At 41.9% G+C, this 57,671-nt stretch carries 40 protein-coding genes, 1 pseudogene and 1 riboswitch (2 of these 42 only partly in view); of the genes and pseudogenes, 23 read left to right on the top strand and 18 right to left on the bottom strand.

The annotated features are described in order from the left end of the window. Positions 1-320: the 5' portion of a cupin domain-containing protein gene (locus HG267_RS34865; RefSeq protein ID WP_081583995.1), read on the bottom strand. 133 nt of this gene lie to the left of the window's left edge; the window shows 320 of its 453 coding nt (coding positions 1-320); its start codon is at positions 318-320; its stop codon lies off the left edge, out of view. Between the two features lie 207 nt (positions 321-527). Between HG267_RS34865 and HG267_RS34860 the strand changes: the two genes are divergently transcribed. Next, positions 528-2,057 (top strand): ATP-binding protein, encoded by a 1,530-nt coding sequence (locus HG267_RS34860; protein WP_045870151.1) that lies wholly within the window; start codon positions 528-530, stop codon positions 2,055-2,057. Positions 2,058-2,163: 106 nt separating this feature from the next. Beyond that, positions 2,164-2,556 carry a response regulator gene (locus HG267_RS34855; RefSeq protein ID WP_045870152.1) on the top strand — a complete coding sequence of 131 codons (393 nt, stop codon included), beginning with the start codon at positions 2,164-2,166 and terminating at the stop codon, positions 2,554-2,556. Here HG267_RS34855 and HG267_RS34850 read toward each other — a convergent pair. Continuing rightward, positions 2,545-2,707 (bottom strand): annotated as a pseudogene (locus HG267_RS34850) (IS1 family transposase); the annotation flags it as partial. The gene HG267_RS34855 and the pseudogene HG267_RS34850 overlap by 12 nt on opposite strands. An 11-nt stretch (positions 2,708-2,718) precedes the next feature. Next, positions 2,719-2,931: a hypothetical protein gene (locus tag HG267_RS34845; RefSeq protein WP_155539198.1), complete on the bottom strand. Its 213-nt coding sequence runs from the start codon at positions 2,929-2,931 to the stop codon at positions 2,719-2,721. Between the two features lie 108 nt (positions 2,932-3,039). Here HG267_RS34845 and HG267_RS34840 point away from each other — a divergent pair, with 108 nt between their 5' ends. The 3 genes from HG267_RS34840 to HG267_RS34830 all read left to right on the top strand — a co-directional run bounded on the left by HG267_RS34840 (position 3,040) and on the right by HG267_RS34830 (position 13,004). Continuing rightward, positions 3,040-4,377, top strand: a complete 1,338-nt coding sequence (locus tag HG267_RS34840; RefSeq protein ID WP_045870153.1) for an AAA-like domain-containing protein — start codon at positions 3,040-3,042, stop codon at positions 4,375-4,377. Between the two features lie 41 nt (positions 4,378-4,418). Next, a complete protein-coding gene (locus tag HG267_RS34835; RefSeq protein WP_045870154.1) occupies positions 4,419-6,533 on the top strand; it encodes a carotenoid oxygenase family protein in 2,115 nt (704 codons plus the stop codon). Positions 6,534-6,803: 270 nt separating this feature from the next. Next, positions 6,804-13,004, top strand: a complete 6,201-nt coding sequence (locus HG267_RS34830; protein ID WP_045870155.1) for an AAA family ATPase — start codon at positions 6,804-6,806, stop codon at positions 13,002-13,004. Between the two features lie 365 nt (positions 13,005-13,369). On the opposite strand, the gene HG267_RS34825 is transcribed toward HG267_RS34830, so the two are convergent. Continuing rightward, positions 13,370-13,525, bottom strand: a complete 156-nt coding sequence (locus tag HG267_RS34825; protein WP_155539200.1) for a hypothetical protein — start codon at positions 13,523-13,525, stop codon at positions 13,370-13,372. 389 nt (positions 13,526-13,914) lie between these two features. Here HG267_RS34825 and HG267_RS34820 point away from each other — a divergent pair, with 389 nt between their 5' ends. Next, positions 13,915-15,459 (top strand): hypothetical protein, encoded by a 1,545-nt coding sequence (locus HG267_RS34820; RefSeq protein WP_045870156.1) that lies wholly within the window; start codon positions 13,915-13,917, stop codon positions 15,457-15,459. Between the two features lie 10 nt (positions 15,460-15,469). Here the strand turns inward: HG267_RS34820 and HG267_RS34815 are convergent, their stop codons facing one another. Beyond that, positions 15,470-15,607 carry a hypothetical protein gene (locus HG267_RS34815; RefSeq protein ID WP_155539202.1) on the bottom strand — a complete coding sequence of 46 codons (138 nt, stop codon included), beginning with the start codon at positions 15,605-15,607 and terminating at the stop codon, positions 15,470-15,472. A gap of 41 nt (positions 15,608-15,648) precedes the next feature. On the opposite strand from HG267_RS34815, the gene HG267_RS34810 reads away from it, so the two are divergent. From HG267_RS34810 to HG267_RS34780, 7 genes are all read left to right on the top strand, one after another. Continuing rightward, complete coding sequence (locus HG267_RS34810; protein WP_045870157.1) at positions 15,649-19,428, top strand: hypothetical protein; 3,780 nt, start codon at positions 15,649-15,651, stop codon at positions 19,426-19,428. Positions 19,429-20,332: 904 nt separating this feature from the next. Next, the gene (locus HG267_RS34805) at positions 20,333-21,892 is read left to right on the top strand and encodes a flavin monoamine oxidase family protein (protein WP_045870158.1); all 1,560 of its coding nucleotides are present in this window, start codon (positions 20,333-20,335) and stop codon (positions 21,890-21,892) included. Between the two features lie 194 nt (positions 21,893-22,086). After that, positions 22,087-23,823, top strand: coding sequence for a di-heme oxidoredictase family protein (locus HG267_RS34800; protein WP_045870159.1), 1,737 nt, complete (start codon positions 22,087-22,089; stop codon positions 23,821-23,823). A gap of 42 nt (positions 23,824-23,865) precedes the next feature. Continuing rightward, on the top strand, positions 23,866-25,332 hold the full coding sequence (locus HG267_RS34795) for a hypothetical protein (protein ID WP_045870160.1): 1,467 nt from the start codon (positions 23,866-23,868) through the stop codon (positions 25,330-25,332). Between the two features lie 2 nt (positions 25,333-25,334). Continuing rightward, positions 25,335-26,735 carry a radical SAM/SPASM domain-containing protein gene (locus HG267_RS34790; RefSeq protein ID WP_052335170.1) on the top strand — a complete coding sequence of 467 codons (1,401 nt, stop codon included), beginning with the start codon at positions 25,335-25,337 and terminating at the stop codon, positions 26,733-26,735. Next, positions 26,732-28,837 (top strand): ferritin-like domain-containing protein, encoded by a 2,106-nt coding sequence (locus HG267_RS34785; protein WP_045870161.1) that lies wholly within the window; start codon positions 26,732-26,734, stop codon positions 28,835-28,837. Before HG267_RS34790 ends, HG267_RS34785 begins: the two co-directional genes overlap by 4 nt. Before the next feature lie 187 nt (positions 28,838-29,024). Further along, entirely contained in the window at positions 29,025-30,179 is a 1,155-nt protein-coding gene (locus tag HG267_RS34780) for an NAD(P)/FAD-dependent oxidoreductase (protein ID WP_045870162.1), read from the top strand. Between the two features lie 128 nt (positions 30,180-30,307). Here HG267_RS34780 and HG267_RS34775 read toward each other — a convergent pair whose 3' ends face one another. Then, positions 30,308-32,416, bottom strand: coding sequence for a LysR family transcriptional regulator (locus HG267_RS34775; protein ID WP_045870163.1), 2,109 nt, complete (start codon positions 32,414-32,416; stop codon positions 30,308-30,310). A 22-nt stretch (positions 32,417-32,438) separates the two neighbouring features. Continuing rightward, positions 32,439-33,488 carry an LLM class flavin-dependent oxidoreductase gene (locus HG267_RS34770; RefSeq protein WP_045870164.1) on the bottom strand — a complete coding sequence of 350 codons (1,050 nt, stop codon included), beginning with the start codon at positions 33,486-33,488 and terminating at the stop codon, positions 32,439-32,441. Positions 33,489-34,064: 576 nt separating this feature from the next. On the opposite strand from HG267_RS34770, the gene sfnG reads away from it, so the two are divergent. Next, on the top strand, positions 34,065-35,162 hold the full coding sequence (gene sfnG, locus HG267_RS34765; RefSeq protein ID WP_045870165.1) for a dimethylsulfone monooxygenase SfnG: 1,098 nt from the start codon (positions 34,065-34,067) through the stop codon (positions 35,160-35,162). 304 nt (positions 35,163-35,466) lie between these two features. Beyond that, the gene (locus HG267_RS34760; protein ID WP_045870166.1) at positions 35,467-36,675 is read left to right on the top strand and encodes an SfnB family sulfur acquisition oxidoreductase; all 1,209 of its coding nucleotides are present in this window, start codon (positions 35,467-35,469) and stop codon (positions 36,673-36,675) included. Between the two features lie 278 nt (positions 36,676-36,953). Here HG267_RS34760 and HG267_RS34755 read toward each other — a convergent pair whose 3' ends face one another. The 6 genes from HG267_RS34755 to HG267_RS34730 all read right to left on the bottom strand — a co-directional run bounded on the left by HG267_RS34755 (position 36,954) and on the right by HG267_RS34730 (position 42,047). Beyond that, positions 36,954-37,700: a cobalt-precorrin-6A reductase gene (locus HG267_RS34755; protein ID WP_045870167.1), complete on the bottom strand. Its 747-nt coding sequence runs from the start codon at positions 37,698-37,700 to the stop codon at positions 36,954-36,956. An 80-nt stretch (positions 37,701-37,780) separates the two neighbouring features. Further along, entirely contained in the window at positions 37,781-37,924 is a 144-nt protein-coding gene (locus HG267_RS34750) for a hypothetical protein (protein ID WP_168160969.1), read from the bottom strand. Further along, complete coding sequence (locus tag HG267_RS34745; RefSeq protein WP_045870168.1) at positions 37,914-38,327, bottom strand: DUF1636 domain-containing protein; 414 nt, start codon at positions 38,325-38,327, stop codon at positions 37,914-37,916. The genes HG267_RS34750 and HG267_RS34745 overlap by 11 nt, the downstream gene beginning before the upstream one ends. 20 nt (positions 38,328-38,347) lie before the next feature. Next, a riboswitch (cobalamin riboswitch) is annotated at positions 38,348-38,524 on the bottom strand. A gap of 308 nt (positions 38,525-38,832) precedes the next feature. Then, positions 38,833-39,327: a hypothetical protein gene (locus HG267_RS34740; protein ID WP_045870169.1), complete on the bottom strand. Its 495-nt coding sequence runs from the start codon at positions 39,325-39,327 to the stop codon at positions 38,833-38,835. Positions 39,328-39,509: 182 nt separating this feature from the next. Next, positions 39,510-41,648 (bottom strand): pentapeptide repeat-containing protein, encoded by a 2,139-nt coding sequence (locus tag HG267_RS34735; RefSeq protein ID WP_045870170.1) that lies wholly within the window; start codon positions 41,646-41,648, stop codon positions 39,510-39,512. A 54-nt stretch (positions 41,649-41,702) separates the two neighbouring features. Further along, positions 41,703-42,047, bottom strand: a complete 345-nt coding sequence (locus HG267_RS34730) for a hypothetical protein (RefSeq protein ID WP_045870171.1) — start codon at positions 42,045-42,047, stop codon at positions 41,703-41,705. A gap of 456 nt (positions 42,048-42,503) precedes the next feature. On the opposite strand from HG267_RS34730, the gene HG267_RS34725 reads away from it, so the two are divergent. Next, positions 42,504-42,941, top strand: a complete 438-nt coding sequence (locus HG267_RS34725; RefSeq protein ID WP_045870172.1) for a hypothetical protein — start codon at positions 42,504-42,506, stop codon at positions 42,939-42,941. Between the two features lie 298 nt (positions 42,942-43,239). On the opposite strand, the gene HG267_RS34720 is transcribed toward HG267_RS34725, so the two are convergent. After that, on the bottom strand, positions 43,240-43,677 hold the full coding sequence (locus HG267_RS34720; RefSeq protein WP_045870173.1) for an RrF2 family transcriptional regulator: 438 nt from the start codon (positions 43,675-43,677) through the stop codon (positions 43,240-43,242). A 619-nt stretch (positions 43,678-44,296) separates the two neighbouring features. Here HG267_RS34720 and msrB point away from each other — a divergent pair. The 5 genes from msrB (at position 44,297) to HG267_RS34695 (ending at position 48,648) form a co-directional block, all read left to right on the top strand. Then, positions 44,297-44,794, top strand: coding sequence for a peptide-methionine (R)-S-oxide reductase MsrB (gene msrB, locus HG267_RS34715; RefSeq protein WP_045870494.1), 498 nt, complete (start codon positions 44,297-44,299; stop codon positions 44,792-44,794). A 113-nt stretch (positions 44,795-44,907) separates the two neighbouring features. After that, positions 44,908-45,696, top strand: coding sequence for an ergothioneine biosynthesis protein EgtC (egtC, locus tag HG267_RS34710; RefSeq protein ID WP_045870174.1), 789 nt, complete (start codon positions 44,908-44,910; stop codon positions 45,694-45,696). Then, complete coding sequence (egtB, locus tag HG267_RS34705; RefSeq protein WP_045870175.1) at positions 45,671-46,909, top strand: ergothioneine biosynthesis protein EgtB; 1,239 nt, start codon at positions 45,671-45,673, stop codon at positions 46,907-46,909. Before egtC ends, egtB begins: the two co-directional genes overlap by 26 nt. A 483-nt stretch (positions 46,910-47,392) precedes the next feature. After that, entirely contained in the window at positions 47,393-48,376 is a 984-nt protein-coding gene (locus HG267_RS34700; protein ID WP_052335171.1) for a catalase family protein, read from the top strand. Positions 48,377-48,483: 107 nt separating this feature from the next. Next, positions 48,484-48,648 (top strand): hypothetical protein, encoded by a 165-nt coding sequence (locus HG267_RS34695; RefSeq protein ID WP_155539204.1) that lies wholly within the window; start codon positions 48,484-48,486, stop codon positions 48,646-48,648. Positions 48,649-48,986: 338 nt separating this feature from the next. Here HG267_RS34695 and HG267_RS34690 read toward each other — a convergent pair whose 3' ends face one another. From HG267_RS34690 to HG267_RS34680, 3 genes are all read right to left on the bottom strand, one after another. Then, the gene (locus HG267_RS34690) at positions 48,987-49,400 is read right to left on the bottom strand and encodes a heavy metal-responsive transcriptional regulator (protein WP_045870176.1); all 414 of its coding nucleotides are present in this window, start codon (positions 49,398-49,400) and stop codon (positions 48,987-48,989) included. A 96-nt stretch (positions 49,401-49,496) separates the two neighbouring features. After that, positions 49,497-50,066 carry a cupredoxin domain-containing protein gene (locus HG267_RS34685; protein WP_045870177.1) on the bottom strand — a complete coding sequence of 190 codons (570 nt, stop codon included), beginning with the start codon at positions 50,064-50,066 and terminating at the stop codon, positions 49,497-49,499. Positions 50,067-50,116: 50 nt separating this feature from the next. After that, positions 50,117-52,408 (bottom strand): heavy metal translocating P-type ATPase, encoded by a 2,292-nt coding sequence (locus HG267_RS34680; protein WP_045870178.1) that lies wholly within the window; start codon positions 52,406-52,408, stop codon positions 50,117-50,119. Positions 52,409-53,088: 680 nt separating this feature from the next. Here HG267_RS34680 and HG267_RS34675 point away from each other — a divergent pair. Further along, positions 53,089-53,295: a hypothetical protein gene (locus HG267_RS34675; protein ID WP_045870180.1), complete on the top strand. Its 207-nt coding sequence runs from the start codon at positions 53,089-53,091 to the stop codon at positions 53,293-53,295. A gap of 235 nt (positions 53,296-53,530) precedes the next feature. On the opposite strand, the gene HG267_RS34670 is transcribed toward HG267_RS34675, so the two are convergent. Then, entirely contained in the window at positions 53,531-56,398 is a 2,868-nt protein-coding gene (locus HG267_RS34670) for a CHAT domain-containing protein (protein WP_052335172.1), read from the bottom strand. Positions 56,399-56,590: 192 nt separating this feature from the next. Between HG267_RS34670 and HG267_RS34665 the strand changes: the two genes are divergently transcribed. After that, positions 56,591-57,671 carry the 5' portion of a caspase domain-containing protein gene (locus HG267_RS34665; RefSeq protein ID WP_045870182.1) on the top strand. It continues 986 nt past the right edge of the window, so the window shows 1,081 of its 2,067 coding nt (coding positions 1-1,081); it begins with the start codon at positions 56,591-56,593; the stop codon falls past the right edge of the window.

Here is a 57,671-nt window from a genome sequence, read left to right as displayed (position 1 = left end):
AATTTAGCAAAAGCTGAACGAATTTTAAAAGCGTGGGCAATATTAGCAGGAATATTCACAAAATAGCCTGGTGTTGCCGTCACGGTTTGTTTACCAACTTGTAATTCTACCTCACCTTCTAAAATGTAGAATGCTTCTTCCCAAGGATGAGTGTGTAAAGGCGGGCCGTTATTTTCTGTGTCTGTAAATTCGTAAATTGTCCAAGCCCCATTAGTTGTTTCACCAGTTGCTTTTGTGGTAAAGTATCCGCCTAGCACAGAGAATTTGTTACCTTCTCCTGGTGCTATAACTGTTGGTTTATGCATGAGTGAATTTGACATACTAGCTACTCCTAGTTCTTGAATAAGTTAACTATTAACTATGAACTTAATTTGATATTTTTCAGATTAGAAATAAATCGGGAAGAAATAGGGGAGAAAATCAAGATATGAAGAAGTTATTCGTAAAAGATTATTAAGCTAGTGAATTAACGGTAAAATTTCTATTCATAATTAAGAGCCTGATTCTGGCTCAGAGTTAATATTGCGATGCCCACCCAGCTATTCAATTCTCCGAAAGCAGACATTTTGGTAATTGATGATACACCGGAAAACCTGAATCTTTTATCTGCTATGCTCACCGAACAGGGGTATAAAGTTCGCAGTGTGACTAAAGGTTCTACAGGTTTGCGGGGAGCGAATGCAGTTCCCCCCGATTTGATTCTGCTGGATGTTAATATGCCAGAGATGAATGGTTATGAGGTTTGCCAACAATTAAAGACAAGCGATCGCACTCGTGATATTCCAGTAATTTTTATCAGCGCTTTGGGTGATGTGCTGGATAAGGTGAAGGCGTTTGCAGTTGGCGGGGTAGATTACATCACCAAGCCTTTTCAACTAGAAGAGGTTTTAGCCAGAATTGAAAACCATTTAACGATTCGCAACCTGCAAAAGCAACTCCAAGCGCAAAATCAGCAATTGCAGCAGGAAATACGCGATCGCACCAAAGCTGAGGAGAAATTTGCCAAAGTCTTTCGTTCTAGTCCCAACCCAATTGCGATCGCCACCATTTCAGAAGCGCGGTTGCTTGATGTTAATCCCAGCTTCCTGAAGATGAGTGGCTACAATGTAGATGAGGTAATTGGGCATACCATCGCAGAACTTGATTTAGGTAAAAATACAGTAGCAATCGCCCAAACAATTCAACGTTTACCTGAAAGTGGTTCGCTGTACAATTTGGAATTTGAATTTTCTACCAAATCTGCCGAACTCAAGACAATCTTACTCTCCATCGAATTAATCGACTTGGCGGGAGTACCCTGTGCTTTATTAATTGCCAATGACATCACCGAACGCAAACGCCTAGAAAATGAGTTTATCTCTTTAGTTAGTCATGAGTTGCGGACACCTTTAACTTCCACAATGGGAGCATTAGATTTATTAGGTTCAGGACAGCTGGGAACTTTAACCGCACAGGGACAAAAAGTTTTAAGCATTGCTACCAATAACACTGAACGTTTAATCCGGTTGGTGAACGATATTCTCGATTTAGAACGGATGAAATCAGGCAAAATCTTCATGCGTAAAGCCAAGTGCAATGCTGCTGAACTGCTGATTACAGCCACAGAAGCTATGCAAGCAATGGCAGATAAACTTCAAGTTAAACTAATTGTTAATCCCGTAGCGGTGGAACTTTGGGCCGATGCGGATCGCCTGTTGCAAACCTTCACCAACCTACTCAGCAATGCCATTAAGTTTTCCGAACCTGGGGATACAGTATGGATTGGTGCCACACTTTCAGAAAATCAAAGTATTGAGCCTCAACCCGATGCACCTAGTTACCTTTTGATTACATTCCGAGATGAAGGACGAGGAATCCCGGAAGATAAATTACAACTTATCTTTGAACGCTTTCAACAGGTTGATGCATCCGACTCCCGCAACAAAGGCGGAACAGGTTTAGGACTGGCTATTTGTCGGAATATTGTGCAGCAACATAACGGTAAAATTTGGGTTCAGAGCGTTTTAGGAGAAGGCAGCACCTTTTACGTACTTTTACCTTTAGCTGACTCTAATTAGCATCTGCTTACGGCTCTAATCTCCCCCATTTCTCCCCGATTGCATTTTAGAATAGCTCTAGAGTTATCAAGCTAGTCAGCATCACATATCATGCAAGGATGGCACCATGAGCAGAAATATCTTGATTGTTGATGACGAAGAAGACGTACAGGCGATCGCAAAATTGGGTTTAGAATTGGGTGCTGGTTGGAATGTGTTGACAGCTTGTTGTGGACAGGAAGCATTGAATATTGCTGCTAAATCACCAGTTGATGTCATCCTTTTAGATATGATGATGCCGGATATGGATGGGCGTACGACTCTGCAAAAATTAAAGGCTAATCCTGCTACTCAGGAAATTCCGGTGATTTTACTAACTGCCAAAGTTCAAGAATCAGATCAAGATTGCTTTACTGGCTTAGATGTCGCTGCTATCTTTGCCAAGCCTTTCCGTCCCTTAAAATTAGCAGGGCAAATCAGTGAAGCATTAGGCTGGGCTTATAGTGAAATAGATAGTTAAGCATTCTTGTTTTACCTCATTTGAGTAGCCTTTTGGTGGACTATAAACATCGATAAATTGACGACCACATTTAACACATAGGTGATGAGCGTTTACCTCGTCGCTTACCGTTTTTTCTAATCTCCGTAGACTCACAGTATGGACAATGCACAGTATAAAACCTCAATTCATTGAAAGCGGCGGGAAACTCCATCCCCTTGTGGGTGGAGAGGGACAGCCGCCCCGCCGCTTGGGGCATTGGGGAGGCAGTGCGTTGGACGGGTTTCCCGGCTTAAAGCAACTGCCGTCATAGGGCATTGGTAATTTCTTCGCCATGCCCCATGCCCGATTCCCCATGCCCAAAAACTCCATCCACAAGGGGATGGAGTTTTTCATCCCTTGATTATGCAACGCCAATTTCAGAAAACCTGTCTTGAATTCAGGAAAATACTAAACAGCATATGTAGTTAAGGTGAATTTTGCTGCCCAGCTTCGATAAGAAAGATGTATTTACAAAAAACTCGACGCAGACGTGGTGTACTCCTAACCCCTGAAGGATTGAAAAAACTTCAAACAGCTAAGTCTGAAGCAGAGATGCTTGAAAACTCAGGTAATCGGTATACTCTTGAAGCATTGAATGAACGTACAAGTTTGTCAGTTGATACATTAATGAAGATATTTGCTTGTGAAGTAGGAGTAGACAAGCAAACCTTAAAGTACTGTTTTCAGGCGTTTAATCTCGTTTTGGAACGGAGTGATTATGAATTTCCGGAAGTACAACACCAAGATGAAGCCTTAGCTATTAACTTGCTCGGAATCGAAACAACACCAGAGATCCCAGAAGGTCAAGTCCCTCTAGATTCGGCATTTTATTTAGAACGCCCTCCGATTGAAGCTGATTGTTACAAAGCTATTTTGCAACCTGGAGCTTTAATCCGCATCAAAGCCCCTAGACGGATGGGAAAAACTTCATTGATGTCTAGAATTCTAGAGTCTGCAGCCAACGAAGGTTACCGCACTGTCTCTTTAAGCTTCCAGCTAGCTGATAAAGCAATTTTTCAAGACTTAGATAAATTCTTGCGTTGGTTTTGTGCAAGTATCAGTTTGGGTTTACAGGTACCAAACCAACTCAAAGACTATTGGGATGAGATTTTTGGCAGCAAAATTAGCTCAAAAATTTACTTTGAGCAGTATCTTTTAACAGCAACAACCAACCCTATTGTCCTGGGTTTAGACGATGTAGATAGGTTATTCCAATATCCTGATTTAGCTGATGATTTTTTTGGCTTGTTACGTGCTTGGCATGAGGAAGCCAAAAATCGAGAGATTTGGAAAAAATTGCGGTTAGTAGTGGCCCACGCCACCGAAGTGCATATTCCCTTAAATGTGAATAAGTCACCTTTTAATGTGGGGTTGCCAATTGAGCTACAAAGCCTCAACATCAAACAAGTTCAAGCTTTAGCCGAGCGCTATGGTTTAAACTGTGCAGAGCCAGCATTAGAACAATTATTGGCTTTGGTTGGCGGACAACCCTATCTTGTCAGACTAGCTTTTTATAATTCATGGCAACAAAGTGTCACTTTAGAGAAATTATTATCAACTGCTCTAAGTGCAAATGGAATTTACCGCGAACACCTGCAACAACAATTGTGGAACCTCCAACAAAATCCAGAATTGGTAGCTGCCTTTGCGGAGGTTGTCAAAGCTGCTAAACCTCTGGAATTACCTCTAGAGCAAGCATTCAAATTGCAAAGCATGGGATTAGTAAATTTATTCGGTAATCGAGCTACCCCTAGCTGTCAGTTATATGCCAAATATTTTGGCGGTCTTTTGAGTAACTAGCAAGCATTAGCTGTTTAATCCAATCCATAAAGGAAATTACCATGTCTCAAGAGTCATGTATTGAAACTAAGAGCCAACATCTTCAAGGCTACCCGAAAGTGCCAAAATCAATCATGAAAGCTAGCCGATGTGATCTCACAGATATTCAAATGCAGATTTGTGGAAATCTTCCTCAGGATTTGCAGGGCCATGTATTCATGGTTACTCCCGTAGGAAGTGTTAATTCTGGAGGTCTTCCCTATCCCAATGGAGATTCTCTATTGTGTGGCGATGGCATGATTTATCGGTTGGATTTTGATTCCCAGGATGAAGTGAGATTGACAACCCGCCTTGTCAAACCACCTGATTACTATGCTGACAAAGCAACTCATTACAACTCAAAGTATGAAAAATATCGTTTTCGTAATCATGGACTGACTAGATTTTCGCTATGTTTGGGTATTCGTAACCAGCTCAACACAGCTTTTCTCCCCATGAAATTTGGCTCAGATTCCCAGGAACGGTTACTAATTACTTATGATGCAGGTCGTCCTTATGAGATTGATACTAAAACCCTAGAAGTTGTTACCCCTATTGGCACTAATCAAGAATGGCAATCGGAATTCAATGGTTATAATGTACCTTTTCCTCCCTTCTTGAGTACGGCTCATCCTGCTTTTGATTCCCATACACAGCAGATGTTCACCATTAACTATGGTAGATCATTAGCTAATTTTCTAGATGTCATTCCTTTTATTTATGACTTGGAGCAACTTCCGCAAGAAATAGATGAGTTTTTAACTGCACTTGCCTCATTTCTGCGAGTAAATTTCCTCAAAGATATTTTTGATTTTTTCTCGCAATCTTTACAAATGTTTTTACAACTCTACGTCAAATTTGTAGAGAAGCTAACTAACTTAAAAATTGATGACTTTGTTTATCTAATTTCTTGGGATGGTGCAGGGGCTTTGGAACGGTGGAAGCTAATTTTACCCGATGGTTCACCCGTGCCAATTGACCAAAGTATACATCAGATTGGGGTGACAAAAGATTATGTTGTGATTATGGATACAGCCTTTGCCACAGGATTAGAACAAGTACTCAATAACCCTTTGCCAGAAAATAAAAAAGCTGAAATACTACTCAGAGACCTATTAGAGGGGCCTACCTCGCCAGATTCTTTAGTTTATATTGTGCGTCGTGCTGACTTGAAAGCAGGGCAATTTCCAGCATTTAATCAGCAAGAGGTTGAAGTATTAGTAAAAAAAGTTGTGTTGCCTTTGGCAACAGCACATTTTTTAGTAGACTACGACAACCAGCAGGGAAACATTACACTCCATGCCGCCCATATCTGCGGTATGAAATTAGCTGAATGGCTGAGACAATATGATGTTTCTGCTTACAACCCCCAAAATCCTATACCGTCGTATCTGTGGGGGATGGAAAATAGTGAAACAGATATTGGGCGTGTGGGACGCTATTTAATTAATGGAGAAACCGGAGATATAGTTGAGTCACATGTTATTTCTGATTTTGAATGTACTTGGGGTGTAGAACTCTATGCTTATCCAGAACAAGATCCTCAAACAAAAAAACCTTTAGATCGCCTGGAAGACATTTACTGGTGTTCTTTTGGACTATGGAAAGACTTGCTGACGCAATTTATTACTAACCTGTATAAGAATTACCGCAATAGGCAGGTTCCTCTGGCAAAAGTGCTGGACTTGGCTGGTAAGGGAATACCTGCCTATTTATTTCGGCTTCATGCTTCATCTAAAGAAGCACTAGCGATCTGCGATCGCTATCAATATCCTCCAGGACATATCACATCTTCACCTCAGTTTATCCCCCGTCGTTATGCTGAAAAACCCACTGATGGTTATATCATCTGCACAGTATGGTATGAAAATAACAAGGAATTCTGGCTCTTTGATGCCAATCATTTATCCAAAGGCCCGCTATGTAAACTGTCCCATCCTTCACTAGATTTTGCCTTTACCTTACATACTACTTGGTTACCAAATATTGGTCGCCGCCAAGCACCTTATTATATTAATGTGCGCGAAGATTACCAGGAATTAGTACATCAAGTATCTCAAAAACATCCTGATATTCAGGATTTATTTGAACAAGAAGTGTACCCACATTTTGAATCTTGTGAAAACATTAATACATAATTTTCTGGGGATAAATTAGCATACATACAGCAGATTTGATGTTGATAAGGTACAGCAACTAATTGAAAAAGTAGTGAGTAATAAGTAGTGAGTAATAAGTAGTGAGTAATAAGTAGTGAGTAATAAGTAGTGAGTAATAAGTAAATTTCCTACTCATTACTCATTACTCATGATGTACTTCACTTAGTTCAAAAGTGCTGTATAAATCCTGTAGAGACGTTCTCTCAGAACGTCTCTAATTTAGTAAAGAGAATAGGAATTGTGCAACTTATGATTACTATACCGGGATATGAAATTTTTGAAAAAATTCATGAAAGTACGGAAACAGTTGTTTACCGAGGCAATAAACAACAGAAACAACAGCCAGTAATCATTAAGCTGCTCAACTCTGACTATCCTACATTAGAAGAAATTACTCATTTACGGCATGAATATAAAGTTCTCAAAGATATTACCAGCGAGCGAGTTGTTAAAGCTTATAATTTAGAAAATTACCATCATAGTTTGGCACTGATTTTAGAAGATTTTGGTGGTCAGTCTTTAAGCCAAGTTATCCTCTCTAGCCAATTAAACATTTGTGAGTGTTTGCAGATAGCGATCGCTCTGGCAGAAACATTAATTGATTTAGAGCAAGTCGCAATTATTCATAAAGATATTAAACCTAGCAATATCATTATCAATGTTGCAACTGGACAGGTAAAATTAACTGATTTCGGTTTGTCTTCACGGCTATTTTTAGAGAAACCAAGTATCAGTAACCCTAACTTATTAGAAGGTACTTTGGCTTATATGGCACCTGAACAAACCGGGAGGATGAATCGCTCAATTGACTATCGTAGCGATTTTTACTCTTTAGGAGTAACTTTATATGAAATGCTGACAGGGAAACTGCCATTTACAACCCAAGATCCCCTAGAGTTAGTTCACTGTCACATAGCCAAACAACCCATACCACCTCACGTCCACAAGCAGATTCCTCAAGCCGTTTCTGATATTGTCATGAAACTGTTAGCTAAAAACGCTGAAGAACGATATCAAAGTGCTGAGGGACTAAAATTCGATTTAGAAACTTGCCTACAACAGCTGCAAACTACAGGAGAGATTGAAAATTTGATTCTCGGTCAACGCGATCGCGGTAGTCAACTTTTAATCCCACAAAAGCTTTATGGTAGAGAACAAGAAGTTGCTATGCTGATGGATGCTTTCTCACGAGCTAGTCAGGGAGCAACAGAAATGATGCTAGTTTCCGGTTATTCAGGTATTGGTAAAACTTCCATTGTCAATGAAGTTCACAAACCTATTGTTGCCGCTAGAGGATATTTTATTACAGGTAAATTTGACCAGTTTAAACGGGATATTCCCTATGCTGCTTTAATTCAAGCTTTCCAAGAATTAATTCGTCAGTTATTAACAGAGAATGAGCAGCAGATTGCTATTTGGAAACACAAACTATTAGTAGCTTTAGGTTCTAACGGTAAAGTCCTCATTGATGTAATTCCAGAAGTAGAGTTAATTATTGGCTCACAACCTGATGTTCCCCAGCTAGGCGGTACTGAATCTGAAAATCGATTTAACCGTGTTTTTCAACAATTTGTCAATGTTTTCTGCCAGCTTGAACATCCATTAGTCATGTTTTTAGATGACTTACAATGGGCAGATTCTGCATCTTTGAAATTAATTAGCTTGTTGATGACAGATGATAGTAGCCGATATTTATTCTTCATTGGTGCCTACCGAGATAACGAAGTCAACCCTACTCACCGATTAATACAAACGCTACAAAAGATCCGCCAAACAGATACTGTGGTGCATAATATCACCGTAAAACCTCTGTTACTCACCCATGTCCAACAATTAGTAGCAGATACACTATCTGGTGCGACTACTACTAACAAATTTGAGTTATTAGCCGAGTTAGTATTCAATAAAACTCAAGGTAATCCCTTTTTCTTAACTCAGTTACTGAAAAGCTTATATAGCGAAAATCTGCTAGTTTATCAGGTAGCTATCAATAACTGGCATTGGGACATTGAACAAATTCAAGCTGTTGGTATTACTGACTACAATATTGTTGAATTAATTGCGAGAAATATCCGCAAATTGCCACCAGCAACACAGGAAGTTTTACAGTTAGCAGCCTGTATTGGCAACCAATTTAACCTAGAAGTTTTAGCAACTGTAAATGAAAGCTCAGAGATGATCGCAGCTAATCATTTGTGGAGTGCTTTGCAAGCTGGTCTAATTTTGCCTTTATCTTCAAATTACAAAATTCCTCTCGCATTTACCGAGACAGAATCAGATAGTTTGCTAGCTAATAATCTCAAAATTAACTATAAATTTTTACATGACCGGGTGCAACAAGCAGCTTACTCTCTAATTCCCGAACAAGATAGAAAAACTACTCATTTAAAAATTGGTCAACTTTTACTAAAAAATAGTACACCAGCAAGCCAAAAAGATAATATCTTTGCCTTAGTTAACCAACTGAACTTTGGAATTGACTTACTAACAACGCAAAGCCAAAAGCATGAATTAGCCCAATTAAATCTAATAGCTGGTCAAAAGGCTAAAGCCGCTACAGCTTACGAAGCTGCTGTTAAATACTTGAATATTAGTCTGCAACTAATACATCCTCATGGTTGGGAAAATCAATGTACATGGATTTTACAATTATATATAGAGACAGCAGAAGCAGAATATCTCAATACTAATTTAGAACAAGCATTATTTTTATGTAATTTAGCTATCAAAGAAGTTAATAATCTCTTAGATAGTTTGAAATTTTACCAAGTAAAACTTAAAATTTATTTAGCTAAAAGTGAGATTAATACCGTTTTAGAGCTTGGGCAAAATATTTTAGCAATGCTAGGGATTTATCTAGTGGAATCTCCGCCAGAAAACCTTAATATTGAGCATTTGGCCAGCCTATCACCCATGAATAATCCCTACAAACTAGCAGCAATGGAGATTTTAATTCTTCTATTTGCTCCTGCTTGTTTTGCGGAAAGTCCGATAGCATTACCAATCCTGTATACAATGGTTGAGCTTTCTCGTCAATATGGAAATTGCCTACCATCGATTCCTGCTTATGCAATTTACGGTTCACTTGTAGCTTGGTTAATACCAAATATTAATTTGGCTGATCAAATGGCTCAGTTAGCTTTAAAAATATCAGAGCAATTAAATGCTAAACAATTTAAATATCAAGCCTTTCTTACGATTAATATTTGTATCCTTTTCAAAAAAAATCATATTAAAACAACTATAGATAATTTATATGAAATAATTGCAAGTGGGCTAGAGGTTGGCGATATTGAGTTTGCTTGTCATGCAGCAAACTTTTACTGTTCTCATAACTTCTTTGTAGGGAACCATTTAGAATTCGTTGCTAAAATCCAGACAGATTATATTAATTTTATCAATAAACTTGAACAACAACATCCACTTTATCTCACTAAAATATGCGCTCAGGCAGTAGATAATTTACTCAATCAATCTCTAGTTAAAACTCAATTAATTGGTGAAATTATCAACGAAGAAGAAGTTTTGCCTTATTTGATGTCAATTAAAAACTTGATGTCGTTATTTGATGTTTATTTTTATAAATTATTTCTTTGCTATCTTTTTGAAGACTATAAAAATTCTATAGAATATGCCAGAATTGCGGCAGATTATGCTCGTTATGTCCAAAGCAATGTTAGTTTTACGTTGCATAACTGGTTTTATTCTCTAGCATTGTTGGCTGAATATAGTAATAATTTAGCATCCAAAATTAAACAAGAGAATGAATTACAAGATTACTGGCGGCAAGTAGATAAAAATCAACAAATCATGCAATACTGGGCTGAACATGCTCCCATGAATTATCAACATAAATATGAATTAGTGGAGGCAGAAAAGGCAAGAGTATTGGGACAAACACAGGCTGCTATGGAACTATATGATTGTGCTATAGCTGGCGCTAAAGAAAATAGTTATATCCAAGATGAAGCACTAGCTTATGAATTGGCTGCAAAGTTTTACTTAGCTTTGGGACGGCGTGAAATTGCACAAACTTATATGACCAAAGCACACTATGCTTATATTTGCTGGGGAGCAATTGCCAAAGTCAAAGATTTAGAATCTAAATATCCGCAGCTAATTTTAGTATCAAAAAAAGATGCAAGATTAGATAAAAAAAATATTGCTCATGTTTCTACCACCAGCAGTAATTCAGAAGTATTAGATGCGACAACAATTATTAAAGCTTCTCAAACTCTTGCTAGTGAAATTATTTTAGATAATTTACTCAAAAAATTAATGACTATTGTCATTGAGAATGCTGGCGCTCAAACGGGGTTTTTAATTTTAAAGCAACAAGAACAGCTATGTATTGTGGCCCATGGTACTGTAGATAATTCAGTAGTAGTGTGCCAATCAGTCTTATCTGAAACCAGCCAACAGCTACCTAATTTTTTAATTAATTATGTAGTCAGAACGAGAGAAGATGTAATTTTAATTGATGCTACTCAAGAGGGGAGATTTACTCAAGATGCTTATGTGATTGCCAAGCAACCTAAATCTATATTATGTACCCCCATTATTCACCAAGGTGAGCTTTTTGGGCTACTTTACTTAGAAAATAATCTTGCTGTTGGTGCTTTCACATCAGAGAGATTAGAAGTTTTGAAAATTTTAGCTTCTCAAGCAGCAATTTCCATTAAGAATGCTCAACTTTATCAAAATTTGACGCAAGAAATCAAAGAACGCCAACAAGCAGAAGAAGCATTACGTGAAAGTGAGAAAAAGTTAACGCAACTGTTGGAAGCTGTACCCATTGGTATATTTGTTATAGATAACCAAGGAAAACCCTACTATGCTAATCAAACTGCACAAAAAATTTTAGGTAAGGGAATTGTTGGTAATTCTAAAACTAATCAATTAGCCCACATATATCAAGCTTACGTACAGGGAACAGAAAAGCTTTACCCTACCGAAAAGCAACCCATTGTCAGAGCTTTAAACGGTGAAAGTATGATTATTGATGATATGGAATTGCATCTAGGGAATAAAATTATTCCTTTGGAAGTGTTAGCAACACCCATTTTCGATCATAAAGGTCAAATTATTTATGCGATCGCAGCTTTTCAAGATATCACCCAACGTAAGCAAGCAGAAGCAGAGCGAACTCAGTTTACCCAAGAACTTGCTCTCAAAAATACAGCTTTGCAGCAAGCAACAGCGCAATTAGCTGAGTCTAACCGCAATTTAGAAACAAAAGTTCAAGAGCGAACTAAGGAGTTAAGCCAAACTTTAGAAATTCTCAAAGCCACGCAAGCTGAATTAGTGATTGAAAATGCTTTATTAAGAAGTGCAGAACAAACTTTCACTTATGAATATCAGGTAGGGGGAAGTTTACCAATAGATGCACCTACTTATGTAGTACGCCAGGCAGATAGATATCTTTATAAAGCATTGAAGCAAGGAGAGTATTGTTACATATTTAATGCTCGACAAATGGGCAAGTCTAGCTTGCGAGTACAAATCGTGAAAAGGCTACAATCCGAAGGCTTCGCCTGTGCTGCTATTGATATTTCCGAAATTGGCAATCGGCAGCTAACTATGGAACAATGGTATGCAGGTTTCATTTATATATTAGCCAATAGTTTAAATCTGCTCGATCAAGTTAATATTCGTACTTGGTGGCGCGAGTATGACTTTTTATCGCCTGTGCAACGTTTTAGTAACTTTATAGATGAAATAGTTTTAGAAAATCTTCCGCAAAATAATATTGTAATTTTTATCGATGAGATTGATAGCGTTAGCAATCTTAACTTTGAAATAGATGACTTTTTTGTCCTCCTCCGCAATTTTTATAACAAACGCGCTGACTTCCCCAAATATAAACGGCTCACTTTTGTTTTTTTGGGAGTAGCAAATCCCTCGCAATTAATTCAAGATAAAAAACGCACACCTTTTAATATTGGTCAAGCTATCCAATTGAATGGCTTTCAATTGCACGAAGCCCAACCATTATTACAAGGATTAGCTGAAAGAGTCGGTAATGCTCAGAATGTCCTAAAGGAAGTATTAGCCTGGACTGGTGGACAACCTTTCCTCACCCAAAAACTGTGTAAACTCATTCGTAATTCCTCCGCAAGCATTCCTCAAGGTAGTGAAGCCGATTGCATAGACAACTTAGTGCAAACACAGGTAATAGAAAATTGGGAAGCTCAAGACGAACCTGAGCATTTAAAAACTATACGCGATCGCCTCCTGAATCTGGAATCTGATATTGTTCCGATATTAAAGCTATATCAGGCAATTTTGCATCAACAAGAGGTAACTGCGGTTGATAGCCCAGAAGAAAAGGAATTACTGTTGTCAGGTTTGGTAGTCAAGCAGCAGGGTAAATTAAGAGTCCATAACCGGATTTACGAATTTGTATTTGATGGCGATTGGATTGAGCAGCTGCTTTACAAATATCAGTAGACCGAACGATCAAATCATTCTTATACAGATTTATTTCTACTCAAAGACCTATTGACAAAATTCGCTCGCTTTTAACTTGTGACCGAAGTACAAGCTCTGTCTCAATACTTGTCGGTTAAGGGGAAAAGGGGAAGGGTAAAAGGGGCAAGAAAAAACCTTTAACCCTTACCCTTTCACCTTTTCCCCAAACCAAATTCCGAGTTGAAAATCCTTAACCGAGCAGTATTGAGCTCTATCTCAGTTTCCCCCTTGCTAAAAACTCCCCTGCCTCTTTTGACAACTGGCTGTTTTGAGTTTTTTTGAATACTAAATTAATCAGAAGATAAAGCCTATGATCAGGCTTTAAGGAAGATAAGCAGCAAAATTCATTGAAAGCGGCGGGAAACTCCATCCCCTTGTGGGTGGAGAGGGACAGCCGCCCCGCTGCTTGGGGCATTGGGCATTGGTAATTTCTTCGCCATGCCCCATGCCCGATTCCCCATGCCCAAAAACTCCATCCCCTTGTGGGTGGAGTTTTTCATATTAGGTTAAATTTCCGAAATTACTACTGGCTATGGTTTTGAGAGATAAATAACAAAAAAATATTAAGTTCTTTCTTAAAAGCCTAAACTGCGATTGTGATTCAAAAGCGAAAAAGGCAAATTAGATTTACGTTCCCAAAACACCAGTGGGTACTGCACAAAAAACTGATTAAATTACACAAAATAAACAGCAAAGGAGACTGTTAAATGCCGAATTTCACTATTCGCTTGCATAAACCGCAAAAGTCCAAGGTGTAACTTCTCAGAGAGTTAAATGAGTTACTTCAATTAACTAGCATAAGTACTATGTTTTTGGCAAAACAAAAACTGCAGCACATTAACAGCATTAGTTCTAACTATTATCTGCCCCATCTATTCAGGAGATTTATATGGCTAACAATATCAATGATGCTCTAACTGGTTACGATATGGTCTGGGCAATCACGCAGGACACCCTTCAGTCACAATTAACGTGGTTATTTTCGATGGGCTTCATCTCAAATGAGGTGAAATTTGGAAATTTGGACAATGATGGCTTAGAGTTTGATGGTGTCATCGATCAGCCTGACCTGATCATCGCCAATGAATCATCTAACGCGATCGCTTACTTTGTCGTCAAGTTCGCTTCCGGAAAAATTAAGTACTATACTGGCTTTGGAAGAAATGCCAAGCTTGAAGAAACCAATCTCACACCAGACCCGAATAACATCGACCAAACCACTTGGAAGCTCGCCTTCAAAGTTCAGCTCAACATCGCACTGCTCGCTGAAAATTACAAAGATAAAAAATCAATTCCTCCCAGTATCCAAGACAAGCTCTCTAACTTCAAGTCATCCGATTTTACGGTGAAGAACATCTTCCTGGACTTCCAAAACTCGGATATGACGACCTACGATGAGGGACTGTCAAATATCCCAACTAGTAGTTCGTTCCTAAAGTCAAATTTCTCTGGGATGCTGGGTGCCTGGATTTTGGATCAGCAAAAAACCGATAACCCCTACATTCTAGGCTACACAGCTGACGCTCCATTCAACGAGTCATCAATCTTTCAGCCAACCGGATCGACTTTCTCCTCCCATCGCTTTAAGCCGATCGCGCCTGAAAATGCAGGTCTGAGTACCCTCAATTTTCTGTTAATGACTGACGGTACAACCCCCTCTTCCCAAGGTGGACAATTCAATTACAACCTGGTTGAGTCAAATGAGTTTTCTGGGACAGGGTTAGTGGCGAAAGAGATCGTCTGTTCCAAGTGGATTGAAACCCAAGTTTTGCCTGCGCTGAAACATGCGATCCGGGGTGATGGCAATTGGCAGCGGCAAGGCGAAGATGTTAAATGGGTTTACGAATTTAGTCCACCTGATGTGAAAAAGACTTATAAGAATGCAGACTCAGGAATAGTCGATGTCCATGCAACTTATAGCAGCCAAACTTATGCTGTGGCTGAGATCCGACAAAGCATCACCGATTCACAGGGAAATAGTTACCCAGGCATTTATATCAGTGGGTATTACTACTACAGAGCCGATTTGGAAGAGAAGCCACTTGGCATCGAAACAACTGCTTGGCAGTATGATAAGTTGCCTTGGGAAGTCAAGCTGTTCATGAAAGCAGGTACAAACGGCAAAATTCAGTTGTGGTCAGAAACCACGAAAGGGAACAAGGACAGCGGGCATGATGAATCTTGGCTGGCGGAGTTTGCTGACTTGTTTGACGGTGGATATAACAGCTGGCTCCAAAGTGTAGATGAATCCTACACTTCCCTTTCTAACAATAGTTTTGATTCCCTGACCTCCTATTTACACAATACACTGAGTCAACTTGAACAGCAGGTGATTCTGCCAGCACCCAGCGTCTTTGTCTACAAAGATGTCAGCTTCACAGACGAGAAAAATATGAAGGTTCATCTCTCCTACAATACTCAGGTTTCCCCTTAAGCAAGAGATGTCATTTTAATTCGACCTTTTGCGTCATCTGGCTAAAAAAGCTGAGGAAAGAGGATTCAGTATCTTGCAGAACGACTAAGATACCAAGACCCTCAGCTTTAGCTTGCTCTAGATAACTTTGATGACGCAAAAATTTCATTGATTAATCGCCTCATCCAAACCAGTTCCAAAAATTAGGAGATGACTGTGCTAAGTACTACGGCAGCTAAATTCCAAATTGATGCTACACCTGAAAGCGGCTATAGTGAGTTGGAATTCTCTGTTTCCACAGAGATCATGAAAGACCACTCGGCTGGAATGCCCGTCGATCCTCAGCATCGAATTGCGGTTTTACGCGATCGCAATAATGCACCAATGATTTTTTCAATTGGGTCAGATTCAGGTTTTTATCTAATTCTACGTGACCCAAGTAATGCAGCAGGGTGGAAGCAAATCGATCTACGTCCAGGTATTCATAAAAGCTTTTCCTACATGGGCGAGAATGCCACAGCCCAAGCGATGGCGGTGTCCCAAGATGCCAACGGAACCATTCGGATTGCGGTTGCCCTAAAGCCAGTCAATGCCCCAGGAAAAAACAATATCCTGTTTTTGACGAAAGATTTATCGAATGATCCATCTAAGACAAATTGGGACGATCTCTCCACAGTGTGGGTAGAGCGTCCTGACAATCTTGGAGGTGTGCAAATTACTCAAATCAAACTGGGCACTAATAACGATCGTCAGGGTACACCCACCGTTCTGGCAATTGTTGAAGTGAATGGGGAAGAGAAACACTATTTTGTGAATTCAAATTTCTCTAACACCAGTTGGATTTGGCAAGCTTACCCCATTCCCCATAATGCAGACAAAATCTTAGATGTTGCAGTAGGAACCTTCGGCGTGCGTGGCACTTGGGCACTCTACACCGTTGGGGCAGAAAAAGTATTAACCTTCACCAGTCTTCGTACGGCACAAATGCCACAACCGATTGACATTGTCTACAAAAATATACCCCCAAATTTGCAAGCGATTGGCACGCTCCCTAGCAAAGACGGCAAGAATACAGATGTCTATGCGGCAGGAGATGGATTGTATGTATACCGAACCGTTACTCCTCCCCACGGTAGCCCCACCTATGTCACTATCGCCGATCGCAATGCTGTACCAGGTGCGAGTGAATTGATCCTCTCACAGGCAGGCAATACAGTTTCTATTTGGGCGATGGATGAAAATGAACAGTTGGTGTTTGTGCAAGGTAGAAATGATGATGCACAAGCTTGGACAACCCCTGTTCCTCTGTTGAACAATGTCTCGCAAATTGCACCTTTATGCGATGCTCAAAATCAGGTCAATGATGTTTTTATTGTGACCAATGACAGCAAGCTGGAATACATGTGGCGAGACGAATCCAGCACGCTGTGGAACACGCAGGAGATTGGGATTCACAGCACCGGGACGATGCTGACGTATCAAGCTTACGTAACTCATATCAAGGTCAAATCTAGCAATACATCCCAGCAGCTCGTTAACAATCCGCTGAAGATCAGTGCCTCTTCCTATGGCTATGTCACTATTAATGGTCGATCGCACATCATCTCGCCCAATCATGAAATTAACGTTGTACCTGATGAAATGGGTGTTGTGACGATTACTCAAAAAATTGAAGATATTGCAGCCCCCATTCTTCATGTCAAAGCTGATTTCTTAACCACAGGGTTTGACGTACACTCGTCTGCGCCATTGAACCAAGGGCTGCGAAACATGACGGCTGACGATCTGGCAAATGCCACGTTCCAGTATGGAGATCAGCAGGGACAGAAGGTGCTACAAGGAAAATATGCGGACTCTTCCCATATTCAAGCATCCACACAAGTCTTGAGCAAAATTACAGACTTGGCATTAATTACCTTTGATGATTCAACTCACGCACACCTAGCAAATCAAGGCGTAAAGCTGAATCCATCTGGTAAAGCCGAGAACAAAATCGACGTGAATAAACTACCGAACAGTTATGCCTGGGGCTTTACATGGGATGACAGCACCCTAAATTTCTCCGATGGCCCCCATGCGATCGAGTCCATTGGCAAGATTTTGGAGGCAAATCCGCTCACCTGGTTCATTGGGGATGTTCTGGAGCACTTCGGCAAAAAGCTGGAGAGCAAGCCCAAGAGTTTCTTCATGCATCTGACTGCTGAGGGAGTCCTGGAACTGGTGATCGACTTCGGTGAGTCTGTAATTCAGACCGCCATCGATGTGGTCGAGCAAGTTGTCAAAGCGTTGAGTTGGGTACTCAAAGAGCTATTCGGCATCGATTTGATGAAAATTTTGGAATGGTTAGGCTTTCTCTTTGAATGGGATGACATCCTAGTCACGCATGAGGTATTGGTCAATGCTGCCAACAACCTGATCGAATTTGGCAAGTCGGAAGTCAGCCTGTTCAAAGACTATATCAATACATTTTGCGATTATTTGTTGAGCGAACTGAAAAAGATTCAGCCCTACCCTTCTGAAATTGGAACCACATCTGCCCAAAAGATATCAGATACAGGACAATCCGCTGCCCGTTCTGGAGATAACGGGAATGGGTTTGAAAAAGTGTTCACCTTCTTCACAGATAGTCCGGTTGGCAATTGGGGCATGGCTCAATTGCTTCAAGGTAATATTCTGGAAGGCAGTGATCAGCGAAATACAGATAGCCCTTGGGTAGTTCAACTTACCAATGCTGTTGCCCGATTTGCAGGTGACACAATCCTGGAAGAATTCAACGACTTCGAGACGACCATTTCTCAAATTGCCACCGATCTAAAGCGTCTGTATGATGACGATGACCTTTCGTTTAATAAGATTCTGGCACAACTGGGTGGCGATATCCTCGAAGGAATGATTGAGGCAATTCGCATTTTCTTGACCAAGCTGCTGGATTTGCTCGTTGATATCCTTTCGGCTCTAAAGACAGGTGTAAATGAGACGATCGATATCCCGTTGCTGTCTCCTCTCTACAAAATGATTACCAAAGGCAAGGATCTATCTGCCCTAGATGCCATGATGCTGATTATGGCAATTCCGACTACCGTTGGGATGAAATTAGTGTTGGGCAAAGCGCCTTTTGATCAGGGTTATGTTGTGCCGTTTAACATGCCCCCTGTCACCGAACTGCCTCTCCCCTCAACTCCTGGTATCGTTAGTCCAGCGGCAATTCGCTCCGTGATGCCTGCAAGTATTCGCTCCGAGGCAATTCCAATCAGTCCGGTCGCTAGCTTTGCTACAGTGGCGACGGCATTGGTTGAAAATGGCAATCAAGAGAGTAAGCCCGAAATTGGGGAAGACTTACGGAACTGGACTTATACAACTGCGGTTCTACTCCTCATCGGCAGCTTAGGTACCACTATTGTCGATATACTTGCGTACAAGGCGATGGCGAAGCTAAAAAATCAGGAAGGAAAACCGCTCGTTGGCAAAGAGAATGCTCTAAAAGAGGCGAAGGTGAAATATGCAATCTTTCACCTCGCCTTCCGCCTACCGATTATTATTGCTTCTTTCCCCTATACCGCCAATAAAGCAAGTTATGGAGTGCAGATGAGTGTTGGGGTGCTGAACCTGACCGCCATCGTAAAAGATGGTTTCTTTGCTGCTGCAAAAGACGACAAGGACTTTGACAAAGCAAGCATTGTCGTGGATGCCATCTATACTTTACTGGAGCTAGTGTTAGAGATCCCGATTTTGGTTCTCGAACTGAATGAGGCAGAGAAAGAGCATAATGACCATGCGAAACGGGACGTTGAGATGAAGTTTGCTCAACATGGGATTGCGACCCTGAGTGAAATTGGCAAGGCAGTAGAAGAACTAGATGTTGTCAAACATCCCATTGCTGAGGGCATTCTAGTCGGTGCTGTGATCTTTCTGAATTTAGGGGCAAACGGAGTCAACCTTACCCGCATGATCTTAAATGCCGCAAAAAACGAACCGCACCACAACGTCTAACCCATACCATATTTAATTTGCAAAAACCTTGAGACTGGAATGGCACTACAAGACTTTCACAGGCTTAACTGAATCGTATTGACCGTGCCAATTTTAGATTGCCGATTTTAGATTTTTTGGTTCATGCCCCGTCCCTAGTGGACGGAACAAATCCAAAATCCAAAATCCAAAATCCAAAATTTAAAATCCTTAAGCCCTGCACCCTTGTGGTCGGGGTCAATCCAAAATCCAAAATCTAAAATCCAAAATTCGTTGACTTATACCCATCTTCTGTATTTGTGTCAGAAGTACGGATATCAATACTGCTCGGTTAAGGATTTTCAACTTTTAATTTGGTTGGGGGAAAAGGTGAAAGGGTAAGGGTTAAAGGTTTTTTATTGCCCCTTTTCCCCTTCCCCTTTTCCCCTTAACCGACAAGTATTGGTACGGATATATCATCGACTCGTTGGTTTGTAATTATGGGTTCAGTTGCCATAATTCTGAACCTATACCGATTTATTCATTTTTGGAAATATGCCTTTCGGTATACTTATTTTCCTAACTCCTCAAAAAATGAGTGAACTGGGAGTAATAAAGAACACAAAGTTTTGTAATGATTTTAAATTTCTGCAAACAATTGGAGTTTTAGGGTGAAAACATAGTATGTTAATTGATTAGTAATACATAGCTAGTAACCTGATTAAATTAGGTTGTAATAGTCAGCCTTTCATAATTCTTCCCCTTACGCCCCTACATTTAAATGACATTCATCTATTCTTGTTTTGCGCTTAACAAGAGTGACATTCAGTACAGGTCTAAAGCTGGCATATGAATACTACCAACTTTGGGTAGATGCGAATTAAGAGGACATAATATCGACTTTTGATTATTTTCTAAACCAAGCATGAATAGAGGATAAAAAATCATGGCTGATATCGATATTGCGATCATTGGAGGTGGTGTATCGGGTGTTTACAGTGCATGGCGGCTCAAAGAAGCTTATCCACATAAGAAGATTGTTGTCTTCGAGGGAAGCGATCGCATCGGTGGGCGTTTACTGTCAGTGCGACCACCAGGCATCAAAAATATGGTTGCAGAGCTTGGCGGGATGCGTATTCTTCCAGGAGTACAACCCCTAATCACCAAACTCATCGACAAGCTCAACGAGATACTTCCAGCAGAGCAGCAGATTGAGTTATATGACTTTCCAGTTGATCAGCCTGAAAATATTGCTTATCTGCGTGGTGTTTATCTGCGGCTTTCCGACTTCAGCAATGAACCTGAGAAAGTGCCGTATTATCTCTCATTTTTGGAGCGCGGTCATTCAGCAGGCAACATCATTATCAATGCAATTGAGCAGATTGTCCCAGGAATCACCGATCCAAACCTGAATGAATCCCAACGGCGACAAATGGCGCAGAATGCCAGCTTTGGTGAAAGGCCACTATGGGAACAAGGTTTCTGGAATGTGCTAATCCGTGTCATCAGTGGCGAAGCCTACGAACTAGGTGTCGATGCCGGTGGCTACAACTCGACACTCACTAATTGGAACGCTGCTGATGCAATTCCCTGGTATCTCTCCGATTTCGGTACTAACTCGAAATATAAGGGTTTTAAGAAGGGTTTTCAGGAAGTGCCGAAATCATTAGCGGCGCTTTTCCGTAGCGCCGAAGGTGTGATTGAGCTAAATAAGAAGATCGACGGCTTCGATTGGAAAGACGGCACTTTTGAAGTGTACATCCAGAACCAAAAGATGACAGCAAATTCATTAATCCTGGCAATGCCGCGCCGCTCACTGGATCTGCTTGCGCCGAATAGCCCGCCTCTGTTGAAGATTCAGGATCTAATCGCCAGCGTCACACCGCGTCCACTCTTCAAACTCTTCACAACCTATAACAATCCGTGGTGGCTGGCAGCAGGGGTCAAATCTGGACGAACAGTTACAGACTTACCAGTGCGACAAACCTATTATTGGCCTCAAGATGACGGCTCGGCGGCAACTGATGGGTCGGCGATGTTAATGGCAAGTTATGACGATGGGACAAACATCGGCTTCTGGGACGGCCTGCGTCCACGTCGGCGACAGGCCTGGCAAAAGCACAAGAAGGTTGCAGAATTCGTGAACAATCCATTCTTAGGCGATCGCCAGAAAAAGTCTGATAGCGAGTGGGATAAATATGTGGCACCAGCGCCGATGGTTGAAGAAGTTGCACGCCAACTGGCAAAGATCCACGGTCTGACCTACACACCAAAGGTAGAGGCGGCTGCATTCCGCGACTGGGGCGACGACCCATTTGGCGGTGGATGGAATAGTTGGAACATCGGTGTCAAAAGTTGGGAAGTAAAGCAAAAGATTATCCAACCGATTGCTGATTGCTCACTATATATCTGCGGCGAAGCTTATTCAAATGCTCAGGGCTGGGTCGAAGGTGCTTTGGAAACAGCCGATATGGTGCTAGAGCATTTTGGCATTGCTGAACTATAGCGATCGCGTCACCGCCCAGCATAGCTGATCGCGATTTTTCCCAAAAGAGCATGAACTAAAATTCCAGAACCAAATATGTCCAACCATTGAGGGTTCACAACAAGATGATTCAACTAAAAGGGAAATTTTTCCAGCTGATTAGCATTCTTCTTTTAGTCAGCTTCTTTAGTTTATTCGGATTCTGCACGTCCGATATGTTAGCTCAAACAACAAACCCACCAAATAAATATACAGAAGATCCAGTCTTTACTTCTGACGTTAACATTGACCAAAATACATTACTTAAAGGGGGATATAAACTACGTAAGGTTTTAGAGTCGGGAAATCAATTCTATACCAATCCCTATACACCTACAGACGGCATTGGTGAAGGGCCAACAGGGCCTCGTTCACCCCAAAGAGCAGCTTTATATCCTCAAGATCCGACCTTTCCCTTCTTGAGATTAAATGGTCTTGATTCCCAAAGTTGTTTTGAATGTCATAACAGCATTGGGGAATACAAACAACCAGGGACTCAAAGCAACGCTTTTCTACGCAAGCCTGGTGTGACTGGTGGTTCAGCAGGGTTTGCTAGCACCGCATTCATTAATCCTAATTTTCCGAAACATCTAACAGAATTACTTCGTAGCCCACCTCATGTTTTTGGTACAGGCTATACCCAGCAGTTAGGTGATGAGATTACCCTCGATCTGCAATATCTCAAATCGGTCGTCCATGAAATCGCTAAAAATCATCCAGGACAGTATGTAAAGCAAGATTTAAATTCCAAAGGAATCAACTTTGGTTACTTTGGTAGCACTTATAATGCAGACAGCAACTCATTCACAGACGATACCTCAGGAATCAAAGGGGTAGCATCAGACTTGATTGTTCGGCCTTTTCAATGGAAAGGAATTGCTTCCAGTGTTCGCCACTTCGTGCGCGATGCTCTAGATTTTCACTTTAGTCTACAAGCCGTAGAGAAAGTAGGACTGAATAATGACCCTGACAAGGATGGCAAAGTTAATGAAGTTACTGTAGGTAACCTATCAGCACTGACAACTTTTGTAGCGATGACCCGTCCGCCACAGCAGCAAATACCACCAGATCAGGCAACTGTGGTCAGTCGGGGTCAACAACTTTTCGGTGCAGGAACGGGTAATTTAAATTGCGTTAGCTGCCATATACCAAAGTTAACTATCAATAATCCCTACCTAACTATCGACGACCCAGAGATACCTTCAGCAACCAAGGCTGCTTTTTTATCTCAAGCCCCGCCCACTCTCATCAATGCCCAGCAATCTCAGGATGAACTATCTGTTATTCAGAAATTCCAGCGCTATTACAACCAGTTCAAACAAGAAATAGCCCAGATGGAAACAGCACCGACACTGGAAGGATTGCAAGCTGCCATTCCGGAGAAAAAAGCGATATTTGATCGGATTGTAGCAACAGGAGAGCGTAGCGCAGCTAAAACAAGTGAAGCTTTAACTGCAACACAGCAGCCAGTCACTGGTTATACGATTCCTCTGACTCCCATAGATAACACTTTACCAAGTTACATCTTCCCGCGTTTACCTCAAAACTCCAACGGCAAAATTACTGTCCCACTCTACAGCGATCTTCGTACCCACAACATGGGTAAAGGATTATCAGATTCAGTAAATCAAGGCACGGATGTTAAAGGGATATCTATCCAACCTCCTGACTTTTTAACTCGACCTCTATGGGGAGTTGCTGATACAGGCCCTTGGCTGCATGATGGTCGCGCTCGTTCTTTGCAAGAAGCGATCGCCAAGCACGCTAATCTTAGCGATCCTAATGATGGTAGTGAAGCGGCTTCAGCAGTACAAGCCTTCAAAAATCTGAGTTCTAGTGACCGAACTGCTGTAATTCAATTCTTGAATACTATGCGCCTACCCATCCAACCGAATCTGAAAATCCAAAATTAGTTTTTGCCATCAAAAATCTCTCGTTAACTATTAACTTTACTTATGTCTTCACAAGATTTCTTAAGTTTGGAAGAAATTTGGATTTGTCCCCCCTTAGCCTTTGCTCGTTTTGGACAATCCCCATATCCAATGGAGAATTTCCATTGGGCAGAGAATGATTACTCGCCTCGGGGTACAGCTGAAACAGTCATCAAACCTGCACTGACGTTTAATATCGATCCCAACGGCAATATTTCTGCTTATTTGCCAGAAGAAATTCGTTTCAAAGATAAAGGTAAGTGGCGACCGGTTTGTCCGTTTTTTGAGTTACATGGACGTTGGTCAGACGGGTATGAAGGCCCCATAGGACTGAATCAATTGCAAGCAGCTAAGTTGAGTCTCAATGATGTAGTGTGGTACGTGGAAGCCGCCAACCGCAAAGCATATCACTACACCTTAGCAGAAGGGGATCTAGTTGCAGCTGCGCTCGAAATTCCCGGTACAAATCATCTTTTACACCCGATATTGGGTCACAGTCCCGAAGGGGCAGAAAATCCTCTGATTCCCCCTGGTGTGGATATTCCATTAGGCCATGTGCAGGTAATTCGCCCTAATCCAAGTTGGCCTGAGTTGCGTTTGCGAATTACCCCACCCCAGGGATTGATTTATGCTCCTAGCAATAGTTGCGATCGCAACTTAACCCAGTTGATCCCACTGATTCAAGACCAAGCGGCATTTTTGCGACAAATCAATTGCTGTCTCAATCCCGATGCTGCATGGCCTCACTGGAATCCCGGGCCAGACGATAATCAAGATCCACGCACCAATCCAGGTGGTTTGTATGCTCAAGAACCGGATACCACTAGCTTGGGATTTTTGGATGATTCCAATGATGGTTTGATTAAAGTGACAGTCAAAGGAGCAAGTGTCGCTACAGGTCAACTCACGGCTTATGCTCGTTACACATGTTGTCCGCAAGACTTCCAACCAGACCGCCGACCATTTGTTTCCATTGCTGATGGTTTGAGCGATTTAGTCAAACGAGACGAAGTTTTGCATCAAGGATTTATCGAGGGGGAAAACTGGGCAGAAACAGAAGCAGAAATCGCTGATTTAATGCAACGAGTCCGCGAGACAATGGAAGCTTCTAATTTGGATCAGCAAAATTTGCGATCGCAGTTAGCCAATAACCCAAGTGATTCAGGCACAGACGCTCCTTTCCCTTTCGACCCCGTACCTCCACGCCCAGGGCATCCATTACCTTTGACCGAATTAGGTCGGATGAATCACGTCCGCTTTCTAGCTTACGAAGTGTTCAAGCAACGTATGGGACAACGTCCAGAAGTGTTTAAACAATGGATTCGCAAACCCACTGACGAACCGAAATCCTACGACAAACAAATGCCCGCCTTAATGCGAGGTTCCGATTCCACACCGATGTCCATTTCCCAACGTCAGTACTACTTGATGAAGGAATGGTTAGAAGTGTTACAAAACGGCCAAGGAACATCTCTTGATGAGGATAGTTGATCATGAATCTTCCATTACCACAGTCACCCATCTCGCCGGAAGTAGACAATTTATCCCGCGACTTTCATCTATTTGAGAGTGCTGTTGCCAAACACTTGCTGGTGGTAGACGCTTCACGAGTGTTCGATCTCGACGAGTCCACCGCCCAGCGCATCGCTCAATTGCTAGTGGTAGACGACTCGGTGAACGAGCAGGAAATCGCCAACTTTCGCCAAAGCTTTGTGATGCCAGGTGGTCAGCCTGCCATTGATGATACTCCCCTCGAACCGCCTCCCCTGCGTTCTTTATCGTTGAACGTTGCCCAAAGCTGCAATCTTGGCTGTAAGTATTGTTATGCTGACGAAGGCAAGTTTGGCAGCAAAACCCAGTTTATGCCCCAGGACATTGCCCAGCAAGCCGTAGACCGTCTCATCGCCGAGGCCGAGCCTGGTGTAGATTTAGTTGTCGGGTTTATGGGGGGAGAACCGCTGTTAAACCGCCAATTAATCCACCACATTACTCGTTATGCCAGCCAGCGCGGTCAAGAAACCCGACATAAAGTCCGGTTTTCTCTGACTACAAACGGCACTTTGGTGACAGAGGAAGATGCAGCCTTATTCGCCGAGTACCGATTTAATGTGTCTGTTAGCCTTGATGGGCCGCAATTGCTCAATGACCAATTGCGCCCAACAGTCAATGGTCGCGGAAGTTACGCAGCGGTTTTACGTGGCTTAGAAGTCATGTCAGTTCAGCGTCCTGGTCATTTGTCGGCTCGGATGACAGTCACGCCCCAAAGCGGACGCTTACTGCCAATTTTGCAGCATGTCCTGTCCTTGGGTGTTGATGATGCGGGATTTGCTCCGGTGCTGGTGTCACCCAATGCAGAGTATGCCTTTGGGCCTGAAGAGTTCGAGCTATTTTTGCAGCACATGATCGAATGTGGTGAGGTATGTAAACAACACCTGTTGCAGGGTAAGCGTTTCCCATTTACCAACTTTGAAACGGCACTTAATGAAATCCATCGTGGTAGCCATCGTCCCTACCCCTGTGGTGCAGGTGCGGGTTATCTGAGCGTGAATGCCCAAGGCCAACTTTATGCCTGTCATCGATTGGTAGGAGATGAAGAGTGGGCTATGGGTTCAGTCCAGCAAGGCTCAGACTTTGCGGCTCGACAGCAGCTATTACAGCGCCATCATGTCAACTCCATCAAACCATGTAGTGATTGTTGGGCGCGTTACCTCTGTGGAGGAGGTTGTTACCACGAAGTCAGCAAACGTGGGCGAATTGGCTGCGATTACATTCGCGGCTGGCTGGAATTCTGTTTGGCAGCTTATGCCGAATTGTCTACTTACACTCCTGAGTATTTTGTGACTCCCGAAACCTACTTTGCAAACGGAATTACAAATTTAAGTGGAAAAATATGAAAATCACCAAGAACAATAACCCGTGGCGGCCAAATGAATTTTCCCCCCAAGATCCAAAAGAATGGAAGATTTTTCCGCGTAACCTGACTGCACGAGCCGCTTACATTGTTCCGGGGAACCCAACCACTACCCGCCCAGAAGATGCTGTAGACAATTGCTATCCTGGGTTGGAAATGGATGCGAGGAATCTACATAAGTACTTCTTCCCCGGTTTGTATTTTGAAGTTTATCGGGGTGATGGCGCTCGACTTGTGGAATTAACTCCCAGCGATCGCGCCGCCCAGTGGATTAATTTAGGATTGAAAGAAAGCGATCTCCAAGATGACTTGTTTTTGTGGATTCTCAAGGGGAAAACTGCTGCTGATCAGGATGCAGAAAATCCGCCTGCCATTGAGTTCGTTGATACTAAAGACTTAGGCGGCTTATATATCTGGCGCAAAGTTAATGCGCTGTTTGCGGGAAAAACTGCCGTGGCGATCGGGACGAAACCACCAACGAACGGTGATAGTCTGAACGCTGCGAAAGCTCAGTTAGATAGCTCTTGGAACAATAACAATAGCCATGTAGAACGAGATCCAAATGGTAAATTGAAATTTGCCGTCTTGATTACAGATCGGTCAGTTTACTTGAGCAATCAAGGTGTCATTGATCCAGATGTTTACAAACCAGGTGAACTCACACGTACCCTGTGTACTCCCTGGACTTACGATTTCCGGGATTGCCAATGTTTTTATTGGGCATCTAATAAGCCTGATGTCAATAGTAGTGAAGATGGTAAATACCAATATCTCAACTTCCAGCGTAAGAACTCGAATATAGAACCACAAACCGAAGATATTGCTAACAGTTACGAAGCTCGTCGCCTGCGGGAAATCGACTATGCAGAAATGATGGTCGATTGGGAGCAACTGCGCCCAGTGGTGAATGGTCGGGAATATGGCGAATCCTACAAACCTCCTATTCCCCCGAAAGGACGGATTTTAACTCTAGAAGAAATTAAAAAGGAATTAGCTTATTTAGCTACAGTAGAACACGCTCTAGCGGTGCAATATCTCTACGCCTACTATTCTGTAAATGCTCCAGCCGAGGAGCCGCCAGAGCCAGATTTGAAAACATTCCGTATTTGGAAAGGGGCGAATGAGGTCTTCAATATCGCTATTGATGAAATGCGCCATTTGCACTGGGTTAACCAAGTACTAAAGTTACTGGGAGTCGAAACGACTGTCAAACGGGCTGCGAAAATTGGACGCAGATTTGAAGTACCTTTTTATTTGCAAAGTCTTACCAGTACTCAGTTGCAGTGGTTTATCGATGTAGAAGAACCTAGTCGCTCTACCTCAATTGGGCTGGATGGGATGTATGTTGGGATTCAGACCTCGTTGCAACAGCTTTCGCCAGAAGAGTTAGACCCAGAAACCCAACGTCGGGCGGTGGAGATCATCAAGCTGATTATTGATGAGGGTGAAGGACACTATGTGCGTTTCAGTACCGCCCAGCAGAATTTGGCTTTCTATGACAATGCGGGTCGTGGTGATTTGCCAAAATATATTCGCGGCGGTCACTGGAGTGAACTAAGCGATCAACCTAACCCGGAATTACCTAACAGTAAGCTCTATGGTGTTCCCCACGTTGAAGAATTAGGCAGCGAAGGGTTCATCCTACAAAAACAAAGTGACGCTGTATATTTAACGTTGATAGTGTTTTTGAAGTTGGCGTTTGCTATGCAAAATGAGAAAATCAGTGGTGCATCGCTACGCAAAGCGATTTCCTTGATGTTTAAGCTGAACGCAATCAATTTTCAACTGGCAGAAAAAGGAATGACACCACTGTTTACTATTCCTAAATGGTGGGAAAGCGATCCTCCTGTTACATCCCAGGAGATTGCCCACACTTTGTTAAATACAGCCAGAAGGCAATTGCTAGAATCAGGGGTATTACAAAGCCCTGCGATCGCTCAATTTGCCCAAAAAGCACCATTGACTGAATCCAAGGTATTGAAAGAGCCGATTCTTTCTAAAGTTTTGCAGAAAGCACACAATGAAAGTATTGATGAAGTGTTTGCACATTTTGATAATGCTATTTCCGAAACCACATTTCAATGAGTCAGTCTGAAGTTTGTTCCCTAACAACGATGACATGAAGGAGGAAGCAGGAAGCAGGAAGTATGTTACAGCGTATGCAATATAGTTTTCTCCTTGCCTCCTCCTATTATCGCTTTCAGCTTCAGCTTTTAGGATTGACCTCATAGCTACCGGAAGTACTGTAATTTTGAATTAGGAGCGAGGCGACGTGACTCGTGTGGCTGTTGTTGGCGATAGTTTGAGTGCTTATGCTGTAGTCGCAGTTTTAACTAAGCTGGGTTATCCTTGCGATTTGCTATGTTACCCAAAAAAATCTAACTTTTACGGGCCTTCATTAGTACTCAACGATGTGAGCGAAACATTGCTTACCGAACTTTTCCCGGATGTGAATTTGGGTGTTGATAGTCAACGTCTGACTCATCGTTGGGTGTGTTGGGGCACACAGCCAGTGCTGGTAGAACAGCCTGCATTGGCGATTAGAACCCACTCTTTACTAGAGTTACTAAAAAACTCCAAGGTCATACAGCACACGCCTATGATTGATGCTAGTCAATGGACTGCTGAACAAATATCCCAGAAATATGCTTGGACAGTCTATACCAAACACAAACAAGGTGCTGCTGCGTCTAGCTTGCTTCCACGTTCACGCCGCGTCCCGCAGGGAAGTTTTACACCAACGGCGGGCGTAGCGATCGCTTTGTCTGAAAGTTCTCAATCTTTGATTGGTGGTCAACGAGTCATAGTCACCGCAGAGGTACAAGACACGCCCAAATCTGCATACACCTGTTATATGGAATCGTTGGCTGACGGTTGGTTATTTTATGCTCCAGTCAATGGCTCTAGCGCTATGCTTCAGGCATGTTTGCCGATAACGCCAGTCAATCCTCGACGGGCGTTATTAGAATGTTTGTATCAAAGCACTACAATCAGCAAGTTTGTCAACGATTTGCAAAAGGTAAATTGTTTTGTTTCTGCCCCCCACTTGGAATGGCCTCTCTGCGGTTTAGGTTGGCTGATGGTGGGCGAACCTGCGATTAAGATTGATCCTGTAAGTGGAGAAGGTACGCCTTTTGTATTACGCAGTGCAATATTGGCAGGAGCGGTAATTGATGCAATTTTGAGCGATCGCATTCCTGATATATCTGCATTAAATCATTATAAAACTAGATTAACTCATTCATTCATTTCTCATTTGCGAGGGTGTATCCAGTTTTACCGAGAAGTATTTAGCACAAATTTAGCATGGCAAGCTGAAATAAATCAGATGATCGATATCGCTGAGACTCTATCGACTCAGCTAGAACAACAGGCTGTTAATGTGTTGAACTATCGGTTGATTGATTTTGAGTTGCACATTGGGTGAAGGGCTGAATTTTTCAGCGTTGCTGAATAGAGGGATGAATTGATTTATGTAGGTACAATTTGATACTTTCAGTCATGAAATAATAATTTAATTGAGTATCTCAGCATTTGTTCTGATTTGGAGTTGATTTAAGTGGTGCTGACTTTTGTGAAGTTGACACTGGATATTGCCCTATGACTGATATCTTCATCTTGTAGTGGTAAATCATAATTATCATAGAGAACTTTCAGGTGTCGGCTAAACTGTTCTTCTAAAAAATAGCTACTAGAAAATTCACTTGCAAAAGAAACTTGATGAAAATGATAATCTAAATTTAGCAGGTTATAGACGAGCCTCAAGAAATAATCATCTATCCAGAAATCTACATCAAACAGGGAAATGCCATATTTTCCTTCCAACCTGCGATTTAAAGTTTTTAGCAACCAAGACCATTGAGGTTTGAGGGTCGGATCGATGCGGTTACCAAATACAGGATTAAAAAACTGATTAACTTGAGTTTTTCTCACATCAATTACTTTAGTTAATAAATCTGTCGCCTGAATTGGAGATGAATTAAACCAATAGTTAGCAACTAGCAAATCATGTAAATAAGCTACAACAATTTTCGGGTTTTCTTTAATAAACTGTGAACGACAAACAATTCCTCTAATTGATGGAATTCTTAAACTATTTGTTTGAGATAAAGGCAGTTTTCTGACAAAAGCATATCGTTCTAAAATTGACGCAAAAGTGTGACAACACACGTAGGCATCTATAGTTTTGTTAGCGAGACTCCTACTAGCCCTTTGTGGATCTTCATTTATTAATCTACAATCTTTACTGACATCCATATTATAGAGGTCAAACAGAGTAATGATGAACCGATGGGCATTTGAACCAAATAACGTAGAAATTCTTTTTCCTTTAAGCTCATTAACAGTATGTATGGCAGAATCTTTATGGAGAACAATGTTCACATCCTGACCCAAAAGATTATACGAAGCAATCCCAATTAATTTAGAACCAAAACTTAAATCATCAAAAAATTGACTACCATTATTCAAGAGAGAAATATCATCTAAAATACAAATATCTAGTTCTTTGCGTTTCATCTGGCGGTTCATTTCTTCTCCAGAGGAAAAGGGCAGAATTTGTAAATCAAAATCTCGATGAATTTCAACATTTTTAAAAATAGGCTGTTCAATTAATGCGGATGATCTCTGTAAATCAGAAATATACTTAGTTCCATAGCCTGCAATAAATTGTCCTATGGAATCACGCTGAATCCCTATCCTCAGAACATTTTCCTCTTTAGCAGAATAGCTACCTAAAATTAAATTTACATTAGGCACACTTTCCAAGTTATTTTGTTCGAGTCTAAAACTTCTGACCAAACCCTCTGCGGAAATTAACAATTCACTAAAGCGGGGAACATGAATATAAATCCCATATTCATTAACATCTTGTATGGTCGAGGTTAAAACTTGGTATTGAGATATGATCTCAGCTTCACAAAAGTCAGGTAAAACGGTTGATTTCTGATTTCCTGAAGCATATTTGAGGACATCTTGATAATTGGTTAGTATTTTAACCCTACTTAATTTCTCCAACAAAAATTCATTTTTAGATAATTCCCGATGAACCTCATCTAAAAGTACAACTTCAGCCCAGTCAATCTCATTTATTTTAATCAAGCTATACTCATTGGGATATTTATTTTTCCCAAAAGAGAACAGCACCATTTTATGAGTTGTTAATCTAGTACAGTGATGTTCTTCCTTATATCCAGAACAACTGTTAAGCAATAAATCTATATCTAAGACTTGAGAAGTAGAGAAAAAACTATTACTGTGAGCCTCAATTTTTTTGATATTTCTACCGGGAAAACAAAGCTGAAATCGCTGCGAATATTGTTTTAACCAGACTTCTAAAATTAAACTAGTCGCTCCCAATATCAAATCTTCACCCTCAGCGCTAAATGTTGCGTGAAATTCTTCTCGCAGATTTTCTACAGTTTCAACAACATTAAGTGTTTGGGAAATCAATTTCTTGCCTTTATTAGTTAAGCAGATAGAGCCAGGAGAGCGATTTAGCAGAATTACCCCAAAATAATCCTCTGCTTGCTTTACTTTCTTACTAATTAGTGCTTGACTATATCCTAGTTTTTGGGCTGCTTTCGAGAAGCTACCACAATCATCTACTGCTTTTAAAATTTTGAGGTGATTGAGGGTAATATCTTCGAGTTTAATCTTATTCATGCTATGTAGGGCAAGATTTTAATTACAACCTAACTAAGTTATTTTGTTGTGTGTATTCGGAAATAACTAGTTTGTGGAAGCGGATAGTATCTTCCAACATCGATTCAAATTTGAGGATGATTAAATCAACGCCAACAGCTTCGTATTCTTTGAGACGTTGAATAATAGTATAGCGATCGCCTACCAGTTGAGCAGATAAACCAAGATTTGCTTCAATGGTTTGACTGATATCTAGTTTGTTATGGGCAACTACGTTAGGATCGATTTGCTCTTGAAAGTATTTAATCTGTTGCTGATCAGCAGAACGATAAATCGCAGCTAGTCTAGCTTCAGCTTCGGCTGTATGTTCACCAACGATCGCAAACGCACTCATAGCTACTTGAATATTACGCCCGTAGCGATCGCTTGCCAATGTTTTCACCTTCTGCACCAATGCTGCTGTTTTTTCTGGTTCATCAGCATTGATAAATAAATAATCTCCGTGACGTGCTGCTAAATTAATTGCCCGCTCTGATTCTCCAGCAATAAAAATAGGCGGTGTTGCTAGAGGTTTATCAGTTAAAATACCATCCTTAATAGTATAATATTTGCCAACATAATTAAAGTTATCGACTGTCCACAGCCCCTTGATGACCTCAATATACTCTTCCAATCGGGCGTATCTCTCACTATGGGGGAGCCAAATATCTCCATAACTTTCTACTTCTAGCTTCCACCATCCAGCAATCCCACTCAGGGCAAATCTGCCTTTACTTAATTGATTTTGAATGTTTGCACTTACATTAGCAACCACCGCAGGTAGTTTAAAACCGGGTTGTACAGCCGCCACAATCTTGATGTTCTTGGTATTCAAACTTGCCAAAGCTGCTGTAATCCATGCGTCAGCGACATTGTAGTCAGGCCCATGAATAGCATTCAAGTAATGTTCAGGAATGTAATAGAAGTCATAACCTAACTCATCTGCTTCAATTGCCAACTTTACCAAATCTTGCGAAGATACATTAGCCTCGTGATTCACAACCCGCAACCATCCACCACAGACTGGCGACCAAATTCCAAACTGAAGTGCCATAAATCTTCTTCCTGTGCCTTTTTCGACGAGAGATTCAATAAAATACGATATCTTTATCTCTTTGCCGTGGTTTAGTAGTTCACACTACCATATTTATTTCTGCTGTGTATAGTTGCAGATGAGAGTAATCTCAAGCGTTGAAAAGTATTCACTTATCACGATATGGAATAGTAGTAATCCTTTGTTGAGTCCTGTATTTCGGGTTTCTTGGACATAATCAGGATGATACCCACCAAATATAAAAGAATTATTAAATATTCAACAAACGTTAGCGGTATTCCAAAATGGAATACTGAAATGGAATTTAAGTATATGCAGTCACGACATCGGCAAAATTGTCGTGATAAAGTCTGAAACATGAAAATGCGGTAAATCAATCGGTTTATAGTATATTGTCAATATCAGATCCTGAGATTGTTTACTTGTAAACTCAGAGGACTTTGCAGCCGCTATCAAGCTTTAGATTTTTTGGATCAATTTTTAAGTGATTTGTTTAGTGATGACAAATTCGGACTTGTTGCATCACAAGCAGACTTCCACAAATAACCAAGCTGTTTCATTCTCAAATACACAATTATGGTAGATATTAAGTTCGCATACTGGATTCCCAACGTCAGTGGGGGGTTAGTAGTTAGTAAAATTCCCCAACGGACAAACTGGACTTATGACTATAATGCTCAACTAGCTCAAACAGCTGAAGAGGTTGGGTTTGAATACGCTCTAGCCCAAGCTAGATTTATCGCCAGCTATGGGGCTGAGTACCAACTAGAGGCATTTACAACCGTATCAGCCCTCGCTCCAGTCACCAAAAAATTGAAGTTGATTGCGGCGGTTCATCCTGGATTATGGCATCCCGGAGTAGTCGCTAAAATCGGTGCTAGTATTGATTTTCTCTCTAACGGACGATTTGCTTTGAATGTAGTTAGCGGCTGGTTCAAAGATGAATTCACTATATATGGTGAACATTGGTTAGACCATGACGAACGCTATCGTCGTTCCGAAGAATTTATCCGCGTCCTCAAAGGCTTATGGACAGAGGATGAGTTTCACTTTAAAGGCGACTTCTACCGGATTAACGGCGGTTGGGTGAAGCCTAGACCGGTGAATCAGAATCCCCATCCAGAGATTTTCCAAGGTGGTAACTCCAAAGCCGCCCGGCGTATGGCTGGCCGCGTTTCTGATTGGTATTTTATGAATGGTAATACCCTAGAAGGGGTAAAAGAGCAGATTGCCGAAGTGTCTGAATTAGCTCGTCGAGAAGGACGCACAATTAGGTTTGGGCTAAATTCCTTTATCATCGTACGAGATACAGAAGCAGAAGCCCATGAAGTATTGCGCGAGATTATTGCCCAAGCCGATGTAGAAGCAGTGAAAGGATTTGGCGAAGCCGTCAAACAAGCGGGAGCTGCAACTCGTGAACGTGAGGGAATGTGGGCAAATTCCAATTTTGAAGATTTAGTACAGTATAACGATGGCTTCAAGTCAGGCTTGATTGGTACGGCTGAACAAGTAGCAGAAAAGATTCGCCAATTCCATGAAGCAGGGGTTGATCTCATTCTCGGCGGCTTCTTACACTACACAGATGATTTGCCAGCCTTCGGTAAGAAGGTAATCCCCATTGTGCGGGAACTTAAATCTCATCGTCGGGCTGCTGATGAGTTGGCTGTGGTATAGATTCACAGTCATATATCTTGTAGAAGTGGGTTTTGTAGAGCCAAGCTGTTGCGATCGCAGCTAAACCCACTTCTACAGCAACAGGAAAACCCTACGCAGATATAGCAGGGGACAGGTGACAGGGTGAAAAGCCTTGTGCTGTCTAATTTTTATGATTTATCGATGTCCTAACCAACTTGACTACGGCTATATCACGATTTTTAAGTAACCAAATCATCTTCATAATTGCCCAAATTTCCGAGCAAATTAAATTTGGGACAACTCTGCGTTTAAACACGATAAATCAGAATCAAGGAGTTTTATCATGACATCACTAATTAATACAGAACAGAAGGCGCATATTATTCGTGATGACAAGGAAGCGATCGCGATCGCCCATGAATTAGCAGCTGAGTTTGCCAAGGGCGACTCAGAACGCGACCAAACTCGGCGTTTACCTGCCGAAGAAGTGCAGAAGTTCTCGCAAAGCGGATTATGGGGAATTACAGTCCCGAAAGAATATGGCGGTGCTTTTGTCTCAAACGTCACCTTAGCAGAAGTAATTAAAATCATCTCCGAAGCCGATTCTAGCCTCGGACAAATTCCCCAAAATCACCTCTACATGGTGGAAGCAGTCAGGTTGGATGGTACGGATGATCAAAAGAAATTCTTCTTTGATTTAGTATTACAAGGCAAACGCTTTGGTAACGCCTTCTCGGAAATTGGCACCAAGTCTGTCACCGATGTGCAAACCAAATTAACACCAGATGCTTCTGACTACGTACTCAACGGACGCAAATACTACTCGGCTGGCGCATTACTAGCCCATTGGGTTCCTGTGATTGCCAGCAACCCGGATGGTAAAACAGTAGTAGCATTTGTGGAGAGAGATGCCGAAGGACTGACTCTACTCGATGACTGGACAAGCTTTGGACAGCGTACCACAGCTAGCGGTACTACCATTATTGAAAATGTCAAAGTCAAGGCAGAACACGTCATACCGCACTATTTAGCCTTTGAGAGAGCAACACCAATGGGTGCGATCGCTCAAATCATCCAAGCCGCAGTAGACGTGGGAATTGCCAAAGCCGCAGTCCGTGACACCATTCACTTTGTCCGTAACCATACCCGTCCTTGGGTTGATAGTAATTTAGAAAAAGGCTACGAAGACCCCCTGACACTATACGAATTTGGTAACGTGCAGATTCAAGTCCACGCTGCTGAAGCTTTGCTGCGTCGTGCAGGCGAATTTCTGGATATCGCCAACGAGTCAGGCTTAGAAGAACCCAAAGTAGTTGAAGCCTCAATTGCAGTTGCAGAAGTCAAAGCCTTAGCCACCGAAGCCGCAATCCTAGCTACCAACAAGTTATTTGAACTAGCAGGTACTAAATCCACATTAGAGGAATTCAACTACAATCGCCACTGGCGAAATGCCCGCGCTCACACACTCCATGATCCCGTCCGTTGGAAATACTACGCTGTTGGTAACTACTTCCTCAATGGTGTCTATCCCCCGCGCCATCCTTGGCTGTAATTATCCCATTCTCTATTGGGGTGAAGCATTCAGAGGGAATTTTTACAGAATGTTTTGCCCTAATATCCTGCTTTTTTCACTCTCCGGGAGGGTAATCCCTAGAAGCCTCATCAGGTAATCCATACAAGCTATCCTAATAGTGTTGTATTTGTTATTAGAAAAAATCTTGTTAACCCTTGGTAGATAAAAGCTCGCATAATTCAGAAATGGCAAATGTTTTCGGAGAGTGACAGCACAGGGATAGAACGGATTTGTAGAAGCTCATCTTTTTCTAAACGTTACAAATTACTCAACAACCAAGCCACAACATCTTCTACATTACTTACTTGCTCACCTGGCGGTATAGCTGGACGCTTTACCATCACAACTTCGATACCAAGTTCTCGCGCCGCAATAATTTTGGCATAAGTAGCATCACCACCACTATTTTTGCTAACGATGGTATCTATTTTGTGGTGAATGAGAATTTCTCGTTCATTATCTAAAGCAAAAGGGCCGCGATCGCACAATACCAAACCCGGCGGAGTTAAAGCATCAGGGCTAGGCGGATCAATTACCCGCATCAAAAACCAAATCCCTTCTAGATGTGCAAAGGCGCTGAGTTCTTGTCTACCAACAGTCAAAAATACTCGTTGTGCTTGATTAGAAAGTGCTGCGGCTGCATCAGTAATGCTATCAACTTCAATCCAGCGATCGCCATTTACCTTTTCCCAAGCAGGACGATTGAACAGCAACCTAGGGATACCAACCTCAGCAGTAGCCGCCGCCGCATTCCAAGAAATTTGGCTAGCAAAAGGATGGGTAGCATCAATGACAAAATCAATACTCATCTCTTGCAAATAGCTAACCAAACCCGCCACACCACCAAACCCACCAATTCGCACATTTCCAGACGGAATCGACGGTTGACGAGTACGACCAGCCAAAGATGCGATCGCCTCAACTCCTGGGATAGTAGCAACTCTTACAGCTATTTCCGCCGCATCTCCCGTCCCACCTAAAATTAAAACTTTGGCATTTGGCATTTGTCATTTGGCATTTGTCATTTGTCATTTATCATTTGTCATTTGTCATTTGTCATTTGTCATTTGTCATTTGTCATTTGTCATTTGTCATTTGGTAATGGGTAATTGGGTGTTTGGTGTTTGGTGTTTGGTGTTTGGTGTTTGGTATTGTCTCCCTCATCTCCCTCATCCCCCTCATCCCCCTCATCTCCCTTTCCCCAGTCCCCAATCTCCTCATCTCCCAATGGGGGGAATCTTCGCCAAAATCCCCTTTTTCAAGGCTGCTGGGCGTTCTGACCAGGGCAGTAAACCATCAGGCTTGCTGTAGTATTGACTAGCGCATTCCAGCACCGCAGATGCACAATCATCCACTGCCAAATCACCAAACAGATATGTAGTTTTACCTTGTGCAGCAAAGGCGACAACGCAGGAACGGTTACAAGCACTCATGCATTCCACTTGCTGAATGGGAAACTTATCTCGCAACTCCCAATCTTGTGCTAGAAATTCTAGTTTTTGTAATAGTTTTTCCCCACCACTCTCGCCTACACGCTTTCCTTCTTGCCAAACACTGGCACAGGTTTTGCAAACAAATAGAGTATGGGAAGATTCACCCAAATTACTCGCAGAAATATTCACAGCAGTCATCTGTACCTCGCAGATGTGAGAACAAAACAATCAACTTTGGTGGGCGTTCTGACTTACACAATTGAGAAATTGCGACTACAAAATCTTGCACATCTCAAATTGCTTCACAGTTGCGGGACAGTGCCGGATTTACACCGAACTTTCCCCGTTACCTCTGATGACTGATCCCCATCAGAACCAAGTGACCTGTTCGATCATACACAACTCTGCGCCCCTGTGTGTTCACTCTTTGAAAGTGCTGAGTTCTACAAAAATAAAAGACTAGTTACTCAACAAAAAACAGAACAATAATTTTGGAGGGGGTTTGGGGGACGCAACCGTCACCCAATCGGGGGTTTGGGGGAGAATCCCCCAATTCTGCTGGCTTGTTTAACAAGTATTAATCGCTAATGATCTTAACCCAAGCGTATTGAACCATACTGTTCATAGAGACTGTGTTGAACAACATAAAAAAATCCCACGCCTACAAGACTTGGGAATTTAGCTTTTATATTCAATTCAGTCATTAAAATCTTAAACCTACACCACCTTGCAAAGAAAAAGCAGTACCACCACCATTGCGGTAGGCATCAAAAGCGATAATCGCGTTACCAAAAAGTACAGTGTTGCTATTAGGAACTGTGTAATCAATTCCTGGTTGCAAAGCAAAACTAATCTTATTCCCCACTGGAGAAGGATCGTCACCACTAGCTAACGCCAATCCTGCACCCAAGTAGGCATCAGTTTGCCAGTTGATAGGGACATCGTAAGAAACCGTAGGCACAATTGCTGTACCATGACCAATCAAAGCTTGGGCACGAAAAGAAATCGGTGATTCTAAAAGCTTATAACGAAAAGCCACCACCCCACCAATTTGCGCCCCATCACTTAATCCTACAGAAGGGCCCACACCAACATAACTACCATAAGCAACTTGAGCTTGTGCTGGTTGACTGCTTGTAGCCATATTCAACAGCGAACTAGCGCCCAGAACTACAACCAAAGACCGGAGATGCTTCATTGCCCGTTTCCTCACACCATTTAAAATTTTAATGGCTCCTTTTAATACCTATGTTATCGCTGATGTTGGGCATTGGGCATAGGGCATGGGGCATTGGGCATTGGGTAATGGGTAATTGGTAATTGGGATTTGTTATTTTTTTGTCTCCCTCATCCCCAATACCCAGTCACCAGTCCCCAACCCTACGGACAACGCGGATGAATCCCGCCTTGGGTGCAAATGTAAGCAAGCTGTTTGGAATCTAAGTTTTTGGCTTGAGAAAAATCAACTCCTTGCACTACAGCAGAAACGGAACCTTTAGATGGTGTTTGGACAAATTCATCTGCTGGGTCTTGTTTGCTGGGTGAAAGAACTGCATTCTTAAAATCAGCACCAGCAACGTTTGCACCCCGTAAATCAACAAGGCTCAAATCAGCATTTTGCAAGTTGGCGTTTTCCATTTGAGCAGAACGCAACACTGCACCAGTCATCCGAGTAGCACTTAAATTCGCATTGCTGAGATTGACACGTTCTAAATCAGCGCCAGATAAATCTGAGCCTTGCCAATCGGTTTTGGTTAAGTTGGCATAGGATAACTGAGTGCCTATAGCTACTACACGACCTAAACGAGCAGCATATAAATCAGCTTCGTTGAGTTTGGCATCGCCTAAATCTGCCCCTGTTAAGCTAGCATTTTCTAATACTGCGCCACGCAAATCGGCTCCCACTAGCTGGGCGCTGCTGAGATTAGCATTAATTAAACGGGCATCAGATAAGTTGGCTCGGTTGAGAGTGGCGCGGCTCAAATCGCTACGGTTCAACATTACACGGCTGAGATTAGCATCGGTGAGATTGGCTTGCTTCATCTGCACCTGAGTTAAATCAGCGATGACATCGTCGTAGGTGTCCCAGCGTCCATCTTCACCAACACTGCGAAAACGACTGCCTTTAAAGCTAGCTTGATTGAGATTGGCAGATTTGAATTTAATTCCAGATAAATCAACGTTGTCTAAGACTAAGTTGAACGAGGAATTTTCTCCAGAACCGACGACACCTAATTGGCTGCGACTCAAATCAATGCCGTTGCTTTGACCACTGTAAACAGCGAGAATTTTGTTGATGGCTTTTTGATTGAGTTGTAATCTCTGGACTGCATTAGTACCTGCAGCTCCCATTTCCCCAGCAATAATTTGATTTTGAGTTTTTAGCTCAGGTAAAGCTTTAATCCCAATATTTGCCAAAGCTTGTTGTATTGTATCTACTAGCATAGGGTTGGTTTCTTTAACTAGTAGATCTGCTAAAAATTTAACTGCTTGGGGATCGTTGAGAGTACCCATAGCCACAATTGCACTGCGGCGTTCTTCAACAGTAGCAAATGAGCTAGAGTTCAGCTGTTTTACGAGTTCTAGAAACTGTTGGCCGTTGATTTGCTGCGATTTGCGCTGTGTTTCTTGAGTTTGGATGTAGACTTGAGTCCCGACTAAAGTGGTTAATACAGCTACCATACTCACCAGTGTGACACCCATCAATGTGAGATTAGGATTACGCCGAATTAGTGCCACTAGGGGATGTGCTGGTGTATTGTCTGATGCCGTGGCTCCTTGTTGATCATCCGCTAATGACTCAGCATCGCTGCTGACAGCGGCTTGACTTTCGCGGCTAGCATCTGAGAAGGAAGCTGGTAAAGGGCGAGTGGCATCTACTGTATGAGTACCTGCCAAAATATCATGTATTGCCCGTCGCCCATTTTTTGCAGGTAAGCCAATTCCTTCAGAGGCGATCGCTAATAAGGCCAAAACTGCGAAAATTCCTAAGTTAGGAAAAGCTAAACTATAGCGCCACAGCAGATAGGCTACAGATAACGGTACAGTCCAACGTCCTAGTCCTTCGCGGATTACCACAGCACCAAAACCCGGCGCTGTGCCTTGCTCGTTCACCACTTTAATCCCAAATCGACGTTTGGGAATGGTGCTACCTGTTTTTGCGAGTAAAAATAACTGCCATGTCGAAAGTGTCACAGGCCCTAATAAAGCTAGGCTCCACAAAATATTAGTGGGCCAAGCTACGTTACGAATACCATAGCTCACAGGTAAAGCCAAAGGCCTTGCGATCGCTCTTTCTGTTACCACTAAAACCGGATTCAGCGGTACACGGTTCAAATCACTTCTGGAATTGGCATACACTCCCAAGCCGAAGGGAACCAAACCACTGGCAACCACCAGCGTCATTTCTGTTGCCCAAGCTGCAAAGCGCTTGCTTAATAATGGCAGAGAACTCGATTTTTCTGGGTCTTTTGACCTACTAGATTGATTATTACTTCTCCTAACAATTGGGGTCGCCATCGTATAATTCCCTTTAACTTTATTTCACACCACTACGGGATCGTTACAAATAGACTATTTTTTCTGCTGAAAACTATTAGACACAAAAAATTTGTATCCAACATACACCAACACTGCCAATACTGCCAGGCTAATTACAGAAGCTACAAGTTTTAGTACTGTTTGCAACATTGCAATACCTACTACAGCCGTCACGCCTAAAAATACTATCTTTTTAGTTCCAGACAAGGTATTGAACCAGCTTTGCAATTTTGTTAGTTGCGAGTTTAAACTCTCAAAACTAAACTCAAATGGCTGTTTTTGTTTTTCTGGCTGGGAAACCTCTCTTGGGGAGGAATTAATCTCTGCCTCTAGGTTTTGGAGACGACGTTGCAAATCTTCATCAGGTTGAGGATTCATCTATCTTTTCTACCTCAGTTTATAAGCGGTTTTGTCTGTGATTTTAGCTAATGTATGTGTTTGCTAGACATTTTTAGTGAAGGCAGAGTATCTTTTTCTTAAAAAAGTACAGGCATAAATTTTTCAAACAGCTTCATGGCAAGGATTTCATGATTTATCATCGCTAATCCGGAAGTTCCGAAATAGTACGGGACTTGCCATAAAACAAGGATTGATCAAGAAAAATCATACTGGTAACTTTGGTATATCACTTACCAGCAAGTGTTATTTATTTACAAACACTTACTATGCAACGACTTTATAGTTTTTTCATCTTATTTAAGGTATATTTTTTTCTTAAAAAGATAAAATTTTATACTCTGTATTAGGGAACACAAATTTATTAGCATCGTCTAAAAACTTAGATTATGTTTAACAATATCGCTCGATCACAGTCGGGAGCATTAATTTAATAATATGAAAATGCACAGACTATTTACGGTTGTTCCCGCAGCTTTGGTGATGAATTTGGTTTTTACGGATGCTAATTTCGCCAAGAATCCCCCCAGCGTTATTAATGCCAACTTACGGACAGAGCCGCTAGTTTTAAATGGCAATTCTGGCGGTTCGGTGGCAAGTAATTGTGGAAATCTTCCCGATGAACCCAGCCAAGTTATCCAGGTGAAAGAGTCACTACCTTATTTGCGCGTTACAGTTGAGAGTGAAGGACAACCGACGCTGCTGATTAATGGCCCTGGAGGACGCTTCTGTATTCAAGCCGATAGTTACTCCGGTGGAAAAGCAGAGATGTCTGGTTTCTGGCCAGCAGGAGAATACTCTTTTTATATCGGTGAATCATCAAAACGACAGTATAACTACACACTCTCAATTTCGCAACAAAGACCGTCTAAATAAGACGGTTTTACTCACTGTTAGGATGTAGTTGTGAGTGCTGAGTGCTGAGTAAATAAGATTTGATTACAGAATAAAGCAGAAGGGGAACAGGATTCAATACTGCTCGGTTAAGGATTTTAAACTCTTAATTTGGTTTGGGGAAAAGGTGAAAGGGTAAGGGTTAAAGGTTTTTTCTTGCCCCTTTTCCCCTTCCCCTTTTCCCCTTAACCGACAAGTATTGGAACAGGATTTGTCGTTGACTTTTTCCTGTTCCCCTGCATCATTGAGAATTTATAAATAACTTGTTAATGGCTGTGGCTTAGATATAGTACATCAGTTCTTTTTCTCGGTGTTTGAGTCGTCGCTCACATAGGTCTTGCAAAGTATATTTTTCTAAAACCGCGTTAGCCGCCTGACGCGCTTCTTGCCAAATTTCGTTAATAATTTGAGTTTCTAGAGTTTTGGAATTTTGGTCAACAGTCGGTACTGCAGCATCTACTCCTTCAATACTGCTCCAAGCTTCTAGCAATGTAATTTTTCGCGGATCTCGCGCTAAAACATAGCCACCTTTGGCTCCGCGTATGCTCTTAATTAAACCTCTACGCCTCAAAGTTGCTAGCAATTGTTCTAAATAGCGGTTCGGTATATCTTGCAGCACTGCCATCTGCCGAATCTGTAGAGATTCACCACTAGGGTAACAACTAGCCAACTCTAACAGAGCGAGAAGTGCGTATTCAGATTTGTTAGAGAGTTCCACAGGCGTAATATCTTAATTTTATAGGATGTTTACTTACTGTTGACTTTTTTCTCAATATGTGAATCTAGAAGCTTAAAAATCAACTTTTAGTTGACCATTTTAATTTTAAGTTTAGAGACTCCCAATGATAGAAGCAATTATTTTTAGTTTTTATTTTAATAAATAAAAGTGATTGATAAATTTTAGGCTTTTCCAGTATAGCCGATTGGTAATGGGTAATTGGTAATTGGTGTTTGTCAAGGGTCAAAAGTCAAAGGTCAAGAGTAACTTATCCCCTTATCCCCAGTCCCTAGTCCCCATTACCCCTAATCCCCACTCCCTGCGGTCGTGGGGGCCCCGAGTTCCCCAATCACCAGTTTTGTTAAGATTGCCTGTTCTCGTTACAATGTATTTTTGAAACAAAATACAACAGAATGTTACAAAGCTACGAGGAGTTCGGTAAGTCCTCCTTGTATTGATTAACTTACCCTCTTCAAAAACTTTGTGGTTGAGTCAGTTATTTTCAGGCTCATACACCTAAATTGATATGATTCTGAGAGCATTTTCAGGTTGCTATCAGGGTTAATTCAGGGTTATGGCTGATATTAGTGAATCAACAGGCGAAGTTGGTAACAGGGTAATGAAAAGGCGATATCTTCTAGAAGCTGGTGCCGTTATGTTTGGCACAGTATGGTTATCAAATTATCTACTTAGGAAACCAAAAGTTATGACAGCTGCAAAGAATAATGAATTTGAAATCGCCAAAACTGAGGAAGAATGGCGCACAACGCTGACACCAGAACAGTTTCGGGTGCTGCGTCAACATGGTACGGAACGCGCTGGTACAAGTCCTCTCGATAAGCAATATGCGGCGGGGGAATACCTGTGTGCAGGGTGTGATTTACCCTTATTTACCTCAGAAACCAAATTTAACAGTGGTACTGGCTGGCCCAGTTTTTACAATCCTATTGAAGGTGCGATCGCTACTACTGTAGATAAATCGTTTTTTATGACGAGAGTTGAAGTGCATTGTAGCCGATGCGGTGGACACCTGGGTCATGTATTTAATGATGGCCCTAAACCCACTGGTAAGCGCTACTGCATGAATGGTGTAGCTTTAAAGTTTGTTGCTAGCTAATCGGCTATTGTGATGATGGAACCGAAATAAAGCAAGCATTGGGGCTATTTAGTGGTCACACAAGTGTCGCCACTAATTATAATCAAGTCGCTGAGTACTGAAGATTCAATATTATGTGCCGTTTACTTGCTTACCTCGGTTCGCCAATTTCTTTAGAACGCTTACTATACACACCAGAACATTCCTTGATTGTGCAGAGTTATCAGCCTCAGGAAATGATTTCTGGAGTGGTCAACGCTGATGGCTTTGGAATTGGTTGGTATCATGCTCAAAAGGATACCGAACCATTTATCTACAAACATATTTTGCCGATTTGGAATGACCAAAATCTGCCACATCTGAGCCGCTATGTGGAATCAGGGCGGATTTTGGGCTATGTGCGTAGTGCGACAACAGGCCAAGCTTTAGATTTTAGTAACTCTCAGCCATTTCAGTATCAGAGGCTGTTATTTACTCATAATGGCAGAATTGAGAATTTCCGCCAGACGTTATATAGACCGATTCGCAATCAACTCAGCAATGAGATTTATCAATCAATTAAGGGAAGTACAGATTCAGAGCATATCTTTGCTTTACTGTTAAATCAGTTGCAATCTCACCCGGCTAAGACTCCAGAACAGGCTTTACACATCACATTACTTCACTTGTTGGAATTAGCAGCCGAGTATGAAAGTGATGTTTCTGCCAACATCATTTTAAGTGATGGCGATCGCCTAATTGCTTGTCGCTTTAGTAGTAAATCACCTGCGCCTTCTCTTTACTGGTTAGAGAATGATTCAAATTTCCCTGAATCGGTAATTATTGCTTCTGAACCGATATTTAATGGTAATTGGACAACTTGCCCAGAAAATAGCATCATCAGTGTGGGAGAAGACCGTGTTATCCAAGTTGAGCATATCTAGTGTCAGAGAAGATATTATTCTTGCGTTTATTGAATGTCGCACGAAAACTCTGACACTGTTTGAGGGTATGGATAGACAGACATTCTGTCATCAACCCCATCCAGATTTTAGCCCTGTTGGTTGGCACTTAGGTCATATTGCTTACATTGAATCTTTGTGGTTGCTAGAACACATTGCAGGTTTACCATGTTTGTTTCCGCAATACTGTCAGCTGTTTGCAGCTGATGGTTTACCCAAAGCCAAGCGTGTGGAATTACCTGATTTAGGGGAAATTCTTAATTACCTAGATACAGTCAGAAGCAAAGCTTTAGATATCCTCAAAGTCGCTGATGTTGAGCAACATGAACGGCTGTGGCGCTTTTTAATTCAACACGAAAGCCAACACTGTGAAATTATTAGCATGGTGTTGGAATTAACAAAACTTCCTTTAAATAACTCACTTTACCTTGATGCTGTTAGTCCAGCTGCGCCTCATAACCTGGAAGAAATGATTCAAATTCCTGCAGGTGAATTTGAACAAGGTAACAACTCTATTGAGGCGCTAGATAACGAATCTTTGGCACATAACGTATATTTAGACACCTATTATATTGACCGTTATCCTGTCACTTGTAGACAATATCGCGCATTTATAGAGGCTGGCGGCTACCAAAATCCTCAGTGGTGGTCAAAGGCTGGCTGGGAGTGGTTACAAATAGAGCAGGTAACTCAACCGCTATACTGGCAGGGAAATGTTACCTGGGATAATCACCCGGTTTGGGGCGTTAGCTGGTACGAAGCAGAAGCCTATTCACGGTTTGTCGGGAAGCGGCTACCCACAGAAGCCGAATGGGAAAAAGCAGCTAGGCGGAATCCCCAAGCACCAGCATTAACTGAGAATTGTAATTGCGATCGCTTAATTGGTAAAACTACCCCTGTTGATGCTTATCCTGGTGGACAAAGCGCCTATGGTTTATACGACACTTTGGGTAATGTCTGGGAGTGGACAGCTACTTGGTTTGATGGCTATCCAGGATTTAAAAGTTTCCCTTACACAGGTTATTCCCAAGTTTATTTTGACCAGAAACATCGCGTATTAAAAGGCGGTAGTTGGGTAACACGTCCTTGGGTACTGCGCCCTAGTTTTCGCAGTTGGTATTATCCGAGTGTACGTCAGGTTTTTACGGGGTTTCGCTGCGCTGTTAGTAATATACAGAACTTTTGTAGTAAGTGAGGGACATCATGAGTAATGAGTAATGAGTAATGAGTAATGAGTAATGAGTAATGAGTAATGAGTAATGAGTAATGAGTAATGAGTAATGAGTAATGAGTAATGAGTAATGAGTAATGAGTAATGAGTAATGAGTAATGAGTAATGAGTAATGAGTAATGAGTAATGAGTAATGAGTAATGAGTAATGAGTAATGAGTAATGAGTAGGAAATTTACTTATTACTTTTTCAATTAGCTGCTGTACCTCATAAACGTCGAATCTGCTGTATAAAAGTAAATTTGGTTTGGGGAAGAGGTTCTTTTTTCTCTATTCCCTAGACAAAATCTTTGATTGTTGAAGAAATTCCGTACATTCATAGCTGAAGTTTAGCCTAGATAATGCCCATTAAAACTATGATATAGCGGGCATTATTCACCCCATGAATATTTCAAACACCAAAATATTCATCCTATATAGTGATTCTAAATCTTTCAAGAAAATCACTATGAGTCAAGTATCTAATAGTGAAATCATTGACCAAATTGTTGCAGGTGCTGTTCAGGATCAAGCTGCTAAAGCACCAGGCTTACGTCAAGCTCATGCGAAAAGTCATGGTTGTGTCTGGGGTGAGTTGGCGATCGCAGATAATATTCCTGAGAATCTGCAAGTTGGTATTTTCAGCAAGGTTAAAACCTACCCCATCTGGGCAAGATTTTCTAATGCATCTGGCCCCTTAAGTCAAGGACAACTGCAATCTGACAAGAACCCCGATGGTAGAGGCTTTGCAATTAAAGTTCTCCAGGTGGAAGGTAAAAAGGTGTTAGAAGATGAACCTAACGCTCAAGATTTTGTGCTGATCAATCATCCTGTTTTCTTTGTGCGAGAGGCTCAAGATTATATTCGTCTAGCAGAAGTGACAGCTGGTAAACTTCCCCCAGAAACCTTAGCGTACGAGTTTGGGATTTTGCAACAAATTGCTGGGAAGAAAACTCTCAATCCTTCAGAAATTCAGTATTGGAGTGCTACACCCTACCGTTTGGGAACCCAGGCGATTAAATTTTCTGCAAAACCGCAAGTTATAAATACTGCTGATTTACCTATCCCAGATTCTGATCACTATTTGCGCGCAGCTTTAGTCAATACTCTGACTATAGAAAAGCGGGATGTTTATTTTGATTTCTTGATTCAACTACAGTCTGATAGCGATCCCAAATGGGTTGATGATCCTACCCTCCTTTGGGATGAAAATATCTCTCCATATATTAAAGTAGCAACTATCAAAATTCCGGCTCAGGAATTTGATAATAGCGATCGCAAACAGTTCGATGAAAGTCTTTCTTTTACGCCTTGGCATACTCTACCGGAACATGAACCGTTGGGTAGCGTCAATGCTTCTCGGTTGAAGTTATATAAAACTATTGCCCAGAATCGCCGGGAACACAATCAACAGGTGATTACTGAGCCACAACCCTACGCCATACAATCATAAATTTCCGCAATAATACTGGGGTTGCTCAAAAAGTGATTACTCTGAACATAAGAGTAATCACTAATAATTACTGCAAATAAAAATAGCCCCTTTTGGGGGCTTTTGATTTGGTACATGTTCTTCTGAGAGAATTTGACGATAATTCAGGTTTCGGTATAAGTAGTTCTGTATATGTCCCTATAGTAGCAGCTCAATTAGGAGATGCTAAGGGCGATCGCTTACTCTTCAAATTAACTTCATCAAAACTGCACAAGAAGAATACATACCGCTAAACTAGACGACATTGAGCCAAAAATCAGCAGTAATGATTTTGCCATTGCGATTAAACTGCCCATACGTGTCAACTTAAGCTAAAAGCTATATAGGGCGGGCGTTGTACAAAAACCCTCGCCCTCATCCCCTAACCCCTTCTCCCGCAGGAGAAGGGGAACTAAATCTCTGGCTCCCTTCTCCCTGCGGGAGAGGGGCTGGGGGTGAGGGCGAAACCTTACAACCAAGAGGTTTTCACGTTAAGTTGACACCAATGGGCACTGCCTTGCCCCTACCTGCGTACCTTATTTACCTGAAATACGCTGTATATTTTTACTTGAAAAATAACCGCTAAACTTATTTATTGATGTTCAATAATTGGGCAAATAGTCTCCTGATTATTATCAGGTTTAATTTCCCATCCAGACAGCAAACCAGATAATTCTTGTCTCAAAATCATTAATTGCTGAATTTGTTCATCAATGGCTTTTACCTTTTGCTCTAGTTTAATTTTGATATGCTCACAAGGTAAGTTGCCACTATCATGAACATTGAGAAATTCTTTAATTTCCGATAAGCTTAATCCCAAGCTTTGAGCACGTTTAATAAAGTGTAATCTTGCCAAAACATCAGCGCTAAATAATCGAAATCCGCCTTCTGTTCTGCCTGATGATTGGAGTAAGCCAAGTTCTTCATAGTAACGAATGGTTTTAATTGGTACGCCACTTTCTTTGGCAACTACACCAATTTGTTTTCCTTCTGCTTGGGCTAACATATTGACCACACCCTCAACAAGATATGATTGCTGATTTTATACTAAACTCTCCAGTTAACTGGAGAGTCAAGCATCAAAAGTATCATTTCATCAAGCTCATGAGAAACTCAGTTGAGTAGAAGCAGTTTCTGCACTAGCTGCTGCGGCTTGAACTGCGATCGCACCACGAAACATATTCATTCCACAAGTGAAAATATACTCACCTGGCTGTTCGGGTGTAAATTCTACAGATGTGACTTGATTCAGCGGTAAATCTGCGGCGATGCGAAAGTCTGGAATTAAAACTTGCTCTAAACAACTGCTGGGATCTATGCGTGCAAATTTCAATCGGACTGGTTTCCTGGCTTGCACTACAATGCGGCTGGGATCATATCCGCCGTCAACAGTAACGGTTACTTCCTGAATATTCTCATCCGTTGCAACTGCTTTCTGAGACTTTGGTTTACTCAGCAAGAACCACCAAAGTTCTAAGCCAACTAATCCCAATCCGCCGAGAGTGACGGCTATTTTATTACCTAAAGGCTGATCGATACGTTGAAATTGATTAGTTTGGATTGTTGGTGATGAATGGGTTTCATGGGATGTTTGGGCAACAGCTTTACCTGATGCAACTCCGATTACAATGCCTAAACTAGCTATAGTACTGATGAGGGTTGTTTTGTTCATAAGGTGAGAATGGGGAAGGGGGAAGGGTGAATGGGGAAGGGGTTATTTCTTTAGCTGAGGGTTTTAGGGTAGAAGTTGCGTAGGCGTAGGGCGTTGGTGACTACGGAAACTGAGCTAAATGCCATTGCTGCACCGGCGATAATGGGGTTAAGTAACCAACCGAAGAAGGGGAAGAGAATTCCGGCGGCGATGGGAATACCAGCAACGTTGTAAATGAAGGCGAAGAATAAATTTTGGCGGATGTTGCGAATGGTGGCGCGGCTGAGTTGAATTGCTGTGACTATGGCTTGTAAATCGCCAGAAATTAAGGTGATATCACTAGCTGCGATCGCAACGTCTGTACCTGTGCCAATTGCTATTCCCACATCGGCTTGCGCTAAAGCTGGTGCATCATTAATACCATCACCAACCATCGCCACAATTGAGTGCTGAGTTTTTTCTCTGCTTCTCTGCTTCTCTGCTTGTAAAGACTTAATCACCGCCGCCTTTTGATCGGGGCGGACTTCGGCTAAGACTCTGGTAATACCGACTTCACGGGCAATGCTTTCGGCGGTGCGTTGGTTGTCGCCTGTGAGCATGACTACTTCTAAACCGAGTTTTTGTAATGCTCTCACAGCTTGGGGTGATGTGGGTTTAATGGCATCAGCTATCCCCATGACTGCTTTGATTTCGCCGTCAACTGCTAACCAAACAGCGGTTTTACCCAGGTATTCTAAGCGTTCTTTGTCTGATTGCAAGGCTTGAGTGTTAATACCCAATTCTTCCATCCAGCGTTGTGTCCCAATTTGCACCAATCTGTGAGCAACAGTACCTTGAACACCACTACCTGCGATCGCAGCAAAATTCTGTACAGAGGCAATTAATTGTGTCTGTTGAGTTTCGGCATAGCGTACAACTGCTTCTGCTAAAGGGTGTTCGGAATTGCGTTCTACGGAGGCGGCTAGTTGAATCAGCTGCATTTCGTTGCCGTTAACTGTGCCGTTGACTGTGACAAAATCTGTGACTGTGGGTTTACCTTGGGTAATTGTGCCTGTTTTATCTAAGACAATGGTTTGAATTTGATGTGCTAGTTCTAAGCTTTCCGCGCCTTTAATTAAAATGCCGTTTTCTGCACCTTTACCAGTACCAACCATGACTGAGGTAGGTGTGGCTAAACCCAAAGCACAAGGACAAGCAATAATTAACACCCCTACTGTAGTCATCAACGCCAAGGTAACATTACCCATGATGTTGTACCAAATTATGAAAGTGAGAATTGCGATCGCAATTACTGCCCGGACAAACCACCCGGTAACTTGGTCTGCTAATCTTTGAATGGGAGCTTTTGAGCCTTGAGCTTGCTGCACTAGTTGCACAATCTGCGCCAGTACGGTATTTGCACCGACTCTGGTGGCGCGGAACTGAAAACTACCAGTTTTGTTGATGGTTGCACCAATGACTTCATCCCCTGGTTGCTTTTTCACCGGGACACTTTCACCAGTCACCATCGCTTCATCAACTGTGGATGTGCCCTCAACTACCTCACCATCAACGGGAATTTTCTCCCCAGGACGAACTAGCACCACATCACCAATTTGCACTTGCTCAATCGGTACATCGACTTCTCGCCCATGACGAATTAACCGCGCAGTTTTCGCCTGTAAACCTATTAGCTTGCGGATAGCTTCTGAGGTTTGTCCTTTGGCGCGATTTTCAAATAGTCGCCCTAATAAAATTAAAGTAATGACAATCGCTGCAGTTTCATAATACACATCTGCTCTCAAACCCTGAGCAATGAAAAAGCTAGGAACTAAGGTGGCAAATAGGGAATAGAAATATGCGGCACTAGTACCTAAAGCAATTAATGTGTCCATTGTCGCAGCATGGCGCTTTAAGGCTTTCCAGGTATTAATGTAAAAGGAATAACCACACCAAAACTGTACAGGAGTTGTCAACACTAATTGCAGCCAAGGGTTATGCAACCATGTAGGAATAAAAGGCAGGTTTAACCCTGTCATCATTGGTAGTGAACCAATTACCAACACAGCGCTCATAATCCCGCCTACCGTCACCTTACGCTGCAAATCGCGGGATTCCTGCAGGCGATGTCGCTTTTCCTCATCATCTTCTCCCGCCATCAAGTTTTGTTCTTGTAGCGGGGAGGCTGAATAACCAGCTGCATCCACTGCGTCTTGGATAGCTTGTAAATCTGTTCTTTTGGGGTCATAATCAACAGTTGCCTGTTCTGCCCCAAAATTCACATTACATTCATTCACCCCAGGGACAGCACGAATCGCATCTTCTACACTTCTGGCACAAGAAGCGCAACTCATCCCGCGCAGCTTCAATGTGGTATTCTTCATTTGCAGACTCCAACTATCAGGTTCAAGACTGCTTTTATCTTGAATCCTCCAGTGAACTGGAGTGTCAAGGCCTGGGGGGAATTCAAAATTCAAAATTAATAGTAGCGACTGTAGTAGCGTGTCTAGACCAAAGTAGTGCATTAGGTGGGAAAAAATTAACCGCAGATAAACGCAGATATAGACGCGCAGCGGCTTCCCGCAGGGTACGCTGATAAAATTAATCTCTATTGCAACATTTAAGCCTAGACACGCCACTACATTAATTCTGCGCGATCGCATACTATTTATTGTTGTCTTCTATCCTGGGATCTTCGTCAGGGCACGGCACCGATAAGATTACTGTCAATACTTGTCGGTTAAGGGGAAAAGGGGAAGGGGAAAAGGGGCAATAAAAAACCTTTAACCCTTACCCTTTCACCTTTTCCCCCAACCAAATTAAAAGTTGAAAATCCTTAACCGAGCAGTATTGAGATTACTGTATACACCAAAAGATTATGGATGCCGTGCCCCTACCGTGCAATCTTTCCCATTTATGAACAAAAGGTAAAGCGATCGCAAGCTATTTAAAGATATTGTGAAAACAAGTCAAAGAAGTTTCTCTTCTTGTGTGCATCACAACATGAATACCTTTTGTTATTCTATAAATGTAAACCACTTTTAAAGTTTCATGGTTAACACTTATGGCAGGAAGAAAGAAACTCGAACGCACCAATATCCACGCAAGAGTTGCCCAAGGGACAGGAGATAAGTTAAAAGAAATCGCCCAAAATCTAGGCTATATCTACGATAACGAAGGCTCTACCGGACAATTGCTAGATGCGATCGCCAATGGAGAAATTATCTTAATCCTCAGCAACAAATCATCTGTAATTGATAAAAATGGTTAAATATATTTACCAAAATTGGTATACAGGCAATTTAAAATAAATTTGGGGACACAATTGTCCCCAATACTGCTCGGTTAAGGATTTTCAAGTGGGAATTTGGTTTGGGGAAAAGGTGTACCCCTGCGCTTAAGCAAGCTACGCGTAGCGTCTGTGCAGGAGAAAGGGTAAGGGTTAAAGGTTTTTTCTTGCCCTCTTTTTCCCTTCCCCTTTTGCCCTTCACCGACAAGTATTGGTATTACTCGGCTTCACCAATTAAAGTAAAAGCAGCCCAGTTTCTGGGATGGGGTGCTTGTTCCATCGTTTTCAGCATAGCTTGACGCAACGCTTGGGCTTTGTCGTATTGTTCTAAGTTCTCATAGAATTGCTTCATTAATAGAGCAGTAGGTGCATCTGGAATTGACCACAGAGAGACGATAATACTGGAAACACCAGCAGAAATGAACGAGCGGGATAACCCAATCACCCCGTCTCCGGTTAATCGACCTCTACCTGTATCGCAGGCGCTAAGTACCACCAATTGGGCATTTAATTGTAAATCGAAGATTTCTTCCGCAGTCAACAAACCATTATCACTGTCAGAGGGAGTAAGAGCGATGGCACTACTCAAACCTCGGCTATTATCTAACAGGCCATGAGTAGCTAAATGAATGATCCGCGACGACACCATTTGTTGCACAACGAAAGCTTTAGTAGCGCTAGCACCGATGATGGGTTGGGATTGAAATACACTAGCTATGGCTTGAGCTTCTGCTTCTGCGCCTGGTAGTTGCGGTAGTTGTTGGGGTAGCTCCCCAATTGATGGAGCTACACTAGGCATAGTCGGATTACCTAGAATTAAAACATCTTTGAGGGCAGCAGCCTCAACTTGTGTGCGTTTTTGCTGAGTTAAATCTAAAACCTGAATTGAGGGAGCCGTCAAAATCGTGTGTTTTTCAATTAAGTATTTGCCTGACTCATCTTGTAAAGCGGGAAAGGGAACTAAAAATAAATAGCTTTGAGGGATAAAAGTCACACGGGTATTGGCATCTTCAGGTAGTAAGTCGGCTATTGGAGCAATCAAGAATTGGTATAGTTGTTGCAAATGCTCCTTGCCGTTATTAGAAACTTTGCGTCTAATTGCGTCACGTCCCCCTACACCCATTGCTTCACGAGTACTGAAAACGAGTTCTGCTAGAGAAGTATTTTGTATTTCCCACAAAGATTTTAGTTCTTGTCTGCGAAAGCATAGCTCTCCTGTAGGTTTAACTACCCAAATATATAGCTCTGATTCTCGGAATTGTAGCCCATCTTCCAATGTGAAATAATCGCCAATGAGTGCATATTCAATAATAGTAGTGTTATGAGCCACAGCAATTTTTTGAATCTGCTCAAAATTAGGAGGTTCGATAGTAGCTGGAGCAATTTGATTTGATGATAAACGCGAAGCTAATAGCTCAACAAAAGCACGGGCACGTCCTCTTTCGGCAATTTCCAAAGCATCAGTAAATTTATTTTGAGCAAGCAGAGCTTTTTGTAATAGGCTGTAAGTACTACTTTGTCTTTCAAAAACTGAGACTTTAAAAGCATCATTATTAGCTAATCTTTGCCTAATACCTTCTCTTGCCTGAATTCCCAAGTAAAGGATTTTTTCTGCTGCTGTCAGCTGACTTTGTTTAAGTAAAATACCCCCCAACTGATGTAGAGCTTGTCCTTCTGCATCTAAATCTTGAATCTCTCTGGCTATGCCTAAACTTTGTTGGGTGTATTTCTCAGCTTCCAAGTAGTTACCTTGGAAATAATCAACTAGTCCTAAACCAATTAAAGCAATACCTTCTCCTTGACGGTCTTGAGTTTTTCTAGCTAAATCTAAATATTGCAGATAATATTCAATTGCTTGGGTGTAATTTCTGAACTCACAGTAAATACTTGCTAAATTTCCCAGATTGCGACCTTCCCCTCTAGGATCTTGGATCTGCCTACTAATTTCTAAACTTTGCTGTTGGTAATTAATTGCTTGATGGTAATCTGCTTTTGCAGTATAAGCTATCCCTAAGTTTGTCAGAATTTTGGCGATAGTACCAGGGTCTTGCAGTTGATGCGCTATTTCTAAACAACGGAGATGATATTTAATTGCCTCATCATACTCACCTAAATATTGATAAGCGATGCCAATAATTTCTAAAGCTCCTAATTGTCCTGAGAGGTCTTGATTTCGTTCTTGAATCTTTAAACATTGTTTACCATATTCTATTGCTTGAGCATAATCTCCTAAATTCCTGTAAGCAACTCCTAAATTTCCGAATACGCCTGCTGCCAAAAAAGGGTCTTGAGTTTCCTCTACAAATTTTAGTGACTGCTGTAGATATGCAATCGCTTGAGAAAATTGTCCAAGGTAATTACAAACAGCTGCTAAACTTCCCAAAACTCTTGCTGCTTGGGAGTGATTTTGAAGCTGTGTATATATAACCAGCGCCTGTTCTAGAGATTGTTGAGCAGATAATAACTCACCACGATTAAGTTGCTGAAAACCTTGTTCAAATAACTGATGTGCTTTGATTTGCTGGGGATTGTTTTCGCGTTCTAAATTTGCTAAAGCTGTCCTGGTAAATTCCTGCATTTGCTGGTTATTGATTTCCCTAGCAATGGCTAAAGTTTGCTGATAGCAGTCAAATGATTTCTCATAGTCAACACAGGCAAAGTAAAGAAGTCCTTGCCAAAAAATTGTCCACCCTTCCCATTCGCGATCGCCAATTTGGCGATATATATTTAGCGCCTCTTGCAAATTCTCCAAGGCAGTTTGATAAGCACGTACCCGTATTTGTTGACGACCTTGTTCAAACAACACTTTTGCCAGATGTTGCTGAGTAATCATTGCCATTTGTGGGTCATTTATTTCTGTAGCGATCGCTAATGACTGCCGATAATAGTCAATTGCTGTGACAAACAAATTCACAGAAGCGTAAACATTTCCTAAATATCCTAAAGTTTTCCCTTCTCCTTCACGGTCTTGAATTTGTCTATATATATTTAGTGCTGTTTCAAAAGAATTTTTTGCCGCTTCCAAGTTACCAATCTCAGCTTGCTGAACACCTTGCTCAATCAGTTGGTGTGGTTGCATGTTCATGATGGCATCTCTCCAGATTTTTGGTGCTGCTTGTATGGAATGAGGCAGAGCTAATTTGTATGAATATAGGAAGCTACTAACTAATGTGACCGCATTCCGGATTTTTTCTTTGATCTGCTTGCTGTACCTGCAATGTGGCTTCGCTGATTTATGCTAACCATTCAAAGCATTTAAACAAAAGGTGGACAGTTGATGCTTGCTAGAACTGAAGCAAATGGTAAATGGGCTTTACTAATTGGCATTGATAAGTATAAATATCCGGAAGTCAATCAACTGTTTGGCTGTGTCAACGATGTAGAGCTAATGTCCAAAATTCTGCAAGAGAACTTTAATTTTCCTTGCGATCGCATTACCCTGTTGCAGAACGAAGAAGCAACCCGTGACAATATCTTAGCTGCTATGGATGCATTGGTTGACAATGTTGGTGAAGATGATATTGTCGTGATTCACTATAGTGGACATGGTTCCCAGATGACAGACCGGGAGGGAGATGAAAAAGATGGTTTGGATGAAACTATCGTACCTCACGATAGTGGACGCAACCCCAATCCCAACCGGGATATTACCGATGATGAAATTTATCTGCGTTTGTTGCAGTTGAGCAAAAAGACACCGCATACTACCTTGATTTTTGACTGCTGCCATTCTGGTACGATTAGCCGCGATCCATTTGGTGTAAATGAACGCTGGGTAGAACCAGACTTACGTCCGATCGCGGAACTACCTCCATCGCCAGTTTTAACTGAGTTAAGTCGAGGTATGGGCGATCGCGGGCCGAGTGGCTGGCTACCTCTGAGCGATCGTTACGTATTGATTGCCGCTTGCCGAGATGAAGAGAAGGCTTATGAGTACACACCGCTCCAGGGCGATAGTCAACTTAATCACGGAGCATTAACGTATTTTATCGGTCAAGCCTTGTGTAGCGCTCAGTCTGGTACTACCTACCGCGATATTTTTGAATGGGTAAGTCCACAAGTTTCGGCAGTGCGATCGCTCCAACACCCGCAAATGGAAGGAGCGCGAGACAGGTTATTATTTGACACCGAAGAGATTGAGCCAATGCGCTTTGTACCAGTTCAAGAGCGTACAGCTAATCAAATAACTCTGGCAGCTGGTGCAGCACACGCGATGACAGTAGGTTCCCAGTGGGCAATTTACCCGGGAGCAACAAAGCAAGTCACAGCAGATACTCCCAAGCTTGGGCTGGTAGAGATTACAACGGTGAGGGCTGTAACCTGCGATGCCTTAATTTTGGCAGAATCTTATGAGAATG

Source organism: Tolypothrix sp. PCC 7601 (genome assembly GCF_025677855.1).
Lineage (GTDB): Bacteria > Cyanobacteriota > Cyanobacteriia > Cyanobacteriales > Nostocaceae > Aulosira > Aulosira diplosiphon.
This window is presented reverse-complemented; position numbering and strand designations above follow the sequence as displayed.

What these genes read in the sequence shown, in the direction of transcription:
- HG267_RS34860 (WP_045870151.1), top strand. Translation starts at nt 528, where the DNA reads ATGCCCACCCAGCTATTCAATTCTCCGAAAGCAGACATTTTGGTAATT.
- HG267_RS34855 (WP_045870152.1), top strand. Translation starts at nt 2,164, where the DNA reads ATGAGCAGAAATATCTTGATTGTTGATGACGAAGAAGACGTACAGGCG.
- HG267_RS34845 (WP_155539198.1), bottom strand. Translation starts at nt 2,931, where the DNA reads ATGAAAAACTCCATCCCCTTGTGGATGGAGTTTTTGGGCATGGGGAAT.
- HG267_RS34840 (WP_045870153.1), top strand. Translation starts at nt 3,040, where the DNA reads ATGTATTTACAAAAAACTCGACGCAGACGTGGTGTACTCCTAACCCCT.
- HG267_RS34835 (WP_045870154.1), top strand. Translation starts at nt 4,419, where the DNA reads ATGTCTCAAGAGTCATGTATTGAAACTAAGAGCCAACATCTTCAAGGC.
- HG267_RS34830 (WP_045870155.1), top strand. Translation starts at nt 6,804, where the DNA reads ATGATTACTATACCGGGATATGAAATTTTTGAAAAAATTCATGAAAGT.
- HG267_RS34825 (WP_155539200.1), bottom strand. Translation starts at nt 13,525, where the DNA reads ATGAAAAACTCCACCCACAAGGGGATGGAGTTTTTGGGCATGGGGAAT.
- HG267_RS34820 (WP_045870156.1), top strand. Translation starts at nt 13,915, where the DNA reads ATGGCTAACAATATCAATGATGCTCTAACTGGTTACGATATGGTCTGG.
- HG267_RS34815 (WP_155539202.1), bottom strand. Translation starts at nt 15,607, where the DNA reads ATGAAATTTTTGCGTCATCAAAGTTATCTAGAGCAAGCTAAAGCTGAG.
- HG267_RS34810 (WP_045870157.1), top strand. Translation starts at nt 15,649, where the DNA reads ATGACTGTGCTAAGTACTACGGCAGCTAAATTCCAAATTGATGCTACA.
- HG267_RS34805 (WP_045870158.1), top strand. Translation starts at nt 20,333, where the DNA reads ATGGCTGATATCGATATTGCGATCATTGGAGGTGGTGTATCGGGTGTT.
- HG267_RS34800 (WP_045870159.1), top strand. Translation starts at nt 22,087, where the DNA reads ATGTTAGCTCAAACAACAAACCCACCAAATAAATATACAGAAGATCCA.
- HG267_RS34795 (WP_045870160.1), top strand. Translation starts at nt 23,866, where the DNA reads ATGTCTTCACAAGATTTCTTAAGTTTGGAAGAAATTTGGATTTGTCCC.
- HG267_RS34790 (WP_052335170.1), top strand. Translation starts at nt 25,335, where the DNA reads ATGAATCTTCCATTACCACAGTCACCCATCTCGCCGGAAGTAGACAAT.
- HG267_RS34785 (WP_045870161.1), top strand. Translation starts at nt 26,732, where the DNA reads ATGAAAATCACCAAGAACAATAACCCGTGGCGGCCAAATGAATTTTCC.
- HG267_RS34775 (WP_045870163.1), bottom strand. Translation starts at nt 32,416, where the DNA reads ATGAATAAGATTAAACTCGAAGATATTACCCTCAATCACCTCAAAATT.
- HG267_RS34770 (WP_045870164.1), bottom strand. Translation starts at nt 33,488, where the DNA reads ATGGCACTTCAGTTTGGAATTTGGTCGCCAGTCTGTGGTGGATGGTTG.
- sfnG (WP_045870165.1), top strand. Translation starts at nt 34,065, where the DNA reads ATGGTAGATATTAAGTTCGCATACTGGATTCCCAACGTCAGTGGGGGG.
- HG267_RS34760 (WP_045870166.1), top strand. Translation starts at nt 35,467, where the DNA reads ATGACATCACTAATTAATACAGAACAGAAGGCGCATATTATTCGTGAT.
- HG267_RS34755 (WP_045870167.1), bottom strand. Translation starts at nt 37,700, where the DNA reads ATGCCAAATGCCAAAGTTTTAATTTTAGGTGGGACGGGAGATGCGGCG.
- HG267_RS34745 (WP_045870168.1), bottom strand. Translation starts at nt 38,327, where the DNA reads ATGACTGCTGTGAATATTTCTGCGAGTAATTTGGGTGAATCTTCCCAT.
- HG267_RS34740 (WP_045870169.1), bottom strand. Translation starts at nt 39,327, where the DNA reads ATGAAGCATCTCCGGTCTTTGGTTGTAGTTCTGGGCGCTAGTTCGCTG.
- HG267_RS34735 (WP_045870170.1), bottom strand. Translation starts at nt 41,648, where the DNA reads ATGGCGACCCCAATTGTTAGGAGAAGTAATAATCAATCTAGTAGGTCA.
- HG267_RS34730 (WP_045870171.1), bottom strand. Translation starts at nt 42,047, where the DNA reads ATGAATCCTCAACCTGATGAAGATTTGCAACGTCGTCTCCAAAACCTA.
- HG267_RS34725 (WP_045870172.1), top strand. Translation starts at nt 42,504, where the DNA reads ATGAAAATGCACAGACTATTTACGGTTGTTCCCGCAGCTTTGGTGATG.
- msrB (WP_045870494.1), top strand. Translation starts at nt 44,297, where the DNA reads ATGAAAAGGCGATATCTTCTAGAAGCTGGTGCCGTTATGTTTGGCACA.
- egtC (WP_045870174.1), top strand. Translation starts at nt 44,908, where the DNA reads ATGTGCCGTTTACTTGCTTACCTCGGTTCGCCAATTTCTTTAGAACGC.
- HG267_RS34700 (WP_052335171.1), top strand. Translation starts at nt 47,393, where the DNA reads ATGAGTCAAGTATCTAATAGTGAAATCATTGACCAAATTGTTGCAGGT.
- HG267_RS34690 (WP_045870176.1), bottom strand. Translation starts at nt 49,400, where the DNA reads ATGTTAGCCCAAGCAGAAGGAAAACAAATTGGTGTAGTTGCCAAAGAA.
- HG267_RS34685 (WP_045870177.1), bottom strand. Translation starts at nt 50,066, where the DNA reads ATGAACAAAACAACCCTCATCAGTACTATAGCTAGTTTAGGCATTGTA.
- HG267_RS34680 (WP_045870178.1), bottom strand. Translation starts at nt 52,408, where the DNA reads ATGAAGAATACCACATTGAAGCTGCGCGGGATGAGTTGCGCTTCTTGT.
- HG267_RS34675 (WP_045870180.1), top strand. Translation starts at nt 53,089, where the DNA reads ATGGCAGGAAGAAAGAAACTCGAACGCACCAATATCCACGCAAGAGTT.
- HG267_RS34670 (WP_052335172.1), bottom strand. Translation starts at nt 56,398, where the DNA reads ATGAACATGCAACCACACCAACTGATTGAGCAAGGTGTTCAGCAAGCT.